Origin of the sequence: Micromonospora sp. HK10 (assembly GCF_000982955.1) — a bacterium.
Lineage (GTDB): Bacteria > Actinomycetota > Actinomycetes > Mycobacteriales > Micromonosporaceae > Micromonospora.
This window is the reverse complement of the sequence record NZ_KQ058810.1, coordinates 57,672-113,458: the sequence shown is the minus strand read 5'-3', so window position 1 is coordinate 113,458 and position 55,787 is coordinate 57,672. Positions and strand designations below refer to the sequence as shown.

The window sequence follows — 55,787 nt, the reverse complement described above, 5'->3', positions numbered from 1 at the left end:
CTCGCCGAGCGCGTTGACCGCGGTGGTGCCGATCAGCAGCTCCAGCCAGCACTGCTCGGCCCGGGCCGCCTCGCCGAGCCGCCACCGGGCGTCGGCGGGCACCGGGTCGGGCCAGAACGGGGCGCGGTTGCTGAACCGGCGGTCGACGGCCGCGTACAGGCTCTGCTCGGTCGGGGTGGGACGGCGCGGGACGTCCGGGACGAGCCGGGCCACCACGTCGGGGTCGGCCGGGTACGGGCGCAGCCGGACGGTCGCCGGGGTGCCCGCGACAGCCAGCGACAGCCGCAGGTTGAACAGCGCCGCCCCGCAGGCGATCCGAGCCCCCCAGCCGCTGGGGTCGGTGGCCGGCAGCCGGCGCAGCGGGTCCACCCGGACCTCGATCCCGCCGTCGCGCAGCCGGAACCGCCACGGTTGGGTGTTGTGCAGGGACGGCGCGCGCACCGCGTCGCGTACGGCCGCCGTCAGTTGCTCGACGCTGTAACCGGTGGTCATGGTGGGCTCCTTCCGCGCGGACCGTGCCGTCCCCGGTCGGTCCACCCCAACGGTGCGTCAGGCGGGTGCGTCGCGCGCAGGGCCGGAGGTCCCTGGTCCTCGGGCCGGCGTGCCCGTCGCCGGGCGCGTCGCGATCGGGACCTTCGGCCCGTGCACGGCCGCTGACCAGCGGGTAGAAAGGACGGATGATCCGGGTGTTCCTGCTCGACGACCATGAGGTCGTCCGTCGTGGCCTTGCCGACCTGCTCACCAGCAGCGGTGACATCGAGGTGGTCGGCGAGTCCGGCTCCGCCCAGGAGGCGGCCCGCCGGATCCCGGCGCTCCGGCCCGACGTGGCGATCCTGGACGCGCGGCTGCCCGACGGCAACGGCATCGACGTGTGCCGCGACATCCGCGCCGTGGACTCCTCGATCAAGGGTCTGATCCTCACCTCGTACGAGGACGACGAGGCGCTCTTCGCCGCGATCATGGCGGGCGCGGCCGGCTACGTGCTCAAGCAGATCCGCGGCACCGACCTGGTGGACGCGGTCCGCCGGGTGGCGGCCGGCCAGTCGCTGCTCGACCCGGCGATCACCACCCGGGTGCTGGAGCGCATCCGCAGCGGCGTCGAGCAGCCGCGCGAGCTGAAGAGCCTCACCGAGCAGGAGCGGCGGATCCTGGAGTACGTGGCCGAGGGCCTGACCAACCGGGAGATCGCCGGCAAGATGTTCCTGGCCGAGAAGACGGTGAAGAACTACGTCTCCAGCGTGCTGGCGAAGCTGGGCCTGGAGCGGCGGACCCAGGCGGCGGTGCTGGCCACCCGGCTGCTCGGCAAGAGCCACTGAGGCCGCGGCCGGGTCAGTCCCGCAGCGGCACGCTCCAGCGCACCTCGGTGCCGTGCGGTTCGACCCGGCCGAGCCGGAAGTCGCCGCCGAGCCGGTCGGCCCGCTCGCGGAGGTTCACCAGGCCGCTGCGGGCCGCCTCCGGGTCACAGCCCACCCCGTCGTCGGTGACCGTCACCGTCACCCAGCCCGCGTCGACCTCCACCCGCACCGCGACCCGGCCGGCCTGGGCGTGGCGTACGGCGTTGGAGAGCGCCTCGCGGAGCACGGCGGTGAGGTCCGGGCGCAGCGCGTCCGGGACGGCGCTGTCGATCGGGCCGACGAGTTCCAGCTGGGGCCGGTAGCCCAGCAACTCGGTGGCCGCCTCGATCGCCTCCCGGATCTCGGTACGCAGCGCGGCACTCATCGGGGTGCGCAGCTCGAAGATGGTGCGCCGGATGTCGCGGATGGTGGCGTCCAGGTCGTCGACCGCCTGGTTGATCCGCTTGCTGATCTCCGGGCGCGCGTTCATCGCCCCGCTCTGCAGTTGCAGGCCGGTGGCGAAGAGCCGCTGGATCACCACGTCGTGCAGGTCGCGGGCGATCCGCTCGCGGTCCTCCAGGACCACCAGCAGCTCCCGTTCCTCCTGGCCGCGGGCCCGTTCCATGGCCAGCGCGGCCTGGCCGGCGAAGCTGTTCAGCAGCGCCATGTCGTCCTCGCCGGTCGGGTTCCGGTCGGGCCGGTGGGCGATCACCAGGACGCCGTGCAGGGTGTCCGCCGCGGCGAGCGGGGAGACCACGGCCGGGCCGGCGACCACCGGCGCGGGCCAGGGCGCGGACGCGGCCAGGTTCTCCAGCAGCTCGAGGCGGCGCTCGGTGACCGAGCCGGCGAAGGTGGTCTCGCCGGCCGGCAGCACCGCCCCCACCAGGTGTCGGCTGGCCTCGTCGGCGCCGTCGACCACCTCGACGGTGAACTGGCCCTCGTCGTCGTCGTAGAGCAGCACCAGGGCGAGCTCGGCCTCGGCGACCTCCCGGGCCCGACGGGCCACCAGGGTCAGCGCGTCGGTGCGGCGCACCTCGCCGAGCAGCACCGAGGTGATCTCGGCGGTGGCGGCCAGCCAGCGCTCCCGCCGGTGGGCGAGGGCGTAGAGGCGGGCGTTCTCGATGGCCACGCCGGCCGCCGCCGCGAGGGCGACCACGATCTCCTCGTCGTCCTCGGTGAACTCGGCCGCACCCTGCTTCTCGGCCAGGTAGAGGTTGCCGAAGACGTGCTCGCGGATGCGCACCGGCACGCCGAGGAAGCTGTGCATCGGCGGGTGGTTGGGCGGGAACCCGTACGACTTCGGATGCCGGGTGATGTCGGGCATGCGCAGCGGGTGCGGGTCGTCGATGAGCAGGCCGAGCACGCCCCGGCCGTGCGGCAGCTCGCCGATCTTGGCGTGCAGCTCGGGGCTGATGCCGTGGATGATGAAGTCGTGCAGCAGCCGGTCGGGGCCGATCACGCCGAGCGCGCCGTACTTCGCGCCGACCAGCTCGCACGCCGACTGCACGATCCGTTGCAGGGTGCTGCGCAGGTCGAGGTCGGAGCCGATGCCGACCACGGCGTCGAGCAGGGCGCGCAGCCGCTCACGGCTGGTGACCACCTCGCCGACCCGGTCGAGCATCTCCTGGAGCAGCTCGTCGAGGCGTACCCGGGACAGCGGGGTCAGGCCCAGGGACGGCGTTGCGTGCTCGTGGCGGGGATCAGGTGCGGCGGACACCGGGCGATGGTATCGCCCGGTGTCCGCGCGGGACGAGCCCCGCTAGCCGAGCTGGCCGCGCACCGCCGAGGTGTCGACGGTCTGCGCCACGTCCAGCCGCGGGGTGTGCGCGGGGCCGGCGTGTGCCGGGTCGGCGAGGCCGAGCCGCATCGAGATGTACGGGAAGCCCAGCCCGGACAGCATCTGCCGGAGCGTCTGGCGGGTGCCGTCGACCTCCACCACGCCGCTGAGCGGAACCAGCGTGGCACCGAGCCGGGTGGCGGCGAGCCAGGCGGCGGAGAGCCCTTCGCCGGCGCGTAGCCAGCTGTCCGGCTCGTCCTCGGTGCCCCAGAGAATGCCGTACACGGCGGCCCGGTCGTGCCCGGGACCGATCGGCAGGCTGCCGGGGTGACCGAAGTCACGCCCGGGGACGGTGGTCTGCGGCGCCTCCGCCGGCAGCACCTCCGGGGGCAGCCCGGTGCCGGCGCCGCCCTGGTTGATCCAGTACGCCAGCTCCTCGCGCAAATCCGGGCTGTCGGCCTCGACCTTGGCCGCCTGCTGCGCGGCACCGGCGAGCTCGATCTTCTGGCTGTCGTCGAGGAACTGGAGGTTCACCCCCTCCGCCGTGGCCGCCCGGTCGATCTCATCCAGGGCGGCTGCGGAGATCGGCTCGTCGCTGACCGGCCGCCGGTCGGTGTGCCGTACCCGGATGCACTGCACCAGGCGCATGGCCGCCGGGTCGGCCCCGGTGTGCTTCAGGCCGGTCAGCCGGGCCAGCAGCTCCGGCTGGGCGGGGTCGGGCAGCCGCTCCACCACCGGCGTCCAGCCCTCGGCGGCCAGCGCCACCCGGGCGTGGTGCAGGGCGGCGCCGCAGCTCACGAAGAGCAGCCGACCCTCCGGGTCCAGGACGCTGAGGTGGCGCTCCCGGACCAGCCGCAGCTCCAGCGCGTCGGGCAGCACCGTCCAGTGCCAGGGCTGGGTGTTGTGCACCGAGGGGGCGTGGCCGGCCATCCCGGCGGCTTCCGCGAGCGCGGTGGTCAGCGGGCGGTCCCCGGCCGGCTTCTCGTGGCTCATCGTCACGACCTTTCCTGTTTTCCCCATCGTGCCCCACGCCGGGGCCGACCGGGCGGCTTGCCGCTTCATCCTCGGGTATCGCCGGGCGGCACGCACGCTCCGCCGCCCGAGGTCCGGCCCCTTCGGCTACCGGGATTACCCGGGTTCGGCCTACCTGCCGCACGCCGCCGCTGAGACGATTCCCACGTGGGAACGGAACCGCGGGAGTGCGTGCCCGAACACCCGGTGCGGCAGCGCCGGGCGCGGCGGCTGTTCCGGCGCGGCGGGTCCGACCGGCGGCCCGGTGCGCTCGAATGGCTGCCGCTGGTGCTGCTGACCCTCGCCGTGCTGGCGGGGGCGGCGCTATGGTTCGCCGGGGCGGGCGGGGCGGCCCAGCTGGTCTGGGCGGCGGTGACCCTGGTCGCCCTGCTGCCGGCGGTCTGGACCACGCTGCGCCAGCTCTGGCGGCGCCAGTTCGGGGTGGACGTGATCGCCGTGCTGGCGCTGGTCGGCGCGCTCCTGGTCCGGGAGTACCTGGCCGGCGCCGTGATCGCGGTGATGGTGGCGACCGGCCAGGCGCTGGAGAACTACGCGCAACGGCGGGCCACCCGGGACCTGCGGGCGCTGCTGGAACGCGCCCCCCGGCAGGCCCGGCGGCGGACCACCGACGGCCGGATCGAGGTGGTGCCGCTGGACCGGGTCGCGGTGGGGGACCGGCTGGTCGTGGGCCCCGGCGACGTGGTGCCGGTGGACGGGACCGTCGAGGCCGCCGCCACGCTCGACGAGTCGGTGGTCACCGGCGAGTCGCAGCTGGTCAGCCGGGCCGCGGGCGAGCCGGTGGCCAGCGGCGTGGTCAACGCGGGCGCCGGCTTCGGGCTGCGCGCGACCAAGAGCGCCGCGGAGAGCACGTACGCCGGGATCGTCCGGCTGGCCGAGGAGGCCACCGCGCGCAAGGCCCCGATGGTCCGCCTCGCCGACCGGTACGCCGCCGCGTTCGTGCCGTTCACCCTGCTGCTGGCCGGGCTGGCCTGGCTGCTCTCCGGCCAGTTCGTCCGGGCGGTGGCGGTACTCGTGGTGGCCACCCCGTGCCCGCTGCTGCTGGCCACCCCGATCGCCATCGTGTCCGGGCTGTCCCGGGTGGCCCGCCGGGGCGTGCTGGTCCGCGACGGCGGGTCGCTGGAACTGCTCGGTCGTGCCCGGACCCTGCTGCTGGACAAGACCGGCACGCTCACCGCGGGCCGCCCACGCGCCGCGGAGACGGTGGTCGCCCCCGGCGGCGACCGGGACGAGCTGCTGCGGCTGGCCGCCTCCGTCGAGCAGCTCTCCCCGCACGTGCTGGCCGCCGCGCTGGTCCGGCAGGCCCGGGAGCAGGGGCTGGCGCTCACCGAGCCGACCGAGGTGACCGAGGAACCGGGGCGCGGGGTGACCGGCCGGGTCGACGGGCGGCTGGTCCGGGTCGGTCAGCTGGCCGGCGAGCCGCCGGACTGGGCGCACCGGATCCGCGAGCGGGCCGAGCTGGCCGGCCGGTCCACCGTCTGGGTCAGCGACGAGCGGGGGCCGCTCGGCGCGATCCTGCTGGAGGACCCGGTCCGGCCGGACGCCCGGCGCACCGTGCGGCGGCTGCGCGAGGCCGGGCTCGACCGGCTGGTCATGGTGACCGGCGACCGGCGGCGCACCGCCGAGCAGGTGGCCGGGATCGTCGGGGTGGACGACGTGATCGCCCAGTGCTCGCCCGAGGAGAAGGTCGCCCGGGTGCGGGCGGAGTCCGACCGGGCGGTGACCGTGATGGTCGGTGACGGGGTCAACGACGCGCCGGCGCTGGCCGCCGCGCACGTCGGGGTGGCCATGGGCGCCACCGGCGCGACCGCCTCCGCCGACGTGGCCGACGCGGTGCTCACCGTGGACCGGCTGGACCGGCTCGCCGACGCCGTGGAGATCGCCCGGTACGCCCGCCGGATCGCCGTGCAGAGCGCCGCGGTCGGGATGGGGCTGGCCGTGCTGGCCATGCTGGTGGCCGCCGTCGGGAAGCTGCCCCCGGTCGCCGGCGCGTTCCTCCAGGAGGGCATCGACGTGCTGGTGATCCTGAACGCGCTGCGCGCCCTCGGCGGGGGCCTGCGCCGCCGCGACGTCCCGCCGCAGACCCGCGCCCTCCTCGACCGGTACGCGGGCGAGCACGGCGGAGTGCGGGACGTGCTGGACCGGCTGCGCGACACCGCCGACCTGGTGGCGACGGACCCGGAGGCGGCGGAGTGCCTGCCGGCGCTGCGGGACGTGCACCGCCGGCTGGTCGAGCAGGTGCTGCCGCACGAGGCGGCCGAGGACCGGCAGCTCTACCCGGCCCTGGCCGGCCCGCTGGGCAGCGCCGAGGCCACCTCGACGATGAGCCGGGCGCACGTGGAGATCAGCCGGTTGGTGGACCGGATCGGCGGCCACCTGGCCCAGCACCAGGACGACCGGCTGGGCCGCGACGAGGTGCCGGACCTGCTGGCCGCCCTGTACGGGCTGGACGCCGTGCTGCGCCTGCACCTGGCGCAGGAAGAGGAGGACTTCTTCTCGCTCAGCCCCGGGGACGGCCAGCCGGACACCCGCTGACCGCCCCCGCCGACCGAGCGGGCGGCTCAGCGTTCGCGGACGACCGCGACCGGGCACCGGGCGTGCTGGATGAGCTGCTGGCTGACCGAGCCGAGCAGCATGCCGCGCAGGCCGCCCCGGCCCCGGGTGCCGACCACCGCGAGCTGCGCCTCCCGGCTCGCCTCGACCAGCAGCGCGGCCGGGTTGCCCGGGGTCACCTGGATCTCCACCGCGAGGTCGGGGAAGCTTTCCCGCCACTGGGCCAGTTCCGTCTCCACGGCGGCCCGTTCGGTGGCGGCGACCTCCGCCGGGTCGAAGTCGGGTGGCACCCAGCGTTCGCCGGGCGGCTCCCAGACCCGCAGCACCCGCAGTGGCGCCTCCCGCTGCGCAGCCCGCTCGACGGCGAAGCCGAGCGCCTGCGTCGACGACGGGGAGCCGTCCACGCCGACCAGTACCGGCCCGGTGGCGGCCGACGTGCCCTCCCGGACCACGATCACCGGGCAGTGCGCGTGGGCCGAGACGGCGACCGCGGTGGAGCCGACGACCAGGCCGCCGAAGCCGCCGTGGCCGCGGCTGCCGAGAACCAGCATCCCGGCCTCGGCGGACCGCTCCTGCAACACCAGGGCGGGCGGCCCGTCGAACACCTCGCCGTGCACGGTGAGGCCGGGCCGGCTGGCGGCGGCGTCCGCCGCCGCCGTGCGGACCAGTTCCTCGACCGCGTTCCGCGCGTTCTCGTCGGGCCAGATCCCGGGTGCCACCCCGGGTCCGATCCACCCGGCCACGGTCAGCCACTCGAAGACGTACGCCAGGCGTACCGGCCGGCCCGACCGGCCCGCCTCGTCCAGCGCCCAGGCGAGGGCGACCGCGGCGTCGGCGGAGCCGTCGTAGCCGACCAGGATCTCGTCGCTGCTCACTGCCCGCTCCGCAGGGCGGGGTCGTTCTCGCGGATCCAGCGCCACTCGGCGACCTGCGGGTCGTCCTCGCCGTACCGGCGGGTGTAGTCGCGGGCGGCCTGCCGGGCGTCGACCATCTCCTGGCGGAGGTGGGCGGCGCGGGAACGCAGCCCGGGCACCCGGTCGATGACGTCGATGACCAGGTGGAAGCGGTCCAGGTCGTTGAGCATCACCATGTCGAACGGGGTGGTGGTGGTGCCCTCCTCCTTGTAGCCGCGCACGTGCAGGTTGTCGTGGTTGGCGCGGCGGTAGGTGAGCCGGTGGATCAGCCACGGGTAGCCGTGGTAGGCGAAGATGACCGGCCGGTCGCGGGTGAAGATGGTGTCGAACTCGCTGTCCGGCAGGCCGTGCGGGTGCTCCGACGGCGGCTGCAGGCGCATCAGGTCGACCACGTTGACCAGCCGGACCTTCAGATCGGGCAGGTGCCGGCGCAGCAGGTCGGCCGCGGCGAGGGTCTCCAGGGTCGGCACGTCGCCGGCGCAGGCCAGCACCACGTCCGGCTCGTCGCCGTCGTCGGTGCTGGCCCAGTCCCAGATGCCGAGGCCGCGGCGGGTGTGCTGGATGGCCTCCTCCATGGTGAGCCAGTTCGGCGCGGGCTGCTTACCGGCCACCACCACGTTGATGTAGTGCCGGCTGCGCAGGCAGTGATCCATGGTGGAGAGCAGGGTGTTGGCGTCCGGCGGCAGGTAGACCCGGACCACCTCGGCCTTCTTGTTCACCACGTGGTCGATGAAGCCGGGATCCTGGTGCGAGAAGCCGTTGTGGTCCTGCCGCCAGACGTGGCTGGAGAGCAGGTAGTTCAGCGAGGCCACCGGCTCCCGCCAGGGGATGTGCCGGGTGACCTTGAGCCACTTGGCGTGCTGGTTGACCATCGAGTCGACGATGTGGATGAACGCCTCGTAGCTGGTGAAGACGCCGTGCCGGCCGGTCAGCAGGTAGCCCTCCAGCCAGCCCTGGCACAGGTGCTCGGAGAGCACCTCCATCACCCGGCCGTCGGGGGAGAGGTGGTCGTCGCCCGGGACCTCGCTGCCGACGAACGCCCGGTCGGTCACCTCGAAGGCGGCGCCGAGCCGGTTCGAGGCGACCTCGTCCGGGCCGAAGAGGCGGAAGGTCTGCGGGTTGCGGACGATCACGTCGCGGATCCAGGGGCCGAGGGCGCCGGTGGCGCCCGCCATCGGCTGGCCCGGCTCCTTCACGTCGACCGCGTAGTCGCGGAAGTCCGGCAGCTCCAGGTCGCGCAGCAGCCGCCCGCCGTTGGCCACCGGGTTGGCGCTCATCCGCCGGTCACCGCGCGGCGGTAGGGCGGCCAGCTCGGCGACCGGCGCGCCGGTGGCGTCGAACAGCTCCTCGGGCCGGTAGCTGCGCAGCCAGCGCTCCAGCTCGGCCAGGTGCGCCGGGTTGTCGCGTACCGCGGCGATCGGCACCTGGTGGGCGCGGAAGGTTCCCTCGACCTGTGTGCCGTCGACCTCCTTCGGGCCGGTCCAGCCCTTCGGCGTCCGTAGGATGATCATCGGCCAGCGGGGTCGGGTCGCCTCGCCGCCGGAGCGGGCCCGGCGCTGGATCTCGGCGATCTCCCCGACCGCCCGGTCCAGCGTCGCGGCGAGCGTCTGGTGCACGGTGGCCGGGTCGTCGCCGGCCACCAGGTACGGCTGGTAGCCGTAGCCGCGCATCAGCTCCAGCAGGTCGCTCTCGGGGATCCGGTCGAGCACCGTCGGGTTGGCGATCTTGTAGCCGTTGAGGTGCAGGATGGGCAGCACCGCACCGTCCCGGGCCGGGTTGAGGAAGACGTTGGACAGCCAACTGCCCGCCAGCGGGCCGGTCTCCGCCTCGCCGTCGCCGATCACGCAGGCCACCAGGAGGTCGGGGTTGTCGAACGCGGCCCCGTACGCGTGGCTCAGCGCGTACCCCAGCTCGCCGCCCTCGTGGATCGAACCCGGCACCTCCGGGGCCACGTGGCTGGGGATGCCGCCGGGGAAGGAGAACTGGCGGAACAGCCGCTGCATGCCGGTCTCGTCCCGGGCGATGTGGTGGTACAGCTCGCTGTACGTGCCCTCCAGCCAGGTGTTGGCCACCAGGGCGGGGCCGCCGTGGCCCGGGCCGGTGACGAAGATGGCGGAGAGGTCCCGGTCGACGATGACCCGGTTGAGGTGCGCGTAGATCAGGTTGAGCCCGGGGCTGGTGCCCCAGTGCCCCAGCAGGCGGGGCTTGATGTGCTCGGGCTTGAGCGGCTCGCGGAGCAGCGGGTTGTCGAGCAGGTAGATCTGCCCGACGGTCAGGTAGTTCGCCGCCCGCCAGTAGGCGTCAAGCCGGCGCAGCTGCTCTTCGGTCAGGGGGCCGTGCAGGTCGAGAGCGGTGTCCATGCTGCATTAGCCTCTCGCGACTCGGGGTCATCTGCCACCCGGACGGTCATTTTTCACCCGGGCACCCTCAGCCTCGTCCTCACGCGGTGAGTGAATCAGGGCCATTGGTCCCGGGACCGGCGGCTGTCATGCCCCCGCCGTCGGGGCCACGTCGAGTCCACGGACGACGATCAGCGGAGCCGGCGAGTGGTACAGCAGGGACTGGCTCACCGCGCCCAGCATGCCGCGCAGCGGCTCGTCGCCCCGGGCGGCGACCACGACGACCTGGGCGGAGCGGGACTGTTCGATCAGGACCGCGTCGGGCTCGCCGCGGATGGTGTGGCACTCGACCGCCACCGCGGGGTACCGGGCGGCCTGCCGGGCCACCGCCGCCTCGAGCAGTTCGTCGCCGCCGTCGGGCTGGCCCGGCTCGACGACCCGGATGGCGAGCAGCCGGGCGCCGCGGCTCTCGGCGCAGTCGAAGGCGTAGCCGAGGGTGGCCGGGGAGCTGTCCGAGCCGTCGAAGCCGACCAGCAGCGGGCCCTGCGGCGGCGGCTCGGCCCGGGCGACCAGCACCGGGCAACCGGCCCGGGCGGCGACCTGTACGGCCAGCACGTCGGTGGGTACGCACCCCACGCAGTCGGCGATCCCGCCGTCGCCGAGGGCGACCAGGGACGCCGAGTCGGAGGCCCGGACCAGCGCCTCAAGCGGGGAGCCCTCGACGATCTCGCCGTTGACCGGTACCGCCGGCGCGATCTCGGCGACCACGTGCCCGGCCCGCTCCAGCAGCTCCTCGGCCGCGTCGCGGGGGCCGCTGACGGAGAACGTGTCCAGGGCCGCCGCCCAGTTGAAGGCGTGCAGCAGGTGCACGGCCCGGTCGTGCGCGGCCGCCTCCGTGGCGGCGGTCCGGACCACCTGGAGATTCTGGTCCGACCGGCCGACGCCGACCACCACCGCGCCGTGGGTGGGTGTGGCCATCCCGCCTCACCTCCCGACGGTGCCCTCCTCACCCACGGTAATCGGGCGGGTGGCCCGGCCGGAGCGGGTCGGCGGAACTGGGCCGGTCCTCGGGAGCGGACCGCCGCGCCGGCCGCGGTCTCCCGCCGCGCGGGCCGCGGTCTCCGGCCACGGTCTCCCGCCGCGGTCTCCCGCCGCGCGAGCCGCGGTCTTCCGCCGCGCTGAGCCGGGCCGCCGTACCGGGCGGCGGTCAGCGGGGGCCGGGCAGGGCGGGGTGGACGCGCACCACCACGGCGGTGGCGTTGTCGTCGCCGCCCTCGTCGAGGGTGGCGCCGAGCAGGGCGGTGGTGGTGCGCGCCGGGTCGCGCCGGGCGGCCAGCAGGTCGCGCAGCCGGTGGTAGCCGAGCTGGTCGCTGACCCCGTCGGTGCAGAGCAGCCAGGTGTCGCCGGTACGCAGCGGCACGGCGAGCACGTCCGGCTCCGGCTTGTCGGGGTGGCCGACGTAGCGCAGCAGCTGGTAGCGGGCCCGGGCGGCTTCGGGGGAGGTGGCCGGCCACCAGCCGTGCACCACCCCCAGCCAGGCCATGGTGTGGTCCACCGTGATCAGTTCGAGCAGCCCGTCCCGCAGCCGGTACGCCCGCGAGTCGCCGAGCTGGACGAGCCAGCCCTGACCGCCGTCCGGCTCGACGACCAGGGCGGTGAGCGTGCAGCCGGTCAGTCCGCTGAGGGCGGCGCCGGCCTGGCGTACCCGGAGTTGGGTGTCTGCCGTCGCGGCGCGTAGCTGTGCCGCCCCGACGGCCGGCCAGCCGGCGCGGATGCGGTCGACCAGGGTGGTGATCGCGGTCCGGCCGGCGACCCGGCTGCCCTCGCCGTCGCCCATCCCGTCGGCGACCGCGACCAGCGGCAGCTCGGGGTCGAGGTGCAGCACGTCGAAGTTCTCCAGGTAGCGGTTGCCGATGACGCTGCCGCCGGCGACCTCCAGGGTGAGCCGCCCGGCGCTCAGCCGATGCGCGGCTTCGACGGGTCGGTCCAGGTCACGGCGGCGGAACACCAGCGGACGGTAACACCGGTCGGCGGCCGGGTCGGCGCGTCGACCCGCGTGTCGGGTCAACTGAGGTTGACGAGGCGGGTTCGTCAACCTACATTGACAGGATGAGTGAGACGACGATCGCGGCCGCCGGCGGCACCGACCCCCGCGACGGCCTGCGCGCGGTGCGCGCCCTGCGCCAACTGCTCGACCGGCTCGAGATGGTCCAGGTCGACAACGCCCGCTGCCAGGGCTGGTCGTGGCAGCAGATCGCCGAGGCCCTGGAGGTCAGCCGGCACACCGTCCGCGGCCGGCACGCCGGCCGACCCGCGGTCCCCGGCACCTGGGAGGAACGATGATCGAACGATGCACCGACCGGGCCCGCGCGGTGCTGCGGCAGGCGGAACAGGACGCTCGCGCCGCCGGTGGGGGACCCGCCGGCACCGCGCACCTGCTGCTCGCCCTCCTCGCCGACCAGGACCCCGTCCCGGGGCTGCTGGAGGCGGCCGGCGTCCGGCCCGACGAGCTGCGGGCCGCTGCGGCCCGGCACACCGCCCGCGGCGCCGCCGGCCTCACCGAGGCGGACGCGGCGGCACTGCGCACCATCGGCATCGACCTCGCCGCCGTGCTCGCCCGGGTCGAGGAGTCCTTCGGTCCCGGCGCGCTGGCTGCGGCCCCACCCGCCCGGCGCGGCGGACCGCCGTTCTCGCCCGCCGCGAAGCGGGCGCTCACCCTGGCCCGGCGCGAGGCCGCCCGGCTCGGTCACCGGCGGGTCGACAGCGGGCATCTCCTGCTCGGTCTGCTCGGCGAGGGCGCCGGCCCGGCCGCGCTGGCCCTCACCGAGGCCGGCGCGGACCTCGCCGGGCTGCGTGGGCAGGTGGCCGCGACCCACCGACCGGCCTGACCCCCTGCCCGGTCGCCGCCGCCGACAAACCTGTTTGCAATCCATGCGACGTCGGGGCCCGTCGGGTCGCCCCGGCACCGCGGTTGCTGCACACTTGCGCCGTGAACGGTGAGCAGAAACACCGGGTGACCGCCGACAACCGCGCGCCGCGCTCGGCCGTGGTCGTCAACCCCACCAAGGTGACCGATCTGGACGAGTTCCGCCGGATCGTGGACGGCGCGCTCGACGCCGCCGGCTGGCCCGCCCCGACCTGGTACGAGACCACCGCCGAGGACCCCGGCCGGGGCCAGACCGAAGAGGCGGTCCGGGCCGGCGCCGAGGTGGTCCTCGCCTGCGGCGGGGACGGCACCGTGATGGCCTGCGTGACCGCGCTGGCCGGCACCGACGTGGCGCTCGCCGTGCTGCCCCAGGGCACCGGCAACCTGCTCGCCGCCAACCTCGGCCTCTCCAACGAGCTGGCCGCCGGGCTCGAGATCGCCGTCGAGCGCGGAATGCGGCGGCTGGACGTGGGCGTGGTCGGCGACCAGTGCTTCGCCGTGATGGCCGGCATGGGCTTCGACGCCCAGATGCTCGACTCCACCTCGGAGACCACGAAGCGGCGGATCGGCTGGCCGGCGTACCTGGTGGGGGCGGCCAAGCACCTGCGGGACCGGCCGATGCGAGTGTCCATCCGGATCGACGACGGGCCGCCGATGCGCCGCCGGGCCCGCTCGGTCCTGATCGCCAACGTCGGCCGCCTCCAGGGCGGCGTACGCCTGCTCACCGACGCCGAGCCCGACGACGGCTGGCTCGACGTGGCGGTGCTGACCCCGCGCACGCTCGGCCAGTGGGCCGCGATGGCCTGGGCGGTGCTGCGGCGGCGCGGCAGCGTGCCCCGGATGGAGGTGTTCCGGGGCCGCCGGGTCGCCATCACCAGCAACCGGGCCCAGCCGCGCCAGCTCGACGGCGACCTGATCGAGCCGGGCCGGTCGCTGACCGCCGAGATCCGGCCGGAGGCGCTCTGGCTCTGCGTACCGCGGCCCGAGCAGCATCCCGACCTGTCCGTGGACGCCGACGCCGCGGCCGAGCGGGGCGAGCGGCTGGTCGAGGAGGCCCGCCGTGAGTAGCACCAAGCTGGTCCCCGAGACCCGGTTGATGACCCAGGAGGAGCTCTCCGCCGACGACGCCTGGCACACGCTGCGCCGCCACGGCGGCTGGTGTCTGCTCCGGGACGCCTTCATCCGGTTCCGCTACGGCGACGGGTTCAGCCACGCCCGCGCGTTCGCGTTCCAGCTCTGCCTGGCCGTGGTGCCGTTCCTCATCGCGCTCACCGGCCTGATCAGCGACCTCGGCGTGGACGAGGGCGGCAAGGTGGTCGCGGACACCGTCCTGGCGATCACCCCCGGCCAGAGCGAGTCGATGGTCCACGAGCTGCTGGCCGACGGCGACCGCACCGAGCGGGCCGGCGAGCTGGCGCTGACCCTGGGTCTGCTCACCGGCCTGGTCGCGCTGACCACCACCATGGCCCAGATCGAGCGGGGCGCGAACCGGATCTACGGCGTCGAGCGGGACCGGCCGGCCCTGGCCAAGTACCTGCGCGCCGCCGTGCTCGCGCTGCTCGCCGGCGTACCCGCGCTGACCGGTTTCCTGATCCTGGTCGGCGGCGGGGCGATGGGCAAGTCGGTGCAGCGGCACTACGAGTGGGGCGGCCTCGCCCACGCCGCCTGGTCCGTGGTGCGGTGGCCGCTCAGCCTCGGCCTGACCGTGCTGGCCGTGGCCCTGCTGTTCCGGCATGCGCCCCGGCGGCGGCAGCCCGGCCTGTCCTGGCTCTTCTTCGGCGCCGGGATCGCCACCGCGCTCTGGTGGCTGGCCAGCCTGCTGCTCGCCGCGTACGTGAAGACCAGCGGCGGCTTCGGGCAGACGTACGGCGCGTTGACCGGGATGATGGCGCTGCTGCTCTGGGCCAACCTGACCGGTGTGGCGCTCTTCGGCGGGCTCGCCTTCGCCGCCCAGTTGGAGGCCATGCGGATCGGCGTGCCGGAGCCCGCCCAGCCCGACCTCTGGGAGCCGGAACCCGAGCGGGCCGAGGCCCTCGACACGGGCGGCATGTCCGCGCTCTGAGGACCCGCCCCGCGGCGGCGTGTACGGGGCAGCCGGATCGGGTACTGCGCGCCTCGCAGGACCACGAGGGAGGTGCGGTGTGACCGCGGTCAAGGAGGCCATGCGCCGGCCGCTCGGCCATTTCGCCGAGCGCAGCGTCGCGGGGCTGGTCGCCGTCGCCGGCGCGGGAGTCGGGTTCGGCGTGCTGCTCATGCTGGTCCGGTTCCACTGGCAGCCGCTCTACCACGCCGACCACGAGGCGGCCGAGTGGTTCAACAACCTGGTGGCACCGCACCACCCCCTGGTCACCGTCCTGCAGGCGGTGACCGACCTGGGTGGGCGGCCGGTGCTGATCTGGCTGGTCACCATCGCCGTGGTCAGCCTGCTCATCCGCCGACAGTCCCGGCTGGCGGTCTACCTGATCATCACCGGGGTCGGCGGGCTCATCCTCGACCCGTCGCTCAAGGCGCTGGTGGGGCGGCTGCGTCCGGTGGTGGACGTGCCGGTCGCCCAGGCCCCCGGCAACAGCTTCCCGAGCGGGCACGCGCTCGGCTCGTTCGTCGCGTACGGGGCGCTGCTGCTGGTCTTCCTGCCGGCCATGGCGCCCCGCTGGCGCAAGCCGGCCATCGCGGGCGTCGGCGTGCTGGTGCTGCTGATCGGGCTGACCCGGATCGCGCTGGGCGTGCACTTCGTCTCCGACGTGCTCGCCGGCTGGCTGCTCGGCGCCCTGTGGCTCGGCATCACCGCGTACGCCTTCCGGCTCTGGCGGCGGGAACGCGGCCGGCCGGTGCCGCCGGTCACCGAAGGGCTGGAGCCCGAGGCGGGGCGCGAGATCGCGCCCGCGCCGGCCGAGGAGCACGTGCTGGAGCACCCCCGCTCGGCCGTCGCCGAGCTGGTGGTCGGCTGGGTGCTCGTCTTCGGCGCCCTCTACGCCTTCGGCATGTACGTCAGCTACCACGCCAAGGGCACCGTCTTCGACACCCTCGACACCGAGGTCCCGCAGTGGTTCGCCGCCCGGCACAGCCCCGGCCTCGACGACCTGAGCTGGTGGTGGAGCAAGTTCGGGGACACCCACGCGATCCTGCTGGTGTCGCTGGTGTTCTGCCCCCTGGTGCTGGCGGTCTGGCGGCGCTGGCGGCCGGTGCTCTTCGTGGTGCTGGCCATGTTCGGCGAGCTGAGCCTCTTCCTCGCCTCGGCCCGGGTGGTCGGTCGGCCCCGGCCGCCGGTGGAGAACCTGGACGGGCAGATGCCGACCTCGTCGTTCCCGTCGGGGCACATCGCGGCCACCATCTGCCTGTGGAGCGCGATCGCGATCATCGTGTTCGTGCGGACCGACCGGTGGTGGCGGTGGCTCTTCGTGGCGCTGGCGGTGCTCATGCCGGTCGGCGTGGCCACCTCCCGGATGTACCGGGGCATGCACCATCCGACCGACTTCATGGGCGCGATCCTGCTCGGCGCGCTGTGGCTGTCGCTGCTCTACTGGGTGGTCCGGCCCAACGCCGACGTCCAGCAGGGCAACCAGCCGGCGATCGAGTCCGAGCAGGTGCACGAGCTGGACGACGAGCTGGCCAAGGCCGGCCGCGAGGACTGACCGGGCGCCGATGCTGCGGGTGATGACCTGGAACGTCCGCACCGGCGGGCGGGACCCGGACGGCACCGACCGGTGGGACCGGATCCTGGCGGTCGTCACCGCGCAGCGCCCCGACGTGCTGGCCCTGCAGGAGCTGCGCGGTCTCGACCGCGGCGGCCGGTTGACCGAGCTGGCCGGCCGGGTGGGGATGGTGCCGCACCTGGCCCGGTCCTGCTTCGGCCAGCCGGTCGCGGTGCTGGTCCGCGCGCCGCTGCCGGTGCTGCGCTCGGGCCGGGTCCGCCGCCCGTTCCACCACGCCACCGCCCGGGTCGAGCTGGCCACCGGGGAGGGCCCGCTGACCGTGCTCAGCACCCACCTGAACCCCTTCTCGCCGGGCCGGCGGCGGCTGGAGGCGGACTGGTTGGCCTCCGCCGTCCGGTCCAGCGGTGGTCGGCTGGCGCTGCTGGTCGGCGACCTGAACACCCTGGAACCGGGCGTCGACCACACCGCCCGGCTGGCCGGTCTGTCGACCCTCTACCGGCGGCGTCACCTGCGCCGCGACGGCCGTACCGTGGACACCCGGGCGGTGGCCCGGCTGGTCGACGCCGGGCTGGTCGACCTGTGGCCCCACCTCGGTGGCGGCGAGCCCGCGGGGCTGACCGTGCCGACCCGGCACGGCGGCGCGGAGTTCGCCGGCATGCGCCTGGACTACCTGCTGGCCAGCCCGGCGCTGGCCGCCCTGGCCCGCGCGGTCCGGGTGGTGCGGGGCGGCGACGCGGACACCGCCTCCGACCACTACCCGGTCGTCGCCGACCTGGCGCTGACGCCCGGCTGACCGGTCCGGCCACGCCAGGTCCGCGACCTGCGGTGCCCTCGTGCTGTTGCCGGGGGTGGGCGGTGCGGCCGGTTCAGAGCAGGAGATTCAGCAGCACGGTGAGCACCACCGAGGCGACGATCGAGAAGAGGATCATCAGCAGGCAGCCGAGACCGCCGCCGAGGGGCCGGACCTCGGTGTTACCGATACGCATGGACTCACCTTTCCAGGGCGGGCGCCAGCAGGTGCCGGATCGCGTCCGCGACCGGTCCCGGCGCCGTCGTGGCGACGTTGTGCGCGGCGCCCGGCACGGCCACCGTCCGGGCGTTCGGGACCAGCCGGGCCGCCTGGTCCCGCCAGCCCGGCGGGACGACCGGGTCGCGCGCGCCGGTGATGACCAGGGTGGGCGCCGCGACCCGGGCCAGGTCGGCCTCGACCCGGTTGCGCACCGAGTGCGACAGGGTGGCGAACACCCGCCAGGGCCGGGCGTCCCAGACGTCCCGGGCCAGCAGCGGTGCCTGGAGCCCGGCCTCGCGCGCGGTGTCCCGCAGCCACCGGCCGATCTGCGCCCGCCGGCTGCGGGCCGCCGGGTCGCTGGTCGGTGCGGCCAGCACCAGCGCGCCGACCAGGTCGGGCCGGCGCGCGGCGAGCGCGGCGGCCACCTCCGCGCCGAACGAGTGCCCGAGCAGACAGACCGGCCCGAGCCGGTACGCGGCCAGCCAGGCGGCCAGGAAGGCGGCGTGCCGGGGCACGTCGTACGCCGCACCGGGGCGCTCGGTCAACCCGAAGCCGGGCAGGTCCGGCAGGTACACCGGGCCGGTGCTGGCCAGCGTGCGGGCGAGCGGGGTGAGGTAGCGGTGCGACACGGCGAGCCCGTGCACCAGCACCACGGCCGGACCGCCGCCCGGGTCGCCGCCGCGGCGGGTGTGCGTACGCAGCCCGTCGATGAGCCGGAACTCGCTGGTCAGGCCGGCGGCCGGGCGGGGCGCCGCGAGGGCGAGGCGCAGCTCGGCGGCGCCGAAGCGGCCCGGTGGCGTCGGCCGTGGGACGCGGCCCGGCGCCGCCCCGCGCGTCGGTGGCAGCGTCACAGCTCGCGCAGCCGGGGCAGCAGCTGCTCCTGCGCCCAGTCCAGGAACATCGGCTGGCTGTCCCCGCCCACCTGGAGCAGCGCCACGTGGGTGAAGCCGGCGTCGACGAACTTCTTGACCGCCTCGACGTGCCGGTCCACGTCGGGTCCGCAGGGGATGCCCTCGGCCACGTCGTCCTCGCGGACGAACTGGGTGGCCGCGGCGAACGCCTCGGGGTCGGGCAGGTCGGTGTTGACCTTCCAGCCCAGGCCGAACCAGCGGAACTGCTCGTGCGCGATCTTGCGGCACTCGGCCTCGTCGGGGCCGTAGCAGATGGCCACCTGGCCGTACCGGGGCCGCCCGGCGCCGCCGGCCTCCTCGTACATCTCGACCAGGTGGGGCAGCGGGTCGGTGGCGATCAGCGCATCGGCGTACTCGGCGGCCAGGGTGGCCGACTGCCGGCCGGAGGCCGCCACCGCCATCGGCACCGGCCGCTCCGGCCGGTCCCAGACGTACGCGTCGGGCACCTCGTAGTGGTTGCCGGAGAAGGTCAGCGTCTCCCCGTTGAGCAGCGGCCGGATGATCTGGAGCGCCTCCTCGAACATCTCGTGCCGCTGCTGCACGTGCGGCCAGCCGCCGACCACGTGCTCGTTGAGGTTCTCCCCGGCGCCGAGGCCGAGGGTGAACCGCCCGTCGGAGAGCACGCCGATCGTGCTGGCCTTCTGGGCCACCACCGCCGGGTGGTAGCGACGCAGCGGGCAGGTCACGAAGGACAGCAGCTCGGCCCGGCTGGTGGCGTGGGCGACCGCGCCGAGCACCGACCAGGCGTACGGGGAGTGTCCCTGGCTGTCCAGCCAGGGGTTGTAGTGGTCGGACGTGACGAGGTGGTCGAAGCCGGCTGCCTCGGCGCGGACGGCGTAGTCGACCAGCTGCTTCGGGCCGGACTGTTCGCACAAGAGCGTGTAGCCGACGTTGACCATGGCTCGTCTCCTTCCCGGGCGGATCGTCACCGGATACCCCGCCGCGCGGCGGCCAACCCTGGTGTCCGCTTCGGCCACGTCGATCGGGCCGGCGGTGGGGCGCAACCCCCGGGCGGGTCGTCCGGGGCCACCGACCCGGACGGCCGGTGCCGGCGAACGGCGGTCGATGGTGGCCCGAGGTCGGAACGGGAGCGCGTTGTGTGCCCCTGACGCAGTGGCGATGATGATTGCATGCGGAGATGGTGGCGGCGGCCACGGGTGTGGTGCGTCGTGGTCGTCGTGGCCGCGCTCACCGGCTATTCGGGGTGGACCAGGTTCCTGCGTGGCGAGGGCCGGGCGAAGGCCGACCAGTGGTCCAGCACGATCGGTTTCTACCTGGCCTCGCTGCTCGCGCTCGTGTCGCTGCTGGTGTGGCTCTGGCGGAAGGAGTCCACGGCGGCCGGCAGCGGGGTGACCGGCGCGGTCGACGCGGCCGTCGCGGCGCTGGCGCGGGCGCAGCAGGAGCAGTGGAGCGCCGAGGAGGCGGCCCGCAAGGTGAGCGATCCGTGGCCGCTGCCGGTGCGCTGGGCGGTCACCGCCCGGAGCCGGGCCGTCATGGTGAGCTGGCCGGCCATCCGGGGCCGGCCCGGTGCGGGGGCGGTGCCGCTCGACGGCACCTTTTCCGACGTCGCCGAGGTGTTCCTGCGCGACGGCTCGCCCCGTCGGCTGGCGGTGATCGGCGAGCCGGGCACCGGCAAGAGCACGCTCGTGCTGCGGCTCACCCTCGACCTGCTGGCCCGCCGGGCGCCGGCCGACCCGGTGCCGGTGCTCCTGTCGATCTCCGGCTGGCAGCCGGCGGTGGACGGGCTCGACGAGTGGATCGCCGATCGGCTGGCGACCGACAACCGCACCCTGGCCCGGCTGGTGCCCGGACCGGACGGCACGCACCGCACCCTCGCCGAGGAGTTGGTGGCGACCGGTCGGGTCCTGCCCATCCTGGACGGCTTCGACGAGATGGCCAGCGAGCACCGGTCGTCGGCGATCGCGGCGATCAACGACGTGCTGGGGCCCCGCCGGCAGCTGGTGCTGACCAGCCGCAGCGCCGAGTACGAGGAGGCGGCCGGCTTCGGCCTGCTGGCCAAGACGCCCGTGGTGGAGATCCTGCCGCTGCCGGTCGGCGACGTGATCGGCTACCTGGTGGACGGCACCGAGCGGGCGGAGCGGTGGCGCGAGGTGATCGGCGCGTTGGAGCGGGGCGAGGGGGTGCTCGCCGAGACGCTGGCCACCCCGCTCATGGCCCAGCTGACCCGGGTCGCCTATCAGCAGGCCGGCACCGATCCGGGTGAGCTGCTGGCGGGCGGCCGGTCGGCCGACCGGACCGCGCTGGAGCAGCACCTGTTCGCCCGGTTCGTACCGGTGGTCTACGGCACCTCGGTGGGCGACCGGCCGCGGCGCAGCTCCGCCGAGGCGCAGGCGGCGCTCACCTGGCTGGGCAACCTGGCCCGCCGGATGGAGCGCCGCAAGACCCTCGACCTGGCCTGGTGGGAGCTGGGGCCGTATCCGCTGCGCCCGTTCGTCGGCCTGTTCTGGGGCGCGGTGTTCGCGCTGGTCGTCCTGGTTCCGTTCGGGGCCGTCCCGGCCGCGCTCGGGGGCGGGGTGGCGGCGGCCTTCCTCGGCTTTCTGACCTCGCTGCCGACCCGCCCGCAGCGGCTCGACCTGGCCCAGATCCGGGCCCGTACGCTGCTGATTCCCGGCGGTGCCGCGCTGATCGTCGGTGGCACCCTGGGCGCGACCGTCACCATCCGCTCCGGCGCCGGCTACGGCGTGGTGGCCGGGCTGGTCGGCGCGGTCGCCGGCTTCGCGTTCTTCCTCACCGGGCGGCTGGAGGTGTACGTCGACGTGGGTCGCAGCGTCAGTCCCCGCCGGCTGCTGCGGGAGGACCGCGCCCTGGCCCTGGCCACCGGGGCCGGCTGGGGAATCTTCTGGGCGGTGGCCTTCATCCTGTGGGGCATCACCGCGCCAGCGGTGCTGGCCGCATTGACGGTGGCTCTGGTGGTCGGGGTCGCGTTCTCCTGGTCGGAGTGGGGCCCGTTCTGTTTCGCCCGGCTCTACCTGGCCTGCACCGGGCGGGCGCCGCTGCGCCTCTTCGCGTTCCTCGAGGAGGCGCACGACCGGGGGGTGCTGCGCCAGGCGGGCGGGGTGTACCAGTTCCGTCACTCCACGTTGCAGAGCCACCTGGCCTCCACCGGTGTCCCCGGCCCCGAGGTCCGGGACGGGGTGACCGCCGGCGACCCGGTGACCGACCCGGTCGGCGGCTGAGACCGGCACCCTTGACGCCCGCGACGGCGCTGCCTACAGTCCGGCTTAACCGGTTCAGACCGGAGTGGCGTGACATCCTGTGGTGGGGATGACCGCACCGGTGGCGGTCCGTGTCGACATGGGCCGCCACCGGTAACCACCCGGCACGGCCGGTCAACTTAACCGGTTGCCTCCCGCGTTCCATCGCCCTACGCTGATGCCTGCGTCCGCCGGGAGTCGGCGGCGGCTGTCGGGCTCAGCCGTCGCGTCCAGTCAGCACATCGCGCCCCCACCTGGGCAGCGGGGGAGACCTCCTGAGGACAACCATGAAGAAGTTGCTCTCCGTCGCGGGCGTCGCCCTGCTGACGGTCCTCGCCGCCGTGTTCGCCTTCGGGCAGCCGGCGCACGCCGCCGCCGGCTTCTCGGTCGCCAACGGCCGGCTCTATGACGCCAACGGCACCGAGTTCGTGATGCGCGGGGTCAGCCACGCGCACACCTGGTACGCGCAGCAGACCAGTTCGTTCGCCAACATCAAGGCGCTCGGCGCGAACAGCGTCCGGGTGGTGCTGTCCAGCGGCGACCGCTGGACCAGGAACACCGCCTCCGACGTGGCCAACGTCATCTCGCTCTGCAAGGCCAACAAGCTGATCTGCGTGCTGGAGGTGCACGACACGACCGGCTACGGCGAGCAGAGCGGCGCGATCACGCTGGACCGGGCGGTCGACTACTGGCTCAGCATCGCCAGCGTGCTCCAGGGCCAGGAGAAGTACGTCATCGTGAACATCGGCAACGAGCCCTACGGCAACCAGGGCTATGCCACCTGGGCCACCGACACCGGCAACGCGATCAAGCGGTTGCGCAGCGGCGGGCTGACCCACACGATCATGGTGGACGCCCCGAACTGGGGCCAGGACTGGTCGTTCACCATGCGGGACAACGCCGGCACGGTCTTCGCCGCCGACCCGCAGAAGAACACCGTTTTCTCGATCCACATGTACGGCGTCTTCGACACCGCCGCGGAGATCACCGACTACCTGGGCCGGTTCCGTACCGCGGGGCTGCCCATCGTGGTGGGTGAGTTCGGCTTCAACCACTCCGACGGCAATCCCGACGAGGACACCATCATGGCCTACAGCCAGGCCAACGGGATCGGCTACCTCGGCTGGTCGTGGAGCGGCAACGGCGGCGGCGTCGAGTACCTCGACATGGTCACCAACTTCGACCCGAACCAGCTGACCAGTTGGGGCCAGCGGATCTTCAACGGGGCCAACGGCATCAAGGCCACCGCGAAGGAGGCCTCCGTCTACGCCGGCACCACCCCGCCCACGACGACTCCGCCGACCACGGCCCCGCCCACCACGCTTCCGCCGACCACCCCGCCGCCGGGCGGCTGCACGGCCAGCTACACGATCGTCAACTCCTGGCAGGGCGGCTTCCAGGGTGAGGTGAAGGTGACCGCCGGGGCTGCCGCCATCACCGGCTGGTCGGCACGGTGGACGTTCGCCAGCGGGCAGACCGTCACGCAGTCGTGGAACGCCACGATCAGCGGCAGCGGCGCCACGTACACCGCCCGGAACGTGGACTACAACGGCCGGCTCGGCGCCGGCGCCAGCACCAGCTTCGGCTTCATCGGCAGCTGGAACGGCAGCAACGCGATCCCGGCGGTGACCTGCACCGCGAGCTGAGACCGGAGCGGTGGCCGGGTCGCCCACCGCCAGCGGCAACCGGAGCGGTAACCAGGTCCGCCCACCGCCAGCGGCAACCGGAGCGGTAACCAGGTCCGCCCACCGCCTTCCACCGCCGGTGGGTACGTTCCGACCCGCCGGGCCGGTGGCCGGGCCGGCGGTGCGAGCGTCAGCCGGCCGCGCAGGAGACGGTCGGCCAGGTCCAGTTCCCGTTGTGCTGGATGGTGACCCCGAAGGTGTTGCCGCTGCCGTTCGGCTTGGCGATCATCGTCTGGGAGTTGGGCCAGGTGGCGCTGACGTTCCAGACGTTGATGATCTTCGCCGGGTTCGGCACGTTCATGGTGACCGTCCAGGTGTTGGTGCCGGAGACCGAGACGTTGAGGTTGTAGCGGTCGCTCCACTGCTGGCCGGCGGAGAGCGTGGCGGTGCAACTGCTGCCGCCGCCCCCACCCCCGCCGCCGCCACCGGTGTCGCCGCCGTCGGGTGCCACGGCACGGCCGGTCTGCGGCGAGATCATGCCGGCACACAGGCCCTTGCTGGCCAGCACCTGGGCGATGCGCGGGATGGCCGCCAGGGTGTTGGCGGGCCACTCGTGCATCAGGATGATCTGCCCGTTGGTGAGCCGGTTATTGGCCTGCACGATCGCGTCGACGCTCGCACCGTTCCAGTCCTGCGAGTCGACGTCCCAGATGATCTGGGTCAGGCCGTACCGGGACAGCACCGACTGCAGGGTCGAGTTGGTCTCGCCGTACGGCGGGCGGAACAGCTTCGGCGTGCCGCCGCCGGCGTTGGCGATCGCCTGCTGGGTCCGGGAGACCTCGGAGTCGATCTGCGCCTGGCTCTGCTGGACCAGGTGCGGGTGGGTGTAGCTGTGGTTGCCGACCCACATGCCGGCGGTGACCTGCGCCCGGACCTGGGACGGGTAGGCGGCGGCGTACTGCCCCTCGTTGAACATGGTGGCCCGCAGCCCGTTCTGCCGCAGGGCGTTGAGCAGGGCGGGGGTGTGGTCGTTGGACGGGCCGTCGTCGAACGTCAGCCCGACGTACCCGTTACAGGCGGCGGCCCGGGCCGGGGTGGCCGTGACGCTGAGCGTGACGGCCAGGCTGCCTGCGGCGATCAGTGCGGCCGCGGCGAATCCCGCGGCCAGGGATCGCGTTGACGGAAGTGTTCTTCTGCTCCACATGCGGCTGGGCCCTCCTCGTGGTGGCGGTGTACCGAGCGTCGCATCGATGGCTGTCGAGGTCGCTCGGCGGCGCAAGTATTTGCCTGTCGCCGAGGCGGAGTCAAGAATTTCCGGAAGTTTTGGCCGCGGCCCAACCATGACGGCGCAAGCCACAAAGGTGTGTGTGCCGACTGGGGACGGCCCGGTGCCCGGAAGTTGCGAGCTGCTTCCGGTACCCATCCGCCGCGCTGAGCAGCCTGCCGGCCACCGCCCCTGCCTCGACATCCGCGGCGAGCAGGTCCAGGAGAATTTCGTCGGGAACCGCGGTGGCCGAGCGGACAGGTGTGACATGTGGAGATGAGTGTGCGCAGCCGGGTCCGCGCCGGTGACCCCGAAGCGTTCCGGGAACTGTTCGACGAACACGCCCGGTCGGTCTACAACCACGGCTTCCGGTTGACCGGGGACTGGTCGGTGGCCGAGGACGTGGTGTCGCTGACCTTCCTCGAGGCCTGGCGGCTGCGGGAGCGGGTGGACGTCGGCGCCGAGACCGGCTCGCTGCGCCCCTGGCTGCTCGGCATCGCCACCAATGTCGCGCGCAACGTGCGCCGCGCCGCCCGCCGGCATTCCGGAGCGTTGGCCCGGCTGCCTCCGCCGGAGGTGGTGCCGGACTTCGCGGAGGAGGTGACCGCCCGCCTCGGGGACCGGGAACGGCTCGCGCGGGTCCGCACCGCGCTGGCCGCGCTGCGCCAGCCGGAGCGCGAGGTGCTGGCGCTCTGCGTCTGGTCGGGGCTCAACTACGCCGAGGCGGCGGCAGCGCTCGGCGTGCCGGTCGGGACCGTACGGTCCCGGTTGTCCCGGGCACGGGCCAAGCTGCACAAGCTCGTCACCGCCGGGAAGCTCGCGCCGGCCGGAAAGACCGGGGAACCGCCCGGTGGCCGTGGACAGATACCAGTCGACCGCACCATCGCGGTCCGGTTCGCTCAGGAGCACACCCGATGAACGCCGACCCGAGAGACGTACGCGCCGACCTGGCCGGGCTGTTGCCGGCGCCGGCGGAGCGGGACCTGCCGAGCGACCGCCACCGGCTGATCCAGGAGTTTGTGATGACCCAGATCCATCCCGACTACCCCTCGGCAGCGCCGGCCTCCCGGCGCGCACCGCGGCGCCGGCTGATTCTGGCCTCGGCGCTGAGCGCGGTCGCCGCGGCGACCGCCGCCGTGGCGCTGGTCGGCGTCGACGGCACCGGGACCGGCGGCGGTACCGGGAGCGCGGCGGACAACCGCCCTCCGGTCGCCGCCGAGCGCTCCGGCCAGCAGATCCTGCTCGCCGCCGCCACGACCGCCGGGCAACGGCCCGCCACGTCCGGCAGCTACTGGTTCCGGCGCACGGAGTGCACCGGCGACACGCAGGAGATCTGGACCAGGAAGGACGGCCGGGCCTGGGTCCGGGTGGCCGGGAGCGGCAAGGTGCGCGAGCTGGGCAGCGTCGGGTTCAGTCTGGGCGGCGTGGACGCCAGCTTCGCGCAGCTCCAGAAGTTGCCGGCCCGGCCGGCGGCGCTGAAGCGGTGGATCACCGAGGCGGTGGCGAAGACCGAGCCCGGGTCGGACGCCGCGACGCGGGAGCGGCTGGTGCTCGGCGGGCTGCTGGACCTGCTCGCCAAGCTGCCCGCCCCGCCGGCGGTCCGTGCCGCCGCCTTCGAGGCCGTCGCCGGGTACTCCGGGGTGACGAACACGGGGGCGACCGAGGGCGGGCAGGGCCTGTCGATCCGGCTGGGCGCCGAGCCGCTGGTCCGGTTGGTCGTCGACCCGGCCACGGCACAGATCCGGCAGACCAACCTCGTCGTCCTGGCCTCCGGGGCGCGACCCTCCGCGATGTGCACGGTCACCGCGGAGTGGACCGACCAGCTGCCCCGGTGACGGGGGTCCGGGTGCGTTCGCCGTCGTGGCGGCGAACGCACCCGGGCGCAGCTAGGGGGCGGCCGTGACCTCCAGCAGCAGCGCCTGCTCGGGGTGCAGGGCAGGCAACTGCACCCCGACCGAGCCGAGCACCGACCCGCTGAGGAACACCCCGTCGGCCGCGGCCAGCCAGCCCGGCTCGGTGAGCTGGAGCAGCGCCGGCTCCGGCGCCCCGGCCGCCGGCCGTACCCGGTAGCGCCGCGCCGGGTCCAGCCCGGCCAGCCGGACCATCCCCGGCGTCTGGGCCACCGAGGTGGCCAGCCGGGACACCGCGTACACGGCGTGCGAGCGGTCGTGGGCGACCACGCCGTGCGCCTGCACGGCCGGGTCCGGATGGTCGACCCGGACCACCCGGCCGGCGTGCAGCAGCGGGCGGAGCCGCTTGTGCAGCGCCACCCAGGCGGTCAGCTCGATCCGCTCGGCGGCGCTGATCCGGCTGATGTCCCACTCGATGCCGTGGTGGCCGAAGAGCGCGGTGACCGCCCGGAAGCCGAGGTCGTGCACCCGCTGGGTGGTGTGCGAGCGCTCCGGTCCGATGTGGGTGCCGATCAGTTCCGGCGGCAGCAGCAGCCCGGTCCAGCGCTGGATCGACAGGCGTTCCAGGGCGTCGTTGCAGTCGCTGGTCCAGACCCGGTCGGTGCGGCGCAGGATCTCCAGGTCGACCCGCGCGCCGCCGGACGAGCAGCTCTCGATCTCCACGCCGGGGTGCCGGGCCCGCAACTCGTCCAGCAGCCGGTAGACGGCCACCGTCTGCCCGTGCACCCCGGGCCGGCCGGCGTGCCCGGCCTCGGTGAGGTCGCGGTTGTGGTCCCACTTGAGGTACGCGATCCCGTCGTGTTCGGACAGCACCGCGTCCAGCCGGCCGAGCAGGTGCGCGTAAGCGTCCGGGTTGGCCAGGTCCAGCACCTGCTGGTGCCGCCACTCCGGCGGCAGCCGGCCGGGCGCCTGGAGCACCCAGTCCGGGTGGGCCCGGAACAGGTCGGAGTCGGGGTTGACCATCTCCGGCTCGACCCAGAGCCCGAACTGCATCCCGTGCTTGCCGACATGGTCGATGAGGGGTTGCAGCCCGTCCGGCCAGACCTCGTCGTCGACCCACCAGTCGCCGAGCCCGGCCTGGTCGTGCCGGCGGCCCCGGAACCAGCCGTCGTCGAGCACGAACCGTTCCACGCCCACCTCGGCGGCCCGGTCCGCCAGCCCCTTGAGCCGGTCCAGGTCGTGGTCGAAGTAGACCGCCTCCCAGACGTTCAACGTCACCGGCCGGGGGTGGCGTGGGTGCTGTGGGCGGGCCCGCAGGTGGGTGTGCAGCACGTGGCTGAGCCCGTCCAGCCCCGCGGTGGAGTGCACCGCGTAGAGCAGGGGAGTGGCGTACTCCTCGCCGGGGCCGAGCACGATCTCGCCGGGGGCGAGCAGCTCACCGCCGCCGAGGGTGGCCTCGCCGGTGGGGCGGCGCTCGGCGGCGGTGACGTGGTCGCCGCTCCACGCGGTGTGCACCGCCCACACCTCGCCGTGCCCGAAGCCGAAGCCGGGCGTCCCGGCGACCAGCAGCAGGGTCGCGTCGTGTCCGGTCCGGCCGTGCCGGCCCTCCCGCACCCAGGCGCCCATCGGCCACGGGTGCCGCTGCGGCGACCGTTCCCGGCACCAGCGGCCGGTCAGGTCGAGCAGCTCGGTGGCGACCGCCGGCACCGGCAGCACCGGGGTCAGCTCGCGCAGCTCGTAGCCGCCGTCGCCGTCGTTGCGCAGCCGGTGCCGCAGGGTCAGCAACCCCGCCGCGTCCAGCGTGATCTCGACGGTCAGGCTCAACCCCGCGTCCGGGTCCGCCGCTCGCACGGTCACCCGCGCGGCGCCGGCCCCGCCGTGGTCCCGCTCCTCCTCCGGTACGCGCACCGCCTCCCCGTCCGCGGCCACGCGGCCCGGGTCGGGGCGGTGCGCGGGGTCCCCGGGCGGGGACGCCTCGTCGCGGACGTCGAGGTCGACCAGGCGGAAGGCGGTGGACCAGTCCCGGCCGGCGCGGTGGCCGGCGAGTCCGGGCCGGCCGCTCCACCCGGCGCTCGCCTCCGGCAGCAACGACAGCACGGTGGGCGCGTCGAAGCTGCTCGGCACCACCGGCGGGATGGTGGCGGCGACCAGGGCGGGCAGCTCGTCGTCGGGCAGCGGCCCGAGGTCGGCGCCCCAGTGCACGACCCGGGGCAGGCCCGGGCCCCGGGCGTCGAGCACCAGGCTGGTCCGGGCGCGGCGCAGGTGGACGATGCTCATCCCTTGGAGGCTCCCAACGTCAGGCCCCGGACGAACTGCTTCTGCAGCAGGAAGAAGATCACCAGGGTGGGGATGGCGACCAGCACCGAGCCGGCCGAGACCAGGTTGTTGTCGGTGAAGAACTCGCCGCGCAGGTTGTTCAGCGAGCTGGTCACCGGGAACTTGTCGCCGGTACGCATCAGCACGGTGGCCCAGAAGAACTCGTTGTAGATCCAGGTCACCTCCAGCGTGGCGAGCGCGGCCAGGGCGGGCCGGCACAGCGGCATGGTGACCTGCCAGTACTGCCGCCAGACGCTCGCCCCGTCGACCATCGCCGCCTCGTACAGCTCGTGCGGCAGCGCCTTCATGTAGTTGCTGAGCACGAAGACGCAGAAGCCGCACTGGAACGCGACGTTGACCAGGATCAGGCCCCAGTAGCTGTCGTAGAGCAGTTCCGAGTCGCTCATCCAGGCCGGCAGCGGGATCTGGGTGAACATCCGGAACAGCGGGATCAGCAGGGCCTGTTGCGGCAGCAGGTTCGCCGCGGTGAAGAGGCCGAGCAGCGCGATGTTGAGCTTCCAGCTGAACCGGGCGATCACGAACGCCACGCAGGAGGCGAGGAAGAGCGTCAGCAGCACCGCCGGGACGGTGATGTAGAGCGAGTTGAGGAAGTGTTTGCCGAACTCGGCGGTCCGCCAGGCGGTCAGGTAGTTGTCGAAGGTCCAGCCGCCGAGCGAGACGTACCCGTTGCTGGCCGTGTACTCGTAGGACCGCAGCGAGGTCAGCACCGCCCAGAGGATCGGGAAGAGCCAGCCGACGGCCACCGTACCCAGGAAGAGGTGCAGGACCACCCGGGCGGGCCGCAGTGGCCGGCGGCGGGCGGCCGGCGTGTCGGCCGGTGCCTCACCGGTCAGGGTCGCGGTGCTCATCGCCGGTCCTCTCGCATCACGGTGAACAGGTAGAGGGTGATGAAGACCAGGGAGACGACCAGCATGATCGTCGCCAGGGCCGACCCGAAGCCGATCCGGCTGGCCTCGCCCACCACGTTCTGGGTGACCAGCGCGGAGAGCAGTTCCAGCCCGTTGCGGCCCTTGTTGACCACCCAGACCAGGTCGAACGCGCGCAGCGACTCGATCACCGTCACCACCAGCACGATGATGTTGATCGGGCGCATCACCGGGAAGACCACCCGGAAGAAGGTGCTGATCTCCGAGGAGCCGTCCACCGCGGCGGCCTCCCGCAGTGACGGGTCGACGCCCTTCAGACCGGCCAGGTAGAGCAGCATGATGTAGCCGACGTGCCGCCAGCCGGCGGCGACGAGCACCGCCCAGATGTTGACGTGCGGGTCGCCGTACCAGTCGGTCTGGCCGCCCAGCACCGCGTTGAGCAGGCCCTGGTCGCGGCTGTAGATGAGCTGCCAGACGAAGCCGATCAGCGCGAGGGAGAGCACCACCGGCAGGTAGAGCGCGGTCTGGTAGAACCGGCTGCCGCGCAGCTCCTTGTCGAGCAGCACGGCGAGGAACATGCCGAACGGCGTGGCCACCACGAAGAGCGCGGCCAGCCAGAGCAGGTTGTTCTGCACGGCCGGCACGAACGGCGGGTAGATGTTCACCACGTCGTCGTAGTTGCGCAGGCCGACCCAGTCGATCTCGCCGAGCGAGCCGATGCCGTCCCAGTCGGTGCCGGAGAGCAGCACGGTCGCCGCCGCGGGCAGCCAGACCAGGCCGACCACGAGCAGCAGGGGTACCAGCACCATCAGCGTGATCACCACGCGGTCGGTGCGGGACAGGAGCCGTAGCCGGCGGCCGCGACCACGCGTGGTGGTGGTCGCGGCCGGCGGCGGCACGGCGCGATCCGCTTGGATCAGGGGCAGGTCGGACATGGTGGTGTCCTCCCCCTTCCGCCGTCAGCTGGTGAAGATCGACTTCTTCTGGTTCTCGATGCTGGTGAGCAGCCCGCTGATGTCCTTCGGGTCCTTGATGAACTGCTGGATGGCCGGGATCATCACGGTCGAGGCGAAGTCCGGCCGGGTGTCCCGGTCGAGGAACTGGGCGATCTCGGTGGCCGAGCCGACCAGTTCGGCGGCCTTCTTCTGCAGCGCCGTGTAGCCGCTGGTGTCCGCGCTGGTGTTGGCCACCAGGGTGCTCGGGTCGTTCTTCACCGTGATGTTCGCGGCGTCCTTCGAGCCCAGGTATTCCAACAGCTTCTTGGCGTTGGCCTCGGACTTCGGCTTGCGGGCCATCATGTAGCCGTCGATCGGCGCGTCGAGGGCCTTGGCCCCGATCGTCGAGTCGACCTCGGGGAAGGTGAAGAAGTCCAGGTCGTCCTGCTCGTCGTTGTTGAACTGCTGGCCGACGAAGAGACCGAGCAGGTACATGCCGCTCTTCTTCTGCTGCAGCGACTGGGCGGCTTCCTGCCAGGTCCGGCCCAGGGCGTCCGGCTGGTGCAGGGGGAGCAGCCCGGCCCAGGTGTCGAAGACCTTCTTGACCTTGTCGGAGGTCCACGCCTCCTTGCCGGCCATCAGGTCGATGTGGAACTGGTAGCCGTTGATCCGCAGGTTGAGGATGTCGAAGGTGCCCATCGCGGGCCAGCCGTCCTTGTCGCCGAAGGCGATCGGGATCAGGCCGTCCTTCTTCATCTGGGTGCCGAGGGTGTTCAGGTCGTCCAGGGTCTTCGGCACCTGGTAGCCGTGCTGCTGCCAGACCGACTTGCGGTAGAAGACCGCCCACGGGTAGTACGACGCGGGCACGAAGTACTGCTTGCCGTCGTCGCCGGTCGAGGCCTTCTTGAAGGCGTCGGAGTAGCCGGAGAGCTTGCTCCAGACGTCGCTGGCGTCACCGGCCAGGCCCTTGCCGGCGAAGAACCGCATCCGGTAGCCGGCGAACCAGGTGAACACGTCGTCCGGCTTGCCCTGCAGGTAGTTGTTGATGTTCTCCTGGAACGTGTTGTGGTCGACGGTGTTGATGTTGACCGTGATGCCGGACGACGTCTTGAAGCCGTCCATCACCTTGGCGGTGACGTCCTTCGGCTTGGGGTCCGACTGGTTCGAACCGACCGAGACGACCTTCGAACCGGCACCGGAGTCGGAGTCGGAGTCGCCGCAGCCGGCGAGCAGGCCCGTGCCGAGCAGCGCGCCCGCGCCGGCCGCGCCGGCGAGCAGCGAGCGGCGGTTCAGGCCGGCGACGGACGGGGGTACGAGCCGGGCGAGGTACTCGGCTTCGGTACGAGGACGGGACATTGTGCCTCCTGCGTGGAAGAGGTGCGCTGCGCCCAAGGGCCGTGATGGGTGGCGGGGATCGGTGTTCGCGTCGGCAGCGGTAGATCCACCGTGAATCCACATGTCCGAACACAAACAGCCGGTGGCGCTTGAAGCTACCCCTTGGTTCCGCACTGTCAAGAGGCCGGATGGACAGCCATATCCCTGTGGTGACACGGCAAGGGGTCGGTAAACGTTGGAATTCCTGTCGATGTTGGAAAGTGTTGACTCGCGTGTCGTTCGGGGGCACCCTCTGCTGTCATGCGGAACTGGCAGGGCGAGCGCATCTGGTACGGCGCGGACTACAACCCGGAGCAGTGGCCCGAGCAGACCTGGGCCGAGGATGTCGACCTGATGCGCCGCGCCGGGGTCAACCTGGTCTCGGTCGGGATCTTCTCCTGGGCCCTGCTCGAGCCGGCCCCCGGCCGCTACGAGTTCGGCTGGCTCGACCGGGCGATCGACCTGCTGCACGACGGCGGGATCGGCGTCGACCTGGCCACCGCCACCGCCAGCCCGCCGCCCTGGCTGGCCCACCGGCACCCGGAGACGCTGCCCCGCCGGGCCGACGGCAGCATCCTCTGGCCGGGCGGGCGGCAGGCGTACTGCCCCAGCTCGCCGGTGTTCCGCGAGCGCTCGCTGGCCCTGGTCGAGGCCGTCGCCGGCCGGTACGCCGACCATCCGGCGGTGCTCATGTGGCACGTCTCCAACGAGCTGGGCTGCCACAACGTGCACTGCTACTGCGACGTCAGCGCGGCGGCGTTCCGCCGCTGGCTGCGCGAGCGCTACGGCGGCCTGGACGCGCTCAACGCCGCCTGGGGCACCGCGTTCTGGAGCCAGCGCTACCACGACTGGGCCGAGATCAACCCGCCGCGCGCCGCGCCGACCTTCGCCAACCCCACCCAGCAGCTGGACTTCCTGCGCTTCTCCTCCGACGAGCAGCGCGCCCAGCTCCGCGCCGAGCGGGAGCTGCTGACCCGGCTCGCCCCGCAGCCGGTCACCACGAACTTCATGATCGGCACCGGGATCAAATACCTGGACTACCACTCGTGGGCGTCCGACGTGGACCTGGTCGCCAACGACCACTACCTCAGCGCGGCCGACCCGCAGCCCCAGGTCAACCTGGCGCTCGCCGCCGACCACACCCGCGGCGTCGCCGGCGGCGCGCCGTGGCTGCTCATGGAACACTCCACCAGCGCGGTCAACTGGCAGCCCCGCAACGTCGCCAAGACGCCCGGTCAGCTGCGCCGCAACAGCCTGGCGCACGTGGCCCGGGGCGCCGACGGGGTGCTGTTCTTCCAATGGCGGGCCTCCCGCGCCGGCGCGGAGAAGTTCCACTCCGCGCTGGTCCCGCACGCCGGCCCGGAGACCAAGGTGTTCCGGGAGGTCTGCCGGCTCGGCGCCGACCTCGCGGCGCTGGCCGAGGTACGCGGCAGCCGGGTCGACGCCGAGGTGGCCATCCTCTTCGACTACGAGGCGTGGTGGGGCGCCGAACTCGACTCCCACCCGAGCGTCGACGTCACGTACACCGATCGGCTCTCCGCCCTGCACGGCGCGCTCTGGCGGGCCGGGGTGACCGCCGACGTGGTGCACCCGTCCGCCGACCTGTCCCGCTACCGGCTGGTCCTGGCGCCCACCCTCTACCTGGTGCGCGACGCCGACGCCGAGGCGCTGCGTCGGTACGTCGAGGCGGGCGGCACCGCCCTGGTCACCTACTTCAGCGGCATCGTCGACGAGCACGACCACATCCGGCTCGGCGGCTACCCCGGCGCGTTCCGCGACCTGCTCGGGGTGCGTACCGAAGAGTTCTTCCCGCTGCGCGCGGGCGAGTCGGTCCGCCTCGACGACGGCTCCACCGCCGACGTGTGGACCGAATGGCTGCACGCCGAGGGCGCCGAGGTGCTCGCCGCGTACGCCGACGGGCCACTGCCCGGGGTGCCGGCGCTGACCCGCCATCCGGTCGGCGGCGGTGCCGCCTGGTACCTGGCCACCCGGCTCGACGACGCGGCCACCGACCGGCTGGTCGCCCGGCTGCTCGCCGAGGCCGGCGTGCGCCCGGCGGCGGCCGCGCCGCCCGGGGTGGAGGTGGTCCGCCGTCGCTCGGCCGACCGGAGCTGGCTGTTCGTCATCAACCACACCGACGACGCGGCCCGGCTGCCGGTGACCGGCGCCGAACTGCTCGCCGGTGGCTGGTGCGACGGTGAACTGGTCGTGCCGGCGGGGGAGGTGGCTGTGGTCCGCGAGACGTCCGGTGCCGCCGGTGACCGGGCACAGCCGACCGGGCCGGACGCCGGCACCCCGGCGGCGGCCCGGACGACCGAGGCGGCCTGACCATCCGTGCCGCCGGAAGGAGGGTCCATGCTCGCCCAGCAACGGCAGAGCGCCATCCTGGAGCTGATCCGCCAGCGCGGTGGCGTCCGGGTCAGTCACCTGGTCAGCCGCTTCGGGGTGTCGGACATGACGATCCGGCGCGACCTGGAGGTGCTCGCCGATCGCGGTCTGATCGACAAGGTCCACGGCGGGGCGACCCTGGCCGGGCCCGGCTCGGCCGACGAGCCGGGCTTCGCGGCCAAGTCGATCCGGCAGCAGGCCGAGAAGCGGGCCATCGCCGAGCGGGCGGCCGGCCTGGTCGAACCGGGCATGGCGATCGCGCTCTCGGCCGGCACCACCACGGCGACCCTGGCCGCCCGGCTCGCCGACGTGCGCGGCCTCACCGTGGTCACCAACTCGATCCCGGTGGCGGACGTGCTCTACCAGAACCCCCGCCCGGACCAGACCGTCGTGCTCACCGGCGGCATCCGTACGCCGTCGGACGCGCTGACCGGACCGGTGGCCGAGGCGGCCATCGCCGCGCTCAACGTCGACCTGCTCTTCCTCGGCGTGCACGGGATGAGCCCGCGTACCGGCTTCACCACCCCGAACCTGCTGGAGGCGGCGGTCAACCGGCGGCTGATCGGCGCGGCCCGGCGGCTCGTGGTGCTCGCCGACCACACCAAGTGGGAGACCATCGGCATCGCCACCATCGGTCCGCTGGCGGAGGCGGACGTGCTGGTCACCGACGCCGGGCTGCCGGCCGATGTGCGCCGGCAGGTCGGTGAGCAGGTCGGCGAACTGATCGTCGTCGACGTCGAATGACTGGGGACGGAATCTTCTGGCTCTTCAAGGTGCCACCGCCCTACACCGACGTTGCGCACGATGAGCCGCTGGGCGGCCGGCTGTTCATGGAGTCGGACAAGGCCCTGCGGTACGTCCGCGCGTACGATCGGCTCCGGGAGGCCGCACTCAGCACGAGCGAGTCGGTGAAGCTGATCTCAGCACTCGCAGAGGAGCTGTCATGAGCGAGACCAGGCCCGACGTGGCGTGGCACATCAGCACCAAGAGCCCGGACAACGGCGGAAACTGTGTCGAGGCAGGGCCGCTGCTGGACGGCTCGGGGCGGGTGGCGGTTCGGCACAGCAAGGCGCGGGACGCTGCGACGATCATTTACACGGCCGAGGAATGGGCCGCTTTCGTCGGCGGCGTCAAGGACGGCGAGTTCGACTTCGGCTGAGCCCCGCACATTTCGACGGGTCGGCGACCGGGGGTGGGCTGCTGGCCGGCCGGGCACGAGGCCGGTGACTCCGCCGGCCGGCGGAGAGAAGCCGTGGACCCGGTCTGCCAACTTGGCCCGTCACGGGGAGACGTTGCCCGCCGGCCCGGCAGGTGTACGACGAATTGGTCGAGCGGGTGCGAGTTTAGGCTCGCGGCATGGCGATCGAGTACATCACCAGCACGAGCAACGACGTGTCAGACTTTTTTGTCCCGCTGGCTGACTTGTACAAAATTGTCTACGCTGAGCCGCCCTACGGGGAAGGTCCGGAGCAGGTGGCCCGCTTTCGTGAGGCCCTACCTGGCGAGGCGGAACGTTTGGGCTTCACCCTGATTGCCGCCGCTGAACGCGGCTCCTTGGTAGGCGCAGCCTATGGATGGACGATGCCGTCCGGCACCTGGTGGCAGCGCGCCGATGGCGAGCCGCCCGGCGAGTTGCGGGACGTCGAGAAGTTCGCAGTCATGGAGTGGATCGTCCATCCGCGCCGGCAGCGCCATGGTATCGGCGCTGAGCTGTTGCGCCGGCTGCTCGCCGACCGGAAGGAGCAGTACGCCACCCTCGCCTCCGACCCCCGCTCTCAGGCGCGAAAAATATACGCACGCAACGGATGGCGTCAGGTTGGCAAGTCTGTGTTGCCATGGGGGCCGCCGATGGATCTGCTCGTCCTACCTCTGCACCACGACGCCATTGCCTGAGCTCGGCGATCTCAGCCGCGCCTTTCAGGCACTTCACAGCCGTCCAGGTTAGGGTGCCCTGGGTGGCACGGCACGCTCCATGCTGGAGTGTGCCGAACGGTGGAAGCGGGAGTGGCGATGGTCTTCAAGAAGATGCTGAGCGCGTTCGGCGTGGGCGGCCCGAGCGTGGACACGGTGCTGACCAACCCGAACACCCGGCCCGGCCTGACCCTCGACGGGCACGTCAACCTCGTCGGCGGCGACGCACCGGCCCGCATCGAGCAGGTCACCGTCAGCCTGGTCACCCGGGTGGAGATCGAGGGCGGCGACAGCGAGTACGCCGGCATCATGGAATTCCACCGGATGCCGGTCAGTGGGGCGTTCGAGCTCGCCCCGAAGCAGCAGCTCGCCATCCCGTTCCAGCTCCCGGTGCCGTGGGAGACCCCGGTGACCGACGTGTACGGCCAGCGGCTGCACGGCATGACGATGGGGCTGCGGACCGAGCTGGCGGTGGCCCGCGCGGTGGACAAGACCGACCTGGACCACGTGGCGGTGCACCCGCTGCCGATCCACGAGCGGATCCTCGACGCGTTCCAGGCGCTGGGTTTCCGCTTCAAGCACGCCGACCTGGAGCGGGGCCGCATCCACGGGGTGCAGCAGACGCTGCCGTTCTACCAGGAGATCGAGTTCTTCGCGGCGCCGCAGTACGCCCAGACCGTCAGCGAGGTCGAGCTGACCTTCGTGACCGGTCAGCGGGGCGTCGAGGTGGTGCTGGAGTGCGACAAGCGGGGCGGCTTCCTCAGCGCCGGGCACGACGTCGTCGGCCGGTACGCCGTCGCGCACACCGACGCCGAGCGGACCGACTGGGTGCAGGTCGTGGACGGCTGGCTGCGGGAGACCACGGCCCGCTACGGCAGCCTGCGGGCGCCCGGCTACGGCGCCCACCACGGGCACGGCCGGCGGGGCCCGGGGATGGGCGGCATGGTGGCCGGCGCCGCGCTGGGCGTGGCCGGCGGCCTGGTCGCCGGCGAGTTGATCGAGGACGCCTTCGAGGGCGACTTCGGCGACTTCGGTGACTTCGGCGGCGAGTGACGGCACGCGACGGTGCCCCCGGGATGTGAATCCCCGGGGGCACCGTCGTCTCAGGTGTTGCTCCGGTCAGTGCCGGGCCTTCCGCTCGTCACCGCTGCGGAAGTTGCTGCCGGCCTTGGCCAGACCCCGGCTACCCAGGTATCCGATGGTCAGCAGCGTGATGAAGAACCAGGCCTGCGGGGCGCGGAAGATGTCCACCCCGACCGAGTTCTTACCGACCAGGAAGGACGCCACCAGCACCCCCGCGACGGCCGCGAGGTAGATCCAGAATTCCGTCGTCGCGAACGACGGCTTGGTCTCCGTGCCGGGCGCCTGCATCGCCTGCTCCCGGTGCCCGTCGTACATCGGCATCGGGCGGGTCGGCGTCTCCTGCATCGCGGTCCGGTTGGACATGTCCTGCGTCGGCCGGTTCATCGACCTGGTGGATGCAGCCTGCGTGCTCATCTGGTCCTCCTCAGGATTTGATGAGTCGTTCTCTGCACACCGCCCGCCCCGCTACCGCGTGTCGGCCACGGCGCGGTTCACGCTCTGTGGCGGGGGCACCCACCGTCTACCCGACCCCCTGGGCGGGGTAACCCCGGCCGCCGGCCGAATCCCGGACGCCGGGCCGCCCACGCCCGCCACCCGGGTCCGGGGGCGAGCGCCGCCGAACCGGACAGCCGGGTGGAGGAGGGGACAGACCACCCCCAGCCGTGTCCGCCGGCCGGTTTCAGCCGGCGGCCGTCGGGCACGCACGGTGGATCCCCGAGAGTTCTGCGAGGTGGTTGACGTGCGTGAGGACGACATGCGGCAGCAGGCCGCGCGGCGGGCCGAGGAGCGGATCGCCGGCGGTGTGTACGGCGAGGGCGCGCTCGACGAGGTCACGGTGCCGCAGACCGACGAGACCCGGGTGCTCCAGGAGAACGACTCGGACGACCCGGCGCACACCCCGGTGGATCCCACCATGCTCCGCGACGGCGGGCCGACCGGCGGTCAGGGCGCGGTGACCACCACCACCGGGACGGCCGGCCCGGCCAGCGTGCGCCGGGTGGCCCGCCAACCGGAACGGCACCCCGGCAAGGTGGCCCCGACCACCACCGGTGATGCCACCACCGGCGGCCTGAGCACCCCGGCCGGCGGCTCGACCAGCGACGCCTCGTCGGCCGGCGCCCAGGTCGGCAACTTCACCGACGAGGGCGCCAACCCCGGCTGAGCAGCCGGTACCGCGGCCGGCAGGGGGCGGAAGCCGTCACCTGCCGGCCGCGTCGGCACTGCCGGCCCGGCCGCACGCCAACCGGCCGCGGTCGTGGAACCTGGGTCAGGCGGTGCGCAGGATGCCCAGGCGCTGGGTGGCGCGGGTGAGCGCCACGTAGAGGTCGCTGTGCCCGCGCGGCGACTCGGCCACGATCCGCTCCGGATCCACCACCAGCACCGTGTCGAACTCCAGGCCCTTGGCCTGCTCGGTGGTGAGCAGCACCACCCGGTTCGCCAGCTCGGGCTGCTCGCCGACGGCGACCTCGGGCAGCGCGGCGACCACCGCCGCGGCCAACTCCTCGATCCAGCCGGTGGGGACGATCACCCCGAGCCGCCCGTCGGTCAGCGCGGCCGTCTCCCGCGCCGTCGCCGCCACCAGCTCCGCCGCCAGCCGGCCCGCCTCGACGGTACGGTCCCAGGGCGGCACGCCGGCGGCGCGTACCGAGCGGGGTGGGCGCAGCGCCGGGTCGATCGCGGTCAGCACGTCGGCGGCGACCGCCATGATCTCGGCCGGGGTGCGGTAGCTGACGGTCAGCTCCTCCAGCCGCCACCGGTCCGCCACGTACGGCCGCAGCGCCTCGGCCCAGGACGGCGTGCCGGAGAGCGCCCCGGTCTGCGCCACGTCCCCGACGATCGTCATCGACCGGCTCGGGCAGCGCCGCATCAGCAGCCGCCACGCCATCGGCGAGATCTCCTGCGCCTCATCGATGATGACGTGCCCGAACGCCCAGCTCCGGTCGGCGGCGGCCCGCTGCGCGGTGGTCAGCCGCTCGGCGTCCTCCTGCCGCTCCGAGAGCCGGTCGGCGTCGATCAGGTCGGTCACGCCGAGGATCTCGCCGCCGTCCGCCTCGTCCTCCACGTCGATGGAGCGGGAGCCGCGCCAGATCTCCAGCACGCCCTCGGCGTACTCGCGTTCCAGGGCGCGCAGCCGCTCCCGGCGGGCCACCGCGGCGCGTTCGTCCTCGCCGAGCAGCTCGGCCGCCTCGTCCAGCAGCGGCACGTCGGCCGGGGTCCACCCGCCGGGCGTCCGGTGCAGCAGCCCGCGCTCCGCCTCGGTGAGCATGGGCGCGGCCGCGGCGATCCGCTCCGGGTCGGCGTACAGGTCGGCGAGCAGGCGCTGCGGGGTGAGCACCGGCCAGAGCTCGTCCAGGGTGGCCTGGACCTCGGGCTCCTCGCGCAGCTCCCGGCGGATCTCGGCGACGTCGGCCTCGGCGAGCAGGTTCTCCCCGCCCAGCGGGTCGGCGCCGATCCGCTCGGCGACCTGGGCGGCGAGCGCGTGCACGATCTCCACATCGAACAGCGCGCGGGCCAGGTTGTGCGGGCGCTGCGAGCGCCGGACGCGCTCCCGGGCCTGCCGGACCACCGCCGGGTCGAGGGTGAGGATCTCCCGTTGCGGCAGCTCGATCTCCAGCGGCTCGTCGGGCACCCGCTGCCGGTCCAGGACGGCGTTGCCGAGCACCTCGACCATCACGGGCCGCCCCTTGAGCGCGGCCGTCCGGGCCGGTTCGGTGCGCCGCGCGCTGACCCCCGGGAACAGGTCGGCCTGGGTGCGCAGCAGCACACCGGTCTCGGCCAGGGCCGGCAGCACCTGGGAGATGTAGCGCAGGAAGGTGGCGTTCGGGCCGACCAGCAGCACGCCCCGGCTGGAAAGCTGCTCCCGGTGGGTGTAGAGCAGGTACGCGGCCCGGTGCAACGCCACCGCTGTCTTGCCGGTGCCGGGGCCGCCCTGCACCACCAGCACACCCGGCAGGTCGGCCCGGATGATCCGGTCCTGTTCGGCCTGGATGGTCTCCACGATGTCGCGCATCCGGCCGGTACGCCCCGCGTTCAGCGCCGCGAGCAGGGACGCCTCGCCGGTCAGCTCCTCGTGGGCGGTGGGGGAGGCGGCCGTGATGTCCAGCACCTCGTCGTTGAGGCCGGTGACCTTCCGCTGGCGGGTACGCAGGTGCCGGCGTCGCCGTACGCCCTGCGGGCTGGCGGCGGTGGCCAGGTAGAACGCCCGCGCGGCCGGGGCCCGCCAGTCCATCAGCAGCGGGTCGTAGTCGCCGGAGGTGTCGAAGATCCCGATCCGGCCGATGTAGCGGCGGGAACCGTCGTCGCCGTCGAGGCGGCCGAAGCAGAGCCCGCTCTCCACGGCGGAGTAGCGGTCGACCTGCTCGGCGTACATGCCGACGGCGGAGTCCCGCTGGGAGCGGGCCTGCTGCGTGCCGCCGGTGTTGCGCAGCTCCTCGGTGAGCCGCCGGGCGGCCTGCTCGCGCATGCCGTCCAGCCGACCGTAGAGCATCGAGACGTACTCCTGCTCGCGGCCGATCTCGTCGTCCTGGTCCAGCCCACCCGGCACGTCGGAGTGCGTTGACAAACCGGCTCCCCATTCGCTATAGTCCAGCAGAGGAATGGCCTTTCGGGCCGTTCCTTTTTGTGTTTGAACTGCACAAGATACCGCGCGGCCCACCGCCGGACCAAGCCCGCCCGACCCGCCGATCCGCCGGCACTCCGCTGCGCTGGGAACGCGGTCGGGGGCCCGGCCGGCTCGCGCCGACCGGGCCCCCGACGGGCCCTGCTCCGCTCAGACCTCGCGCTCCGCTCAGACCGTGGCCGCCGCGTAGAGCCGCTCCGGCCGGACCAGGCCGGCGAGTACCCGGCCGTCGTCGGTGAGCAGCACGCTGAACAGCTTCCCGGTGAGCAGCCGCCCGCTGCCCCAGTCGCCGCTGACCTTCGTCAGGTCGCCGAGCACCTTGCCCAGCATGTCCGCCCCGGCCGCGCCGGCCGCCCCGGCCGGCGCCGTGCTGCCGCCGGGGGTGTCGCCGGCCGCGCCGAGCTTCGCCACCAGCACCGTGGTCCAACCGGTGCCGACGGTACGCACATCCGGCGCGTTGCCGGGCCGGTCGCCGCCCGGTCCGCTCTTACCGTGGTCGCCGCCCGGCCGGTGCATGCCGGCCGGCCCATGCCCGTCGCCCTTGTCCTCGGTGACGCGCACCCCCGGCGGCGGGTTGAACCGGAACTGGTCCGCGTCCGGGGTGCGGAAGTCGACCTGGGTGAAGGCGACCTCGACAGCCGGCTCCTGCACGCCGTCGGCGAGCAGCTCGAAGCGCAGCGGCACGTGCTCCTTGGCGTCCAGCGCGATCCGCACCTGGTGCACCAGGGAGTCCTTGTCGCGCGGGGTCAGCACCAGTTCGTACACGCTGCGCCCGGCCACCGTCGACGAGCGGCCGACGGTGACCGCGGTGCTCGGGTCGATGGCCGCCAGGGCGCGGTCCGCGGCATCGGCCGGGGTGGCCGGCGCGGACGGCGTCTCCGCCGCGTCGGCCGGCAGCGTCCGGTGCGACGCGGTGTTGGTTCGGCTGCTCCAGGTCCACACGTCGCGGCCGTCGCGCAGCACGTCGCGTTCGCCGAGCGTGTCGAGCAGCGCCAGCCGCTGGCGCTGCGGGCCGGCGTACCAGACCCGCAGGGTGTGGGTGCCGGTGAGCAGGCTGGTCAGCTCGGTTCCGCCGGCCGCCCCGGCCAGCCCGGCCAGCGGCGGCAGCCCCAGGTCGGCGCGCTGGACCACCGTGCCGGATAGCCCATCGAGGCGGGACGTACGCAGGTCGTCCAGGAGCTGGGCGGCGGTCCGCGGCGGCAGGGCCGGGTCGGCCCCGGCGGCGAACGTGCCGACCAGGGCGCCGCCGCCGACCACGACGACCCCCGCGGTCACCGGGACCAGCCAGCGCAGCACGGCGCGGTTCTTCAGTACGGGCATGTTGTGCACCTCCTGACCGTAATGCTGCGCCCCGGTCGCTGTGAGGCCGCTGAGGAGAATCCCTAGGGGCGGTCACCGGGTGGCACCCTTGGACCGTGCGGTTGCTGGTGGTGGAGGACGAGGCGCGGCTCGCCGCCGCGTTGCGGCGCGGGCTGATGGCCGAGGGCTTCGCGGTGGACGTGGCCGCCACCGGCCCGGCCGGCCTGGACGCCGCCCGGCACGGCGACTACGACGCGATGATCCTCGACGTGATGCTGCCGGGCCTGTCCGGGTACGAGGTGGTGCGCCGGCTCCGGGCCGGCGAACACTGGCTGCCGGTGCTCATGCTCTCGGCCAAGGACGGCGAGTACGACCAGGCCGACGGGCTCGACTGCGGCGCCGACGACTACCTCACCAAGCCGTTCTCGTACGTGGTGCTGCTGGCCCGGCTGCGGGCCCTGCTCCGCCGGGGCGCGCCCGAACGCCCGGCCGTACTCACCGTGGGTGACCTGAGGCTGGATCCGGCCCGCCGGCGGGTGACCCGGGCCGACGCCGAGGTGGTCCTGACCGCCCGCGAGTACGCCCTGCTGGACTACCTGATGCGCCGGCCCGGCGAGGTGGTCTCCAAGACCGAACTGCTCGACCACGTCTGGGACGCCAGCCTGGAGACCGCCCCGAACGCCGTCGAGGTCTACGTCGGCTACCTGCGCCGCAAGATCGGCCGGGACCGCCTGGAAACGGTCCGCGGTGCCGGCTACCGCCTCGCCACATGAGCCGGCGGGGACGGGGGCGCGCGGACCGCGTCCGCCGGGGCCCCCGGCTGAACCTCGGCCTGCGCGCCCGGCTGATGGCGATCGGCGTGCTCGGGCTCGTCGTCGGTCTCGCGCTCGGCGGCACGTTGCTGCTCGGCGCGCTCGGCTGGACGCTGCAACGCACCGTCGACGCCGAGGCGTTGCGGACCGCCGACGCGGTCGCCCTGCTGGCCGCCTCGGAGGCCCTGCCCGATCCGCTGCCGGTGGCCGGCGGCCAACTCCGGGTGCAGGTGGTGGACGCGGCCGGCCGGGTCCGGGCGGCCTCGATCGACGCCGACCGGCTGGTGCCGATGCTCGACCAGGAGCAGCTGCGCGCCGGGCAGCGCCAGCGGCTGGTGGTGGACGGCCGGCGGGTGGGCATGGCCGGGCCGGTGCGGGTGGTGACCGTGCCCGCCGGCACCCCGGCCGAACCGCTCACCGTCCTGGTCGCCAAGTCGCTCAGCGATGTCCGGCACAGCCTGCACGTGGTCCGGACCCTGCTGCTGGTGGGCTTCCCGCTGCTGGTCGCCGGCATGGCCGTGGTCGCCTGGCGGGTGGTGGGGGCCACCCTGCGCCCGGTGGAGGCGCTGCGCCGGGGCGCCGCCGAGATCACCGACCGGGCCGGTCCGGGGCGCTTGCCCGTGCCGGCCGCCCGCGACGAGATCCAGCGGCTGGCGGTCACCCTCAACGACATGCTGGACCGGTTGGCGGCGGCCCGGGCCCGGCAGCGGGCGTTCGTCGCCGACGCCGCACACGAGCTGCGCAGCCCGTTGACGAACATGCGGACCGAGCTGGAGGTGGCCCGCCGGCTCGGCGACGCCACGGACTGGCCGGCGGTCGCCGACGATCTGCTCGCCGACACCGAACGCCTCGGCCGGCTCGTCGACGACCTGCTGCTGCTGGCCCGCCTCGACGAGCAGCCCGCCCGCCGGCCCGGGCCCAGCGCCGGCCCGGTCGAGCTGGGGGAGTTGCTGCGTACGGTGGCCGACCGGTACCCCGCCCCGCCGGTACGGCTGCGCCCGCCCGCCGCACCGCTCTGGACCGAGGGGGACCCGGGCGAGCTGCACCGGGTGATCACCAACCTGGTGGACAACGCGCTGCGGCACGCCCGCAGCGAGGTGGTGCTCACCGTGACCGGCCCGGAGCCGGCCGGTCCGCCGTCGACGCGGCATGGGGCCGGTGCGGGGCCCGAGGGCACGACACCGGCACCGGGCTGGGCCGGCGCAGGGCTGGCCGGCCCGGTATCGGCGCAGCGTGGGGTCGGTGCGGGGCCCGAGGGCGCGACCCCGGCTGGGACCGGCGCGGGGCTGGCCGGCCCGGTGCCCGCGCGGGGCGGGACCGGAGGCGCCGTGCCGACGCCGGGTGAGGCTGGCGCGGGGCCAGCCGGTCGGATGGCCGCGCGGCGGAGGGCCGGAGCGGAGCTGGCCGGTCCGGTGGCCGCGCGGCGTGGGGCCGGCGCAGCGGCCGGCGGCGCCGTGCCGACGCCGCGCCCGGCCGGGTCGGGGGAGCGGGGGTACCACCTGGTGACGGTGACCGACGACGGGCCGGGCATCCCGGCGGCGGACCGGGAGCGGGTCTTCGAGCGGTTCACCCGGCTGGACGACGCGCGGGCGCGGGACGACGGCGGTGCCGGGCTGGGCCTGGCCATCGTGCGGGAACTGGTCCGCCGGGCCGGCGGCAGCGTCGAACTCGCCGACGCCGGGCCCGGCATCGGGTCCGGGCTGCGGGTGACGGTACGGCTGCCCGCGCTGGACGTGCCCGAGGCGGACTGAGCGCTGCGGGTGACGGTACGGCTGCCGGCGCTGGACGTGCCCGAGCCGGACTGAGCGCTGCGGGTGACGGTACGGCTGCCCGCGCTGGACGTGCCCGAGGCGGACTGAGCACTGCGCGGCCGGCGGTCAGCCGGGGCGGGCCGGTGCGGATCAGCCCCGGCGGGTGCAGACCGGCGCGGCCCGGGCGACGGTGTCGGTGGACCAGACCACGGCCACCGTGAAGCAGTAGTCGATGTTGCGGCTCAACCCGTAGGCGACGTAGCTGTCGGTGCCGGCCGGCAACTCCTGGAAGGTGCGCTGGGTGTCCCGGCTGCGACCGCCGGCGATCACCACCGGCCCCTCCGCGCCGGCCGGGTACGTCCAGCTCAGCAGGATGCTGTCCCGTCGGTCGACGAGCCGCACGGTGCCCGGCGGACTGCCCGGCGAGGCCGGCGCGGCGCTCGGCGTGCCGCTCCGGCCGGTGCCGGTCGGAGCGGTGGCGGTGGGACCGGCCGCGGTGGTGCGGGCCGGCGCGGGGGTGTCGCGGGAGCGGTCCACCCGGGACACCCCGGCGACCACCGCGATGACGCCGAGCAGCAGCGCCACGATCACGCCGGCCACCACCAGTGGCAGCCAGGGCCGGCCGGGGCGCACCGGCTCCGGCTCGGGCTGGCGCGGCACGTGCACCGGCAGGTAGCGCGACGGCGACTCCGGCTCGGCGGACCCGGGCACCCGGCGGACGCCCGGCTCCTCGTCGGTGAGCCCGACCACGGTCGGCGGCAGGGCGCTCTCCCGCACCGGCCAGGTGTCCTCCGGCTGCTCGTCGGGGGGCCACTCGTCGTCGGCCGGCCCGCCGAACCCGTCCGGGTCAGCCGGTCCGCCGAACCGGTCCCGGTCCGGGTCGGCCGGCCTGCCGAACCGGTCCCCGTCCGGGTCGGCCGGTCCGCCGAACCGGTCCCGGTCCAGCCTCGCGAAGGGGTCCCCGTGGGCCGGTCCGCCGAACCGGTCCTCGTCGGCCATGCCGATGGGGTCGTCGTGGGTCGAGCCCGCGAACCGGTCGTCGTCGGGTGTGCCGAAGTGGTCCTGGGCCGGCCCGCCGAAGCGGTCGTCGTAGGGCATCCCGAGAGGGCCCTGGTGGGTCGAGCCGGTGAGCCGGTCGTCGTCCGCGACGGCGAAGGGGTCCTGGTCGGCCGGTCCGCCGAAGCGGTCGTCGTCGGGCCCGCCGAAGCCGTCCTGCTCGGCCGGGGCGCCGAAGCGGTCGTCGTCGGCCTCGGGCGCGACCCGGGGGGTGGGCACGTGGGTGCCGCCGATCGGGTCGGCCGGCTCGGCGGTGCGGGCCGGTGGACGGTAGACCGGCGGCTCGGGCGGGCCCTCGGCGGCCGGCGGGACCCGGGCGGCCGGCACCACCGGCGCCGCCGCGGCCGGCTCGCAGACGTGGTCCGGATCGGCGGCCGTCCGGACCAGCGTCGACACCTGCGCGGCGAGCGGGTCGTCGGCGGCCAGGTGCGCCGCGGACAGCTCCTCGGCCAGCGCCAGGTGCTCGTGGGACTCGGCGTACCGGCCGCAGTCGCGTTCCATCGCGCCGAGCTTGGCCAGCATTTTGATGCCGCTGGGGTGGCCGTCGCCGTACACCTCGCGGTGCAGCTCCCAGGCGTCCTGGAGCCGGTCACGGGCCAGCTCGCATTGGCCTCGGGCGTACTCCACGGTGGCCAGGTCGGCGTGCGCGGCGAGGACCCGCTGCGACTCCGGGCCGTCGCGGGCGGTCAGCTCGATGATGACGTCGGAGTAGAGCCGGGCGGCCCGGGCGTCGCTGCCGACCCGGTGCAGCACGGCGGCCAGGGTGGCGGCGGCGGTGATGGCGCGCTCGTCGGAGCGGCCGTACAGCCGGGTGGCCGCCGCGTACGCGAAGGCGGCCCAGCCACGCGCGGAGTGCGGCTCGCCGAGGGCGACGAGCACCCGGGCCTGGAGGCCGGCGGCGTCGGCCAGCTCGGGGGAGGCGTTGGCGGGACGCGGGTCGACGTCGGTCAGCGCGTCGGCGAGCAGCCGCTGGGCGCCGGCCAGGTCGCCTTCGGACACCAGGTGGTGCGCCTGGACCGTCAGTTCACCGAAGCCGGAGGACACGCCCCATCGTGCTCATTCGGCGACGGTAAGTACAACCCCCGGAGTGGATCAGTTTGGTCAGGATCCGGTCAGGTGCTCGGCGAGGGTCTCGCTGATCCGCCGGAGCTGGTCGACCTGGGCCGGGCTGAGCGCGTCGAACAGGTGCCGGCGTACCCCCGCGACGTGGCCGGGCGCGGCGGCCGCGAGGGTGGCGAAGCCGTCGTCGGTGAGGACGGCGAGCTGCCCGCGCCGGTCGGTGGGGCAGTCCTCCCGGCGGATCCAGCCGGCCGCCTCCAACCGGGACGCCGCGTGGGAGAGCCGGCTGCGCGAGGAGCCGGTGGCGTCGGCGAGTTCGCTCATCCGCAGCCGCCGGTCGGGGGCCTCGGAGAGCCGGACCAGGATCTCGTAGTAGGCGTGCGGCATGCCCGCGTCGCGTTGCAGCTCGCGGTCGAGGGTGTCCATCAGCGCCCGGGAGGCGGCCAGGAAGGCGCGCCAGGTCCGCTGCTCGTCGGGGTCCAACCACCGGGTCATGACGCCCATCATAGCCGCGGTTGTTGAAGGCTCAACTATCTCGCGCTACCGTGGGGGGCATGGGAATCCATCGCCTCAACCACGCCGTGCTCTACGTCCGTGACCTGGACCGCAGCGTCGCCTTCTACCGGGACGTGCTGGGCTTCCGCCCGGTGCCGATGACGCCGGACGGGTTCCGGGGCGCCGCCTTCCTCCAGGCGGCCGACTCCACCAACGACCACGACCTCGGGCTGTTCGAGATCGGTTCCGCCGCCGGCGCCTCGCCGGCCGGCCGGACCGCCGTGGGCCTCTACCACCTCGCCTGGGAGCTGGACACCCTGGACGAGCTGGCCGCCACCGCCGAGCGGCTGGCCGCCGCGAACGCGCTGGTCGGCACCTCCGACCACGGCACCACGAAGAGCCTCTACGGGCGCGACCCGGACGGCCTGGAGTTCGAGATCGTCTGGATCGTCCCGGCCGACCGGCTCGACGACGCCGCGCTCGCCGCCCGCAAGCGCATCGGTCGCCTCGACCTGGACCGGGAGCGGGCGCGCTACGGCGGGCAGACCCGTGGCGGGGTGGGCATCTCCGTCCCGGCCTGACCGCACCGCCGGTGTCCGCCCGACCCGCTGGGCCCGACCACCCCGCCGGTGTCCGCCCGACCCGCTGGGCCGGGCCGCACCGGCCGTCGCCGGCCGCACCGCGGGCCCGCTCCGGCCGCCGATGCGGTAGAACGGCAGCATGTCGACCGACGCCGTCCTACGCGAACTGCTCGTCCGGCAGCTCGACCACTGGTTGCCGGGGGCGCTGCACCGCTCCCGGCGGGCCACCCTGGCCCTCGCGTACGCCGAAGGTGACGCCGGCGGCGCGGAGGCCGCGCTGCTGGTGGTGGCCGAGTTCGCCGACCGGCTGCGCGGCCGGCGGCTGACGGTGCTCGTGCTGGGCGGGGGCGGTACCGAGCTGCCGGTCCGGCTGGGCGCCGCCGAGGCCGCCCTGCCGGCGGACGTCGCCGTGCACGTGGTGCCCGGCGCGCCGGACCGGCTGCCGGTGGCGCTCAAGGCGGCCGGCGCGGCCGGCGCCCCGCTGCTGGCCGTGATCGAGGGTGGGGACCCGGACCCGGGCGTGCTCGCGGCCGTCGCCTCCGGCCGCCCGGCCGAGCTGCTGCTGGTCACCCCGGCCGGCCGCTCCCTGCGCGGGGCGTTGACCGACGCCGGCTTTCCGCTGGTGACCGAGGTGGAGTTGGTGCCCGACGACGGCGGGCCGGCCCGGCTGTTCAGCTACGGCACCGGCTCGGACAAGGGGCTGGAAGTGCTCAAGGACGCGCTCTGGGCGGTCGACGAGTACGCCGGCGTGCGCTACCGCGACCCGGCCGACCCCGCCGGGCGGCTGCTCGCCATCAGCCTCGACCCGGAGCCCGGCCCGCTGCGCCGGGAGTTGCTGGCCGAGCTGGCCCGCTCCGGCCCGCGTACGGTGACCGAGCTGCGCCGCTTCGCCGCCACCTCGACGGTCTACCGGGCCGCCGACGCCAACCGGGCGCTGGCCTCGCTGCTCGCCGCCGGTGCGGTGACCCGGGACCCGGAGCACGGCCGGCTCGGCGGCGACGTGGTGGTCAGCGCCGCGCCGGGCGGGGACGCTGGATCAGCTGCCTGACCACGATGGACGCGCCGGTCGCGATCACCCCGACCGTGAAGATCATCTGGGCGCAGACCACCACCCGGGCGACCTGTCCCTGGGCGTGCACGTCGCCGTAGCCGACCGTGGTCAGGGTGGTCAGGGCGAAGTAGAGCGCGTCGACGCGGGTGCGCAGGCCGGCGAACTCGCCCGGCCGGGTGTTCGCCACCACGTAGTCGGCGAGCGCGAAGACCAGCAACCCGGCGATCAGCGTGACGGCGAGCCGGATCAGCGCCCGGCTCTCCGCCTCGCCGGTCGGCTGCTGCACGGCGAGTTGGCGACGGACCTGGCCGGTGACCAGGAACGCCACCACGATCACCAGGACCAGGGTGGCGGCCGAACGCAGCGCCAGCCGCAGCCCGTTCGGGTCCGGCTCCACCGGGACGGTGAAGTAGGCGATCAGCAGCAGCGCGACGGCCAGCGCTGCCAGCCGCCGCTCCCGCCGGAAGGACTCGTTGGCCATGCGGCGATTGTCCGATGTCCCGCTCCCGGTGGCGGCGGAACGGCGAGGCTGGGCGACCTGCCCCGAATGTCGAGCGGGGGCGCCGGTGAGCCACCGGCGCCCCGCTCGACATTCGGGAGGTCATGCCCGGGACTTGTCCTGCTTCCAGGAGATCGGACCCGGCAGGTCCACGCGGTGGGCACGGGTCCGGGAGTTCCAGGACCACTTGCCGATCTTGATGCTCCAGGACGAGAAGCCGTTCTCGGTGAAGTGGAGGATCAGCGGGCCGATCTTCTTTCGCTTGCGGAACACGATGCCCATGACCGGGCTCCTCTCAGTGGTCTCCCTGCTTCTGCGCGATCGAACATGCCCAAGCGTCGCTGTCGCCAAACCGGCCGGCTCCGCACTGGACGGTGAGCGGCGACCGCCTAATCCCCATTAATCAGGTGGGTGTTGCGGGGCGGTAAACGCTGGCTGGAACGGGCTGGAAACAAAGCAAGCGATGCCGGTCTCACTCCATGGAAGAGCGTTGACCGGCCCGGAAGGTGGCCGGCAGCATGAGGTCATGTCGCAGCGGGACGAGCTTCTCCTCACCGCTCGCGTGCACGTCGACCTGGTCCGGCACGCGAGCGCGCTCTGTTGAGCTGACCGCTCACCGCCTCCCCGCCCGCCCGCTCCCGTCGCCGACGCACCGACGCGCCGGCCGGTCGCGGCGTGCCCTCACCCGCCCTCGTGGGCTTCCTCCACCGCATCGTGGACAGATCAGGAGACCGCCATGGCCTCAACCCGTCATCCGCTGCGGCGTACCCTCGCCGCGGCCGCCGCCCTGCTCGCCCTCACCGTCGCCGGCTGCGGCACCGACGCCGCCGGCGGCGGCCGGCACACCACCGAGCTGCGCTACCAGGGCTCGGTCGGCCAGGTCACCCTGCCGGAACTCGCCGCCGACCTCGGCTACCTCGGCGACGTCACGCTCCACTGGATCGGCAACGTCACCGGCGGACCGGCCGACATCCAGGCCACCGCCACCGGCCAGGTCGACTTCGGCGGCGCGTTCAACGGCGCCATCGTCAAGCTCCGCGCCGCCAACGCCCCGATCACCGCCGTGGTCAGCTACTACGGCTCCGACGCGCAGACCTTCCAGGGCTACTACGTGCCCGACGACAGCCCGATCCGCGGCCCGCGCGACCTGATCGGCAGAAAGGTCGGCATGAACACCCTCGGCGCGCACGCCGAGGCGGTGCTCAAGACCTGGCTGGCCCGGGGCGGGCTCACCCCGGCCGAAATCGCCAAGGTCGAACTGGTCGCCCTGCCGCCGGTCAACATCGAACAGTCGCTGCGGGCCGGGCAGATCGACGTCGCGGTGCTCGGCGGCGTCATCCGGGACAAGGCCGTCGCCAACGGCGGCATCCGCACCGTCTTCACCGACCACGAACTGCTCGGCACCTTCAGCGCCGGCAGCTACGTGTTCCGCGACGACTTCATCCGGCGCAACCCGGAGACCGTACGGGCCTTCGTCACCGGCGTCGGCAAGGCGATCGAGTGGGCCCGCACCCAGCCCCGGGAGACCGTGGTGGCCCGGTTCGAGGCCATCATCGCCAAGCGCGGCCGCAACGAGGACCCGTCCCTGGTCCGGTACTGGAAGTCCAGCGGCGTCGCCGGGCAGGGCGGCCTGATCTCCGACCGGGAGTTCACCACCTGGATCGACTGGCTGGCCGACTCCGGCGAACTGAAGGGCGGCCGGCCGAAACCGGCCGACCTCTACACCAACCGGTTCAACGGGTTCGCCGCCGCCGGGGGTGGCGCATGAGCACCGACAAGATCCTCTTCGACCGGGTGACGAAGGTCTTCCCGGGCCGGCGCGGCAGCGGCGGCGCGGTCACCGCCCTCGACGGGCTCACCCTCGGCGTACGCCCCGGCGAGTTCCTGGTCGTCGTCGGCCCCAGCGGCTGCGGCAAGTCCACCCTGCTCGACCTGCTCGGCGGGCTGACCACCCCGACCGGCGGGCAGGTGCTCGTCGACGGCCGCCCGGTCACCGGGCCCGGCCTGGACCGGGGCATCGTCTTCCAGCAGTACGCGCTGCTGCCCTGGCGCACCGCCGCCGGCAACGTCGCGTTCGGGCTGGAGGCCAAGGGCGTGCCCCGCGCCGAGCGCGCCGACCTGATCGCCCACCACCTCGACCTGGTCGGGCTGGCCGGATTTGCCGACCGCTATCCGCACGAGCTGTCCGGCGGCATGAAGCAGCGCGTCGCCATCGCCCGCAGCCTCGCGTACGACCCGGACGTGCTGCTGATGGACGAACCGTTCGCGGCCCTCGACGCGCAGACCCGCGACTCGCTCCAGGACGAGCTGGTCCGGATCTGGCAGGCCACCGGGAAGACCGTCGTGTTCATCACGCACGGCATCGACGAGGCCGTCCACCTCGGCCAGCGGGTCGCCGTGATGACCGCCCGGCCGGGACGGATCAAGCAGGTCATCGACATCGAGCTGGGCGACCGGGATGCCGTCGAGGACGTGCGCTCCTCGGACGCCTTCCGGCACCACCGCCACCAGATCTGGACCCTGCTGCGCGACGAGGTGCGCGCCGCCCAGTCCGCCGGAGGTCCCGCCGCCGGGGCCCGCCCGGTCACCGCCGCCGGCACCCCGGCGGTCGTCCGCTCCGCCGGCACCGGAGCCGACGGTGGTCGTACCCCCGTGGTGGCCGGAGCGCGCGTGGACCGCGCGACGCCGGTGACGGCCCGCGCCGAGGAGGCCCGCGTTGGTTGACATCGCCGAACGTCCCACCCGGCCGGCGGACCCCGCCGCTACCCCGACGGACTCCGTCGCCACCCCGGCGGACCCCACCGCCACCCCGGCGGACCCCACCTTGGCGCGGAGCCGGCGGGCGGGCGTTGCGCGGCGGCGGCGCGCTGCTCGCTCTCGGCGGCCGGGCGCTGCGCCGCGGCGTGGCGCTGCTGGCCCTCGCCGGGCTCTGGGAGACCGCGCCCCGCGCCGGGCTGGTCGACCGGGTCTTCCTGCCGCCGCTGTCGGAGGTGCTCGCCGCCTGGTGGGTGCTGCTGCGCAGCGGCCAGCTCGCCGACCACGTCGGGGCCAGCCTGACCCGGTCGCTGACCGGCCTCGCCCTGGCCGTGCTCGGCGCCATCCCCCTGGGGCTGCTGATCGGCTGGTACCGGCCGCTCGCGGACCTGCTCAGCCCGCTGCTGGAGGTGTTCCGCAACACCGCCGCGCTGGCCCTGCTGCCGGTCTTCGTGCTGATCCTCGGCCTGGGCGAGACCTCCAAGATCGCCCTGGTGGTCTACGCCTGCTCGTGGCCGATCCTGCTCAACACCATCGCCGGGGTGAAGGGCGTGGACCCGCTGCTGATCCGCTCGGCCCGCTCGATGGGGCTGGACCACCTGCGACTGTTCCAGAAAGTGATCCTGCCGGCGGCCGTGCCGACCATCTTCACCGGCGTCCGGCTCGCCGGGGCCTACTCGATCCTGGTGCTCGTCGCCGCCGAGATGGTCGGCGCCAAAGCCGGCCTCGGCTACCTCATCAACTACGCGCAGTACAACTTCGCGATCCCCGACATGTACGCCGGGATCATCACCATCTCCGCCATCGGCCTGGTCGTCAACCAGCTCCTCGTCGCCGGGGAACGCCGCTTCTCCACCTGGCGCGTCGACGCCACCGCCTGAAAGGACCCACCATGACCCGCACCCTGCACCTCAACGCGTTCCTGATGGGCGTCGGCCACCACGAGGCCGCCTGGCGGCACCCGCGCACCGACCCGCGCCGGATCGCCGACGTCCGGCACTTCCAGGAGCTGGCCCGGATCGCCGAGCGGGGCACCCTCGACTCGGTCTTCCTCGCCGACGGGCTCGCCGTCGGCCCGGCCGTGCGGCACAACATCCAGGCCGTCTTCGAGCCGCTCACCCTGCTCGCCGCGCTGGCCACCAGCACCGAACACATCGGCCTGATCGCCACCGCCTCCACCACCTACCACGAGCCGTTCAACCTGGCCCGGAAGTTCGCCTCGCTGGACCACCTCAGCGGCGGCCGGGCCGGCTGGAACATCGTCACCTCCGCCCAGGCCCGGGAGGCGCGCAACTTCAACCTCGACGACCACCCGGCGCACGCCGAGCGGTACCGGCGGGCCGCCGAGTTCGTCGACGTGGCGATCAAGCTCTGGGACAGCTGGGAGGACGACGCGCTGGCCCTCGACGCCGCCGCCGGGATCTTCGCCGACACCGACCGGGTGCACGAAATCGACCACCACGGCCCGCACTTCCGGGTGCAGGGCCCGCTCAACACGCCCCGACCGCCCCAGGGCCGGCCGCTGCTGGTGCAGGCCGGCTCGTCGGCCGACGGCGTCGCCTTCGCCGCCCGGTACGCCGAGGCCGTCTTCACGGCCCAGCAGACCCTCGCCGACGGGCAGGTGTTCTACGCCGGGCTGAAGCGGGCCACCGCCGCCGCCGGCCGCGACCCGGCAGGGATCAAGGTGCTGCCCGGCATCGCCCCGGTGATCGGCGGTACGGAGGCCGAGGCGCGGGCCCTCGCCGACGAACTGGAGGCGCTGATCGTGCCCGAGCACGCCCTCGCCCAGCTCTCCGGGATGACCGGCCTGGACCTGTCCGGGCTGCCGCTGGACGGGCCGCTGCCGGACCTGCCCGACGTCAGCGCCGTCCAGTCCCACCAGAGCCGCTACCAGCTCGTCGTCGACCTGGCCCGGCGGGAGCGGCTCACCATCCGGCAGCTCATCGGCCGGCTCGGCGGCGGGCGCGGACACCGGGTGGTGGCCGGCACCCCGGAACAGATCGCCGACCAGATCGAACGGTGGTTCACCGAGGGCGCTGCCGACGGCTTCAACGTGATGCCACCGCTGCTGCCGGACGGGCTGTCGGCCTTCGTGGACCACGTGGTGCCGCTGCTGCGCCGGCGCGGCCTGTTCCGCCACGAGTACGCCGGCCGCACCCTACGCGAACACTACGGCCTGCCCCGCCCCGCCAGCGGCTACGCCGCCGCCCGTGCGCTGGTGACCGCATGAGCGCCGAGCTGCGGCCGGTGGACCGGGACGGGTTCCGGGCGCTGCTGCGCCGGCAGGCGTCCACCGTCACGGTGGTCACGGCGGTGGCCCGGGGCACCGCCGACCCGGCCTGCCTCGGCGGGCTCGGCGCACCGGTCCGGGCCGGGTTCACCGCCACCTCGTTCACCTCGGTGTCACTGGACCCGCCGCTGGTCTCGTTCTGCCTCGGGACCGGCTCGTCGAGCTGGCCGGTGATCTCCCGCGCCGAGCACGTGGCGGTGCACCTGCTCGGCGCCGGCCAGCGGGAGACCGCGCGGATCTTCGCCACCAGCGGCATCGACCGGTTCGCCGCGTACCCCGGGTGGACCGCCGGCCCGTTCGGGCTGCCGCTGCTGGCGGGGGTGCTCGGCCGGCTGCTCTGCCGGGTGGTACGCCGGGTCGCGGCCGGCGACCACACCCTGGTCATCGCCGAGCCGCTCGCGCTCGACGACGGCCACGACGGCGACCCGCTGGTCTACCACCGGGGTGGCTACACCAGCGCCGGCGCGGCGGTGCCCGCGTGACGGCCGCGCCGCCCGCGCCGGACCTGCTCGCGCTGGACCGGGCGGCCCAGGACCTGCTGTTCCGGGCCGCCCGCACGGCGAACACGTTCACCGCCGAGCCGGTCACCGACGCGCAGGTCCGGGCCGTGCACGACCTGGTCCGGTACGGCCCGACCGCGCTGAACGCCCAACCGCTGCGGGTGCTGCTGCTGCGCTCGCCGCACGCGCGGGAGCGGCTGCTGCCGTACCTCAGCTCGGGTAACCGGGACAAGACGGCGAGCGCGCCGCTGGTCGCGGTGCTCGCCGCCGACGTGGACTGGCACGAGCGGCTGCCGGAGCTGTTCCCGCACCGCCCGGACGCCCGCGACTGGTTCGCCGGCGACCCGGCCGGCCGGGAGGCGCAGGCCCGGCTCAACGCCGCACTGCAGATCGGCTACCTGCTGATCGGGGTACGCGCCGCCGGGCTGGCCGCCGGCCCGATGGCGGGCTTCGACGCCGCCGGGGTGGAGCGGGAGTTCTTTTCGGACGGTCGGCACCGGGTGCTGCTGCTGCTGAACATCGGCCGGCCCGGGCCGGGCGCCTGGCACGACCGGCTGCCCCGGCTCGGCTACGACGAGGTGGTGCACACCCGGTGACCGCCGGCGCCGGCACCGCGCCCCCGTCCTCCGGGCGCGGCGCCGGCACCGCGCCCCCGTCCTCCGGGCGCGGCGCCGGCCGCCGGTCGGCTCAGCGCGGTTCCCAGGCGTCGGGGCGGGCGATCAGCCGGC

General features: G+C 74.0%; 51 protein-coding genes and 1 pseudogene (2 of these 52 cut by a window edge). 30 read left to right on the top strand and 22 right to left on the bottom strand.

Annotated features, from left to right (window positions below; all coding sequences use genetic code 11):
* Positions 1-492 carry the start of an Acg family FMN-binding oxidoreductase gene (locus tag LQ51_RS13165; protein ID WP_046565575.1) on the bottom strand. 498 nt of this gene lie to the left of the window's left edge, so the window shows 492 of its 990 coding nt (coding positions 1-492); it begins with the start codon at positions 490-492; its stop codon lies off the left edge, out of view.
* A 185-nt stretch (positions 493-677) separates the two neighbouring features.
* On the opposite strand from LQ51_RS13165, the gene LQ51_RS13160 reads away from it, so the two are divergent.
* On the top strand, positions 678-1,316 hold the full coding sequence (locus LQ51_RS13160) for a response regulator (RefSeq protein ID WP_046565573.1): 639 nt from the start codon (positions 678-680) through the stop codon (positions 1,314-1,316).
* A 13-nt stretch (positions 1,317-1,329) separates the two neighbouring features.
* On the opposite strand, the gene LQ51_RS13155 is transcribed toward LQ51_RS13160, so the two are convergent.
* On the bottom strand, positions 1,330-3,000 hold the full coding sequence (locus LQ51_RS13155; protein WP_197087691.1) for a GAF domain-containing sensor histidine kinase: 1,671 nt from the start codon (positions 2,998-3,000) through the stop codon (positions 1,330-1,332).
* Between the two features lie 93 nt (positions 3,001-3,093).
* Positions 3,094-4,104 (bottom strand): Acg family FMN-binding oxidoreductase, encoded by a 1,011-nt coding sequence (locus tag LQ51_RS13150; protein WP_046565569.1) that lies wholly within the window; start codon positions 4,102-4,104, stop codon positions 3,094-3,096.
* A 186-nt stretch (positions 4,105-4,290) separates the two neighbouring features.
* On the opposite strand from LQ51_RS13150, the gene LQ51_RS13145 reads away from it, so the two are divergent.
* On the top strand, positions 4,291-6,675 hold the full coding sequence (locus tag LQ51_RS13145; protein ID WP_082159407.1) for a heavy metal translocating P-type ATPase: 2,385 nt from the start codon (positions 4,291-4,293) through the stop codon (positions 6,673-6,675).
* A 26-nt stretch (positions 6,676-6,701) separates the two neighbouring features.
* Here LQ51_RS13145 and LQ51_RS13140 read toward each other — a convergent pair whose 3' ends face one another.
* The 4 genes from LQ51_RS13140 to LQ51_RS13125 all read right to left on the bottom strand — a co-directional run bounded on the left by LQ51_RS13140 (position 6,702) and on the right by LQ51_RS13125 (position 11,954).
* Positions 6,702-7,568 carry a universal stress protein gene (locus LQ51_RS13140; protein ID WP_046565567.1) on the bottom strand — a complete coding sequence of 289 codons (867 nt, stop codon included), beginning with the start codon at positions 7,566-7,568 and terminating at the stop codon, positions 6,702-6,704.
* On the bottom strand, positions 7,565-9,967 hold the full coding sequence (locus LQ51_RS13135) for a phosphoketolase family protein (RefSeq protein ID WP_046565564.1): 2,403 nt from the start codon (positions 9,965-9,967) through the stop codon (positions 7,565-7,567). The genes LQ51_RS13140 and LQ51_RS13135 overlap by 4 nt, the downstream gene beginning before the upstream one ends.
* Before the next feature lie 126 nt (positions 9,968-10,093).
* Positions 10,094-10,924: a universal stress protein gene (locus tag LQ51_RS13130; protein ID WP_046565562.1), complete on the bottom strand. Its 831-nt coding sequence runs from the start codon at positions 10,922-10,924 to the stop codon at positions 10,094-10,096.
* Positions 10,925-11,153: 229 nt separating this feature from the next.
* Positions 11,154-11,954: a PP2C family protein-serine/threonine phosphatase gene (locus LQ51_RS13125; RefSeq protein WP_046565560.1), complete on the bottom strand. Its 801-nt coding sequence runs from the start codon at positions 11,952-11,954 to the stop codon at positions 11,154-11,156.
* 101 nt (positions 11,955-12,055) lie between these two features.
* On the opposite strand from LQ51_RS13125, the gene LQ51_RS13120 reads away from it, so the two are divergent.
* The 6 genes from LQ51_RS13120 (at position 12,056) to LQ51_RS13095 (ending at position 17,318) form a co-directional block, all read left to right on the top strand.
* The gene (locus tag LQ51_RS13120; RefSeq protein ID WP_046565558.1) at positions 12,056-12,289 is read left to right on the top strand and encodes a helix-turn-helix domain-containing protein; all 234 of its coding nucleotides are present in this window, start codon (positions 12,056-12,058) and stop codon (positions 12,287-12,289) included.
* Positions 12,286-12,834: a Clp protease N-terminal domain-containing protein gene (locus tag LQ51_RS13115; RefSeq protein WP_046565555.1), complete on the top strand. Its 549-nt coding sequence runs from the start codon at positions 12,286-12,288 to the stop codon at positions 12,832-12,834. Before LQ51_RS13120 ends, LQ51_RS13115 begins: the two co-directional genes overlap by 4 nt.
* 101 nt (positions 12,835-12,935) lie before the next feature.
* A complete protein-coding gene (locus LQ51_RS13110; protein ID WP_046565553.1) occupies positions 12,936-13,940 on the top strand; it encodes a diacylglycerol/lipid kinase family protein in 1,005 nt (334 codons plus the stop codon).
* A complete protein-coding gene (locus LQ51_RS13105; protein ID WP_046565551.1) occupies positions 13,933-14,934 on the top strand; it encodes a YihY/virulence factor BrkB family protein in 1,002 nt (333 codons plus the stop codon). The genes LQ51_RS13110 and LQ51_RS13105 overlap by 8 nt, the downstream gene beginning before the upstream one ends.
* Before the next feature lie 79 nt (positions 14,935-15,013).
* Complete coding sequence (locus LQ51_RS13100) at positions 15,014-16,504, top strand: phosphatase PAP2 family protein (RefSeq protein WP_046565549.1); 1,491 nt, start codon at positions 15,014-15,016, stop codon at positions 16,502-16,504.
* Between the two features lie 10 nt (positions 16,505-16,514).
* On the top strand, positions 16,515-17,318 hold the full coding sequence (locus tag LQ51_RS13095) for an endonuclease/exonuclease/phosphatase family protein (protein WP_046565548.1): 804 nt from the start codon (positions 16,515-16,517) through the stop codon (positions 17,316-17,318).
* 197 nt (positions 17,319-17,515) lie between these two features.
* Here LQ51_RS13095 and LQ51_RS13090 read toward each other — a convergent pair whose 3' ends face one another.
* Both LQ51_RS13090 and LQ51_RS13085 read right to left on the bottom strand, forming a co-directional pair.
* On the bottom strand, positions 17,516-18,385 hold the full coding sequence (locus LQ51_RS13090) for an alpha/beta fold hydrolase (protein WP_231605731.1): 870 nt from the start codon (positions 18,383-18,385) through the stop codon (positions 17,516-17,518).
* Complete coding sequence (locus LQ51_RS13085; RefSeq protein ID WP_046565546.1) at positions 18,382-19,344, bottom strand: TIGR03557 family F420-dependent LLM class oxidoreductase; 963 nt, start codon at positions 19,342-19,344, stop codon at positions 18,382-18,384. The genes LQ51_RS13090 and LQ51_RS13085 overlap by 4 nt, the downstream gene beginning before the upstream one ends.
* Positions 19,345-19,575: 231 nt before the next feature.
* On the opposite strand from LQ51_RS13085, the gene LQ51_RS13080 reads away from it, so the two are divergent.
* Both LQ51_RS13080 and LQ51_RS13075 read left to right on the top strand, forming a co-directional pair.
* Positions 19,576-21,642, top strand: a complete 2,067-nt coding sequence (locus LQ51_RS13080; protein WP_156313072.1) for an NACHT domain-containing protein — start codon at positions 19,576-19,578, stop codon at positions 21,640-21,642.
* A 305-nt stretch (positions 21,643-21,947) separates the two neighbouring features.
* The gene (locus tag LQ51_RS13075) at positions 21,948-23,306 is read left to right on the top strand and encodes a cellulase family glycosylhydrolase (protein ID WP_046565542.1); all 1,359 of its coding nucleotides are present in this window, start codon (positions 21,948-21,950) and stop codon (positions 23,304-23,306) included.
* A gap of 169 nt (positions 23,307-23,475) precedes the next feature.
* Here the strand turns inward: LQ51_RS13075 and LQ51_RS13070 are convergent, their stop codons facing one another.
* On the bottom strand, positions 23,476-24,489 hold the full coding sequence (locus tag LQ51_RS13070; RefSeq protein ID WP_046565540.1) for a polysaccharide deacetylase family protein: 1,014 nt from the start codon (positions 24,487-24,489) through the stop codon (positions 23,476-23,478).
* Positions 24,490-24,825: 336 nt separating this feature from the next.
* Between LQ51_RS13070 and LQ51_RS13065 the strand changes: the two genes are divergently transcribed.
* Both LQ51_RS13065 and LQ51_RS13055 read left to right on the top strand, forming a co-directional pair.
* On the top strand, positions 24,826-25,467 hold the full coding sequence (locus LQ51_RS13065; protein ID WP_046565636.1) for an RNA polymerase sigma factor: 642 nt from the start codon (positions 24,826-24,828) through the stop codon (positions 25,465-25,467).
* On the top strand, positions 25,464-26,384 hold the full coding sequence (locus LQ51_RS13055; protein ID WP_052744860.1) for a hypothetical protein: 921 nt from the start codon (positions 25,464-25,466) through the stop codon (positions 26,382-26,384). Before LQ51_RS13065 ends, LQ51_RS13055 begins: the two co-directional genes overlap by 4 nt.
* Positions 26,385-26,435: 51 nt before the next feature.
* On the opposite strand, the gene LQ51_RS13050 is transcribed toward LQ51_RS13055, so the two are convergent.
* The 4 genes from LQ51_RS13050 to LQ51_RS13035 are packed head-to-tail and all read right to left on the bottom strand — an operon-like array spanning position 26,436 to position 31,893.
* The gene (locus LQ51_RS13050) at positions 26,436-28,676 is read right to left on the bottom strand and encodes an alpha-galactosidase (protein WP_046565539.1); all 2,241 of its coding nucleotides are present in this window, start codon (positions 28,674-28,676) and stop codon (positions 26,436-26,438) included.
* Positions 28,673-29,584, bottom strand: coding sequence for a carbohydrate ABC transporter permease (locus tag LQ51_RS13045; protein WP_046565537.1), 912 nt, complete (start codon positions 29,582-29,584; stop codon positions 28,673-28,675). The genes LQ51_RS13050 and LQ51_RS13045 overlap by 4 nt, the downstream gene beginning before the upstream one ends.
* Entirely contained in the window at positions 29,581-30,537 is a 957-nt protein-coding gene (locus LQ51_RS13040) for a carbohydrate ABC transporter permease (RefSeq protein ID WP_046565535.1), read from the bottom strand. The genes LQ51_RS13045 and LQ51_RS13040 overlap by 4 nt, the downstream gene beginning before the upstream one ends.
* Positions 30,538-30,561: 24 nt before the next feature.
* Positions 30,562-31,893 (bottom strand): ABC transporter substrate-binding protein, encoded by a 1,332-nt coding sequence (locus LQ51_RS13035; protein WP_046565533.1) that lies wholly within the window; start codon positions 31,891-31,893, stop codon positions 30,562-30,564.
* A 279-nt stretch (positions 31,894-32,172) separates the two neighbouring features.
* On the opposite strand from LQ51_RS13035, the gene LQ51_RS13030 reads away from it, so the two are divergent.
* The 6 genes and pseudogenes from LQ51_RS13030 to LQ51_RS13005 all read left to right on the top strand — a co-directional run bounded on the left by LQ51_RS13030 (position 32,173) and on the right by LQ51_RS13005 (position 37,263).
* Positions 32,173-34,239, top strand: coding sequence for a beta-galactosidase (locus LQ51_RS13030; protein WP_231605730.1), 2,067 nt, complete (start codon positions 32,173-32,175; stop codon positions 34,237-34,239).
* A 27-nt stretch (positions 34,240-34,266) separates the two neighbouring features.
* Positions 34,267-35,043, top strand: coding sequence for a DeoR/GlpR family DNA-binding transcription regulator (locus LQ51_RS13025; RefSeq protein ID WP_046565531.1), 777 nt, complete (start codon positions 34,267-34,269; stop codon positions 35,041-35,043).
* A gap of 5 nt (positions 35,044-35,048) precedes the next feature.
* Positions 35,049-35,246: pseudogene (locus LQ51_RS13020) on the top strand (Scr1 family TA system antitoxin-like transcriptional regulator); the annotation flags it as partial.
* The gene (locus tag LQ51_RS13015) at positions 35,243-35,458 is read left to right on the top strand and encodes a DUF397 domain-containing protein (protein WP_046565527.1); all 216 of its coding nucleotides are present in this window, start codon (positions 35,243-35,245) and stop codon (positions 35,456-35,458) included. The pseudogene LQ51_RS13020 and the gene LQ51_RS13015, both read left to right, overlap by 4 nt.
* Before the next feature lie 197 nt (positions 35,459-35,655).
* Complete coding sequence (locus LQ51_RS13010; RefSeq protein ID WP_046565525.1) at positions 35,656-36,192, top strand: GNAT family N-acetyltransferase; 537 nt, start codon at positions 35,656-35,658, stop codon at positions 36,190-36,192.
* 117 nt (positions 36,193-36,309) lie between these two features.
* The gene (locus LQ51_RS13005; RefSeq protein WP_046565628.1) at positions 36,310-37,263 is read left to right on the top strand and encodes a sporulation protein; all 954 of its coding nucleotides are present in this window, start codon (positions 36,310-36,312) and stop codon (positions 37,261-37,263) included.
* A 66-nt stretch (positions 37,264-37,329) separates the two neighbouring features.
* Here the strand turns inward: LQ51_RS13005 and LQ51_RS13000 are convergent, their stop codons facing one another.
* Positions 37,330-37,707 carry a hypothetical protein gene (locus tag LQ51_RS13000; protein WP_046565523.1) on the bottom strand — a complete coding sequence of 126 codons (378 nt, stop codon included), beginning with the start codon at positions 37,705-37,707 and terminating at the stop codon, positions 37,330-37,332.
* Positions 37,708-38,032: 325 nt separating this feature from the next.
* Here LQ51_RS13000 and LQ51_RS12995 point away from each other — a divergent pair, with 325 nt between their 5' ends.
* Positions 38,033-38,455 carry a hypothetical protein gene (locus LQ51_RS12995; protein WP_046565627.1) on the top strand — a complete coding sequence of 141 codons (423 nt, stop codon included), beginning with the start codon at positions 38,033-38,035 and terminating at the stop codon, positions 38,453-38,455.
* A 105-nt stretch (positions 38,456-38,560) separates the two neighbouring features.
* Here LQ51_RS12995 and LQ51_RS12990 read toward each other — a convergent pair whose 3' ends face one another.
* Positions 38,561-40,780, bottom strand: a complete 2,220-nt coding sequence (locus LQ51_RS12990) for a HelD family protein (protein ID WP_197087689.1) — start codon at positions 40,778-40,780, stop codon at positions 38,561-38,563.
* A gap of 300 nt (positions 40,781-41,080) precedes the next feature.
* On the bottom strand, positions 41,081-42,232 hold the full coding sequence (locus LQ51_RS12985; protein WP_046565625.1) for a LolA family protein: 1,152 nt from the start codon (positions 42,230-42,232) through the stop codon (positions 41,081-41,083).
* Positions 42,233-42,327: 95 nt separating this feature from the next.
* Between LQ51_RS12985 and LQ51_RS12980 the strand changes: the two genes are divergently transcribed.
* Positions 42,328-42,984, top strand: a complete 657-nt coding sequence (locus LQ51_RS12980) for a response regulator transcription factor (RefSeq protein ID WP_046565518.1) — start codon at positions 42,328-42,330, stop codon at positions 42,982-42,984.
* Positions 42,981-44,774: an ATP-binding protein gene (locus tag LQ51_RS34530; RefSeq protein ID WP_082159405.1), complete on the top strand. Its 1,794-nt coding sequence runs from the start codon at positions 42,981-42,983 to the stop codon at positions 44,772-44,774. Before LQ51_RS12980 ends, LQ51_RS34530 begins: the two co-directional genes overlap by 4 nt.
* Positions 44,775-44,924: 150 nt before the next feature.
* Here LQ51_RS34530 and LQ51_RS12970 read toward each other — a convergent pair whose 3' ends face one another.
* Both LQ51_RS12970 and LQ51_RS12965 read right to left on the bottom strand, forming a co-directional pair.
* A complete protein-coding gene (locus LQ51_RS12970) occupies positions 44,925-46,874 on the bottom strand; it encodes a tetratricopeptide repeat protein (protein WP_082159404.1) in 1,950 nt (649 codons plus the stop codon).
* A 57-nt stretch (positions 46,875-46,931) separates the two neighbouring features.
* Positions 46,932-47,393: a MarR family winged helix-turn-helix transcriptional regulator gene (locus LQ51_RS12965; RefSeq protein ID WP_052744864.1), complete on the bottom strand. Its 462-nt coding sequence runs from the start codon at positions 47,391-47,393 to the stop codon at positions 46,932-46,934.
* Between the two features lie 50 nt (positions 47,394-47,443).
* Between LQ51_RS12965 and LQ51_RS12960 the strand changes: the two genes are divergently transcribed.
* Positions 47,444-47,965, top strand: a complete 522-nt coding sequence (locus LQ51_RS12960) for a VOC family protein (RefSeq protein WP_046565514.1) — start codon at positions 47,444-47,446, stop codon at positions 47,963-47,965.
* A gap of 139 nt (positions 47,966-48,104) precedes the next feature.
* The gene (locus tag LQ51_RS12955; protein WP_046565512.1) at positions 48,105-49,013 is read left to right on the top strand and encodes a hypothetical protein; all 909 of its coding nucleotides are present in this window, start codon (positions 48,105-48,107) and stop codon (positions 49,011-49,013) included.
* Here LQ51_RS12955 and LQ51_RS12950 read toward each other — a convergent pair.
* Positions 48,973-49,497: a potassium channel family protein gene (locus LQ51_RS12950; protein ID WP_046565510.1), complete on the bottom strand. Its 525-nt coding sequence runs from the start codon at positions 49,495-49,497 to the stop codon at positions 48,973-48,975. The genes LQ51_RS12955 and LQ51_RS12950 overlap by 41 nt on opposite strands.
* 120 nt (positions 49,498-49,617) lie before the next feature.
* On the bottom strand, positions 49,618-49,797 hold the full coding sequence (locus LQ51_RS12945; protein WP_046565507.1) for a DUF4236 domain-containing protein: 180 nt from the start codon (positions 49,795-49,797) through the stop codon (positions 49,618-49,620).
* Positions 49,798-50,005: 208 nt separating this feature from the next.
* Here LQ51_RS12945 and LQ51_RS34525 point away from each other — a divergent pair, with 208 nt between their 5' ends.
* The 7 genes from LQ51_RS34525 (at position 50,006) to LQ51_RS12915 (ending at position 55,655) form a co-directional block, all read left to right on the top strand.
* Positions 50,006-50,119: a putative leader peptide gene (locus tag LQ51_RS34525; RefSeq protein ID WP_369799848.1), complete on the top strand. Its 114-nt coding sequence runs from the start codon at positions 50,006-50,008 to the stop codon at positions 50,117-50,119.
* Between the two features lie 132 nt (positions 50,120-50,251).
* A complete protein-coding gene (locus tag LQ51_RS12940; RefSeq protein WP_046565506.1) occupies positions 50,252-51,283 on the top strand; it encodes an ABC transporter substrate-binding protein in 1,032 nt (343 codons plus the stop codon).
* Entirely contained in the window at positions 51,280-52,239 is a 960-nt protein-coding gene (locus LQ51_RS12935; protein WP_046565503.1) for an ABC transporter ATP-binding protein, read from the top strand. The genes LQ51_RS12940 and LQ51_RS12935 overlap by 4 nt, the downstream gene beginning before the upstream one ends.
* A 125-nt stretch (positions 52,240-52,364) precedes the next feature.
* The gene (locus LQ51_RS12930) at positions 52,365-53,150 is read left to right on the top strand and encodes an ABC transporter permease (protein ID WP_046565502.1); all 786 of its coding nucleotides are present in this window, start codon (positions 52,365-52,367) and stop codon (positions 53,148-53,150) included.
* Between the two features lie 11 nt (positions 53,151-53,161).
* Positions 53,162-54,499: an LLM class flavin-dependent oxidoreductase gene (locus LQ51_RS12925; protein WP_046565500.1), complete on the top strand. Its 1,338-nt coding sequence runs from the start codon at positions 53,162-53,164 to the stop codon at positions 54,497-54,499.
* The gene (locus LQ51_RS12920; protein WP_046565498.1) at positions 54,496-55,041 is read left to right on the top strand and encodes a flavin reductase family protein; all 546 of its coding nucleotides are present in this window, start codon (positions 54,496-54,498) and stop codon (positions 55,039-55,041) included. The genes LQ51_RS12925 and LQ51_RS12920 overlap by 4 nt, the downstream gene beginning before the upstream one ends.
* Positions 55,038-55,655, top strand: coding sequence for a malonic semialdehyde reductase (locus LQ51_RS12915; RefSeq protein WP_046565496.1), 618 nt, complete (start codon positions 55,038-55,040; stop codon positions 55,653-55,655). The genes LQ51_RS12920 and LQ51_RS12915 overlap by 4 nt, the downstream gene beginning before the upstream one ends.
* 91 nt (positions 55,656-55,746) lie before the next feature.
* On the opposite strand, the gene LQ51_RS12910 is transcribed toward LQ51_RS12915, so the two are convergent.
* Positions 55,747-55,787, bottom strand: partial view of an RrF2 family transcriptional regulator gene (locus tag LQ51_RS12910; RefSeq protein WP_046565495.1) — the final stretch only. 415 nt of this gene lie beyond the right edge of the window; the window shows 41 of its 456 coding nt (coding positions 416-456); its start codon lies beyond the right edge, outside the window; its stop codon occupies positions 55,747-55,749.

What these genes read in the sequence shown, in the direction of transcription:
- LQ51_RS13160 (WP_046565573.1), top strand. Translation starts at nt 678, where the DNA reads ATGATCCGGGTGTTCCTGCTCGACGACCATGAGGTCGTCCGTCGTGGC.
- LQ51_RS13150 (WP_046565569.1), bottom strand. Translation starts at nt 4,104, where the DNA reads ATGAGCCACGAGAAGCCGGCCGGGGACCGCCCGCTGACCACCGCGCTC.
- LQ51_RS13135 (WP_046565564.1), bottom strand. Translation starts at nt 9,967, where the DNA reads ATGGACACCGCTCTCGACCTGCACGGCCCCCTGACCGAAGAGCAGCTG.
- LQ51_RS13130 (WP_046565562.1), bottom strand. Translation starts at nt 10,924, where the DNA reads ATGGCCACACCCACCCACGGCGCGGTGGTGGTCGGCGTCGGCCGGTCG.
- LQ51_RS13120 (WP_046565558.1), top strand. Translation starts at nt 12,056, where the DNA reads ATGAGTGAGACGACGATCGCGGCCGCCGGCGGCACCGACCCCCGCGAC.
- LQ51_RS13115 (WP_046565555.1), top strand. Translation starts at nt 12,286, where the DNA reads ATGATCGAACGATGCACCGACCGGGCCCGCGCGGTGCTGCGGCAGGCG.
- LQ51_RS13095 (WP_046565548.1), top strand. Translation starts at nt 16,515, where the DNA reads ATGCTGCGGGTGATGACCTGGAACGTCCGCACCGGCGGGCGGGACCCG.
- LQ51_RS13085 (WP_046565546.1), bottom strand. Translation starts at nt 19,344, where the DNA reads ATGGTCAACGTCGGCTACACGCTCTTGTGCGAACAGTCCGGCCCGAAG.
- LQ51_RS13080 (WP_156313072.1), top strand. Translation starts at nt 19,576, where the DNA reads ATGCGGAGATGGTGGCGGCGGCCACGGGTGTGGTGCGTCGTGGTCGTC.
- LQ51_RS13075 (WP_046565542.1), top strand. Translation starts at nt 21,948, where the DNA reads ATGAAGAAGTTGCTCTCCGTCGCGGGCGTCGCCCTGCTGACGGTCCTC.
- LQ51_RS13070 (WP_046565540.1), bottom strand. Translation starts at nt 24,489, where the DNA reads ATGTGGAGCAGAAGAACACTTCCGTCAACGCGATCCCTGGCCGCGGGA.
- LQ51_RS13065 (WP_046565636.1), top strand. Translation starts at nt 24,826, where the DNA reads ATGAGTGTGCGCAGCCGGGTCCGCGCCGGTGACCCCGAAGCGTTCCGG.
- LQ51_RS13055 (WP_052744860.1), top strand. Translation starts at nt 25,464, where the DNA reads ATGAACGCCGACCCGAGAGACGTACGCGCCGACCTGGCCGGGCTGTTG.
- LQ51_RS13050 (WP_046565539.1), bottom strand. Translation starts at nt 28,676, where the DNA reads ATGAGCATCGTCCACCTGCGCCGCGCCCGGACCAGCCTGGTGCTCGAC.
- LQ51_RS13045 (WP_046565537.1), bottom strand. Translation starts at nt 29,584, where the DNA reads ATGAGCACCGCGACCCTGACCGGTGAGGCACCGGCCGACACGCCGGCC.
- LQ51_RS13040 (WP_046565535.1), bottom strand. Translation starts at nt 30,537, where the DNA reads ATGTCCGACCTGCCCCTGATCCAAGCGGATCGCGCCGTGCCGCCGCCG.
- LQ51_RS13035 (WP_046565533.1), bottom strand. Translation starts at nt 31,893, where the DNA reads ATGTCCCGTCCTCGTACCGAAGCCGAGTACCTCGCCCGGCTCGTACCC.
- LQ51_RS13030 (WP_231605730.1), top strand. Translation starts at nt 32,173, where the DNA reads ATGCGGAACTGGCAGGGCGAGCGCATCTGGTACGGCGCGGACTACAAC.
- LQ51_RS13025 (WP_046565531.1), top strand. Translation starts at nt 34,267, where the DNA reads ATGCTCGCCCAGCAACGGCAGAGCGCCATCCTGGAGCTGATCCGCCAG.
- LQ51_RS13015 (WP_046565527.1), top strand. Translation starts at nt 35,243, where the DNA reads ATGAGCGAGACCAGGCCCGACGTGGCGTGGCACATCAGCACCAAGAGC.
- LQ51_RS13010 (WP_046565525.1), top strand. Translation starts at nt 35,656, where the DNA reads ATGGCGATCGAGTACATCACCAGCACGAGCAACGACGTGTCAGACTTT.
- LQ51_RS13005 (WP_046565628.1), top strand. Translation starts at nt 36,310, where the DNA reads ATGGTCTTCAAGAAGATGCTGAGCGCGTTCGGCGTGGGCGGCCCGAGC.
- LQ51_RS13000 (WP_046565523.1), bottom strand. Translation starts at nt 37,707, where the DNA reads ATGAGCACGCAGGCTGCATCCACCAGGTCGATGAACCGGCCGACGCAG.
- LQ51_RS12990 (WP_197087689.1), bottom strand. Translation starts at nt 40,780, where the DNA reads ATGCTCTACGGTCGGCTGGACGGCATGCGCGAGCAGGCCGCCCGGCGG.
- LQ51_RS12985 (WP_046565625.1), bottom strand. Translation starts at nt 42,232, where the DNA reads ATGCCCGTACTGAAGAACCGCGCCGTGCTGCGCTGGCTGGTCCCGGTG.
- LQ51_RS34530 (WP_082159405.1), top strand. Translation starts at nt 42,981, where the DNA reads ATGAGCCGGCGGGGACGGGGGCGCGCGGACCGCGTCCGCCGGGGCCCC.
- LQ51_RS12965 (WP_052744864.1), bottom strand. Translation starts at nt 47,393, where the DNA reads ATGGGCGTCATGACCCGGTGGTTGGACCCCGACGAGCAGCGGACCTGG.
- LQ51_RS12960 (WP_046565514.1), top strand. Translation starts at nt 47,444, where the DNA reads ATGGGAATCCATCGCCTCAACCACGCCGTGCTCTACGTCCGTGACCTG.
- LQ51_RS12955 (WP_046565512.1), top strand. Translation starts at nt 48,105, where the DNA reads ATGTCGACCGACGCCGTCCTACGCGAACTGCTCGTCCGGCAGCTCGAC.
- LQ51_RS12950 (WP_046565510.1), bottom strand. Translation starts at nt 49,497, where the DNA reads ATGGCCAACGAGTCCTTCCGGCGGGAGCGGCGGCTGGCAGCGCTGGCC.
- LQ51_RS12945 (WP_046565507.1), bottom strand. Translation starts at nt 49,797, where the DNA reads ATGGGCATCGTGTTCCGCAAGCGAAAGAAGATCGGCCCGCTGATCCTC.
- LQ51_RS12940 (WP_046565506.1), top strand. Translation starts at nt 50,252, where the DNA reads ATGGCCTCAACCCGTCATCCGCTGCGGCGTACCCTCGCCGCGGCCGCC.
- LQ51_RS12935 (WP_046565503.1), top strand. Translation starts at nt 51,280, where the DNA reads ATGAGCACCGACAAGATCCTCTTCGACCGGGTGACGAAGGTCTTCCCG.
- LQ51_RS12925 (WP_046565500.1), top strand. Translation starts at nt 53,162, where the DNA reads ATGACCCGCACCCTGCACCTCAACGCGTTCCTGATGGGCGTCGGCCAC.
- LQ51_RS12920 (WP_046565498.1), top strand. Translation starts at nt 54,496, where the DNA reads ATGAGCGCCGAGCTGCGGCCGGTGGACCGGGACGGGTTCCGGGCGCTG.